The organism is Streptomyces sp. NPDC037301, from assembly GCF_055602785.1.
Genome location: NZ_JBVJWD010000048.1, coordinates 9231 through 53044, shown reverse-complemented (window position 1 = coordinate 53044; position 43814 = coordinate 9231). Strand labels below are relative to the sequence as shown.

Annotated in this window: 31 protein-coding genes and 7 pseudogenes; 22 read left to right on the top strand and 16 right to left on the bottom strand. The window is 68.9% G+C overall.

All coding sequences use genetic code 11. The features are described from left to right. The first annotated feature begins 194 nt into the window (after nucleotides 1-194). Both ACZ7IB_RS40130 and ACZ7IB_RS40125 read left to right on the top strand, forming a co-directional pair. Nucleotides 195-541: pseudogene (locus ACZ7IB_RS40130) on the top strand (hypothetical protein). After that, nucleotides 538-687, top strand: a pseudogene (locus tag ACZ7IB_RS40125) (ATP-binding protein); the annotation flags it as partial. The pseudogenes ACZ7IB_RS40130 and ACZ7IB_RS40125, both read left to right, overlap by 4 nt. Before the next feature lie 108 nt (nucleotides 688-795). Here ACZ7IB_RS40125 and ACZ7IB_RS40120 read toward each other — a convergent pair. Further along, nucleotides 796-1458, bottom strand: a complete 663-nt coding sequence (locus tag ACZ7IB_RS40120; protein WP_470919570.1) for a DUF4232 domain-containing protein — start codon at nucleotides 1456-1458, stop codon at nucleotides 796-798. 184 nt (nucleotides 1459-1642) lie between these two features. Next, nucleotides 1643-2761, bottom strand: a pseudogene (locus ACZ7IB_RS40115) (ISL3 family transposase); the annotation flags it as partial. A gap of 148 nt (nucleotides 2762-2909) precedes the next feature. On the opposite strand from ACZ7IB_RS40115, the gene ACZ7IB_RS40110 reads away from it, so the two are divergent. The 3 genes and pseudogenes from ACZ7IB_RS40110 to ACZ7IB_RS40100 all read left to right on the top strand — a co-directional run. After that, nucleotides 2910-3845 (top strand): condensation domain-containing protein, encoded by a 936-nt coding sequence (locus ACZ7IB_RS40110; RefSeq protein ID WP_470919568.1) that lies wholly within the window; start codon nucleotides 2910-2912, stop codon nucleotides 3843-3845. 451 nt (nucleotides 3846-4296) lie between these two features. Then, nucleotides 4297-5583, top strand: a complete 1287-nt coding sequence (locus ACZ7IB_RS40105) for a phosphatase PAP2 family protein (protein WP_470919566.1) — start codon at nucleotides 4297-4299, stop codon at nucleotides 5581-5583. A gap of 35 nt (nucleotides 5584-5618) precedes the next feature. Further along, nucleotides 5619-6274, top strand: a pseudogene (locus ACZ7IB_RS40100) (IS630 family transposase); the annotation flags it as partial. Here the strand turns inward: ACZ7IB_RS40100 and ACZ7IB_RS40095 are convergent. Continuing rightward, nucleotides 6260-6751 (bottom strand): transposase, encoded by a 492-nt coding sequence (locus ACZ7IB_RS40095; protein ID WP_470919572.1) that lies wholly within the window; start codon nucleotides 6749-6751, stop codon nucleotides 6260-6262. The pseudogene ACZ7IB_RS40100 and the gene ACZ7IB_RS40095 overlap by 15 nt on opposite strands. Nucleotides 6752-6873: 122 nt before the next feature. Continuing rightward, complete coding sequence (locus ACZ7IB_RS40090; protein WP_470919564.1) at nucleotides 6874-7455, bottom strand: AAA family ATPase; 582 nt, start codon at nucleotides 7453-7455, stop codon at nucleotides 6874-6876. Between the two features lie 219 nt (nucleotides 7456-7674). Between ACZ7IB_RS40090 and ACZ7IB_RS40085 the strand changes: the two are divergent. Continuing rightward, nucleotides 7675-8152 (top strand): annotated as a pseudogene (locus ACZ7IB_RS40085) (GNAT family N-acetyltransferase); the annotation flags it as partial. A 704-nt stretch (nucleotides 8153-8856) separates the two neighbouring features. Here the strand turns inward: ACZ7IB_RS40085 and ACZ7IB_RS40080 are convergent. Continuing rightward, on the bottom strand, nucleotides 8857-9819 hold the full coding sequence (locus ACZ7IB_RS40080; protein WP_266366517.1) for a helix-turn-helix domain-containing protein: 963 nt from the start codon (nucleotides 9817-9819) through the stop codon (nucleotides 8857-8859). A 91-nt stretch (nucleotides 9820-9910) separates the two neighbouring features. Here ACZ7IB_RS40080 and ACZ7IB_RS40075 point away from each other — a divergent pair, with 91 nt between their 5' ends. Beyond that, nucleotides 9911-14140 carry a S8 family serine peptidase gene (locus tag ACZ7IB_RS40075; RefSeq protein WP_470919562.1) on the top strand — a complete coding sequence of 1410 codons (4230 nt, stop codon included), beginning with the start codon at nucleotides 9911-9913 and terminating at the stop codon, nucleotides 14138-14140. A 121-nt stretch (nucleotides 14141-14261) separates the two neighbouring features. On the opposite strand, the pseudogene ACZ7IB_RS40070 reads toward ACZ7IB_RS40075, so the two are convergent. Then, a pseudogene (locus tag ACZ7IB_RS40070) lies at nucleotides 14262-14444 on the bottom strand (IS982 family transposase); the annotation flags it as partial. Nucleotides 14445-15103: 659 nt separating this feature from the next. Here ACZ7IB_RS40070 and ACZ7IB_RS40065 point away from each other — a divergent pair. From ACZ7IB_RS40065 to ACZ7IB_RS40050, 4 genes are all read left to right on the top strand, one after another. Further along, nucleotides 15104-15538, top strand: a complete 435-nt coding sequence (locus tag ACZ7IB_RS40065; protein WP_470919561.1) for a zinc finger domain-containing protein — start codon at nucleotides 15104-15106, stop codon at nucleotides 15536-15538. A 34-nt stretch (nucleotides 15539-15572) separates the two neighbouring features. After that, nucleotides 15573-16307, top strand: a complete 735-nt coding sequence (locus ACZ7IB_RS40060; protein ID WP_470919559.1) for a class I SAM-dependent methyltransferase — start codon at nucleotides 15573-15575, stop codon at nucleotides 16305-16307. A 186-nt stretch (nucleotides 16308-16493) separates the two neighbouring features. Continuing rightward, a complete protein-coding gene (locus ACZ7IB_RS40055) occupies nucleotides 16494-17021 on the top strand; it encodes a GNAT family N-acetyltransferase (RefSeq protein ID WP_470919558.1) in 528 nt (175 codons plus the stop codon). Between the two features lie 239 nt (nucleotides 17022-17260). Beyond that, nucleotides 17261-17956: a hypothetical protein gene (locus ACZ7IB_RS40050; RefSeq protein ID WP_470919556.1), complete on the top strand. Its 696-nt coding sequence runs from the start codon at nucleotides 17261-17263 to the stop codon at nucleotides 17954-17956. 271 nt (nucleotides 17957-18227) lie between these two features. Here the strand turns inward: ACZ7IB_RS40050 and ACZ7IB_RS40045 are convergent, their stop codons facing one another. From ACZ7IB_RS40045 to ACZ7IB_RS40035, 3 genes are all read right to left on the bottom strand, one after another. Continuing rightward, nucleotides 18228-24542, bottom strand: coding sequence for an SDR family NAD(P)-dependent oxidoreductase (locus tag ACZ7IB_RS40045; protein WP_470919571.1), 6315 nt, complete (start codon nucleotides 24540-24542; stop codon nucleotides 18228-18230). A 203-nt stretch (nucleotides 24543-24745) separates the two neighbouring features. Continuing rightward, on the bottom strand, nucleotides 24746-26029 hold the full coding sequence (locus tag ACZ7IB_RS40040; RefSeq protein ID WP_470919554.1) for a beta-ketoacyl synthase N-terminal-like domain-containing protein: 1284 nt from the start codon (nucleotides 26027-26029) through the stop codon (nucleotides 24746-24748). Between the two features lie 178 nt (nucleotides 26030-26207). Next, a complete protein-coding gene (locus ACZ7IB_RS40035) occupies nucleotides 26208-26405 on the bottom strand; it encodes a DUF5988 family protein (protein ID WP_470919552.1) in 198 nt (65 codons plus the stop codon). Nucleotides 26406-27744: 1339 nt separating this feature from the next. Here ACZ7IB_RS40035 and ACZ7IB_RS40030 point away from each other — a divergent pair. Continuing rightward, on the top strand, nucleotides 27745-28329 hold the full coding sequence (locus tag ACZ7IB_RS40030) for an IPT/TIG domain-containing protein (RefSeq protein ID WP_470919550.1): 585 nt from the start codon (nucleotides 27745-27747) through the stop codon (nucleotides 28327-28329). Between the two features lie 1171 nt (nucleotides 28330-29500). On the opposite strand, the gene ACZ7IB_RS40025 is transcribed toward ACZ7IB_RS40030, so the two are convergent. Next, on the bottom strand, nucleotides 29501-29995 hold the full coding sequence (locus ACZ7IB_RS40025) for an ATP-binding protein (protein WP_470919548.1): 495 nt from the start codon (nucleotides 29993-29995) through the stop codon (nucleotides 29501-29503). A 1906-nt stretch (nucleotides 29996-31901) separates the two neighbouring features. Here ACZ7IB_RS40025 and ACZ7IB_RS40020 point away from each other — a divergent pair. Continuing rightward, complete coding sequence (locus ACZ7IB_RS40020; RefSeq protein WP_470919546.1) at nucleotides 31902-32654, top strand: bifunctional DNA primase/polymerase; 753 nt, start codon at nucleotides 31902-31904, stop codon at nucleotides 32652-32654. Between the two features lie 15 nt (nucleotides 32655-32669). Next, nucleotides 32670-33251 (top strand): DUF6262 family protein, encoded by a 582-nt coding sequence (locus tag ACZ7IB_RS40015; RefSeq protein ID WP_470919545.1) that lies wholly within the window; start codon nucleotides 32670-32672, stop codon nucleotides 33249-33251. 54 nt (nucleotides 33252-33305) lie between these two features. Here ACZ7IB_RS40015 and ACZ7IB_RS40010 read toward each other — a convergent pair whose 3' ends face one another. Next, nucleotides 33306-34571, bottom strand: a complete 1266-nt coding sequence (locus tag ACZ7IB_RS40010; RefSeq protein ID WP_470919543.1) for an alpha/beta hydrolase — start codon at nucleotides 34569-34571, stop codon at nucleotides 33306-33308. Between the two features lie 57 nt (nucleotides 34572-34628). On the opposite strand from ACZ7IB_RS40010, the gene ACZ7IB_RS40005 reads away from it, so the two are divergent. Beyond that, nucleotides 34629-35180 carry a helix-turn-helix domain-containing protein gene (locus tag ACZ7IB_RS40005; RefSeq protein WP_470919541.1) on the top strand — a complete coding sequence of 184 codons (552 nt, stop codon included), beginning with the start codon at nucleotides 34629-34631 and terminating at the stop codon, nucleotides 35178-35180. 203 nt (nucleotides 35181-35383) lie between these two features. Then, a complete protein-coding gene (locus ACZ7IB_RS40000) occupies nucleotides 35384-35506 on the top strand; it encodes a hypothetical protein (RefSeq protein WP_470919540.1) in 123 nt (40 codons plus the stop codon). Between the two features lie 116 nt (nucleotides 35507-35622). Here the strand turns inward: ACZ7IB_RS40000 and ACZ7IB_RS39995 are convergent, their stop codons facing one another. The 3 genes from ACZ7IB_RS39995 to ACZ7IB_RS39985 all read right to left on the bottom strand — a co-directional run bounded on the left by ACZ7IB_RS39995 (nucleotide 35623) and on the right by ACZ7IB_RS39985 (nucleotide 37711). Next, nucleotides 35623-36471: a type 1 glutamine amidotransferase family protein gene (locus ACZ7IB_RS39995; RefSeq protein ID WP_470919538.1), complete on the bottom strand. Its 849-nt coding sequence runs from the start codon at nucleotides 36469-36471 to the stop codon at nucleotides 35623-35625. A gap of 257 nt (nucleotides 36472-36728) precedes the next feature. Continuing rightward, nucleotides 36729-36983, bottom strand: a complete 255-nt coding sequence (locus ACZ7IB_RS39990; protein ID WP_470919537.1) for a hypothetical protein — start codon at nucleotides 36981-36983, stop codon at nucleotides 36729-36731. 149 nt (nucleotides 36984-37132) lie between these two features. Further along, nucleotides 37133-37711 (bottom strand): restriction endonuclease, encoded by a 579-nt coding sequence (locus ACZ7IB_RS39985; protein WP_470919535.1) that lies wholly within the window; start codon nucleotides 37709-37711, stop codon nucleotides 37133-37135. 511 nt (nucleotides 37712-38222) lie between these two features. Between ACZ7IB_RS39985 and ACZ7IB_RS39980 the strand changes: the two genes are divergently transcribed. The 6 genes from ACZ7IB_RS39980 (at nucleotide 38223) to ACZ7IB_RS39955 (ending at nucleotide 43116) form a co-directional block, all read left to right on the top strand. Beyond that, a complete protein-coding gene (locus tag ACZ7IB_RS39980; RefSeq protein ID WP_470919533.1) occupies nucleotides 38223-38432 on the top strand; it encodes a ferredoxin in 210 nt (69 codons plus the stop codon). Further along, nucleotides 38422-39795 (top strand): NAD(P)/FAD-dependent oxidoreductase, encoded by a 1374-nt coding sequence (locus tag ACZ7IB_RS39975; RefSeq protein ID WP_470919531.1) that lies wholly within the window; start codon nucleotides 38422-38424, stop codon nucleotides 39793-39795. Before ACZ7IB_RS39980 ends, ACZ7IB_RS39975 begins: the two co-directional genes overlap by 11 nt. Before the next feature lie 31 nt (nucleotides 39796-39826). Next, a complete protein-coding gene (locus tag ACZ7IB_RS39970) occupies nucleotides 39827-41026 on the top strand; it encodes a cytochrome P450 (protein ID WP_470919529.1) in 1200 nt (399 codons plus the stop codon). Between the two features lie 396 nt (nucleotides 41027-41422). After that, nucleotides 41423-41566, top strand: coding sequence for a hypothetical protein (locus tag ACZ7IB_RS39965; RefSeq protein WP_470919527.1), 144 nt, complete (start codon nucleotides 41423-41425; stop codon nucleotides 41564-41566). Nucleotides 41567-41592: 26 nt separating this feature from the next. Next, on the top strand, nucleotides 41593-42795 hold the full coding sequence (gene fabV / locus ACZ7IB_RS39960) for an enoyl-[acyl-carrier-protein] reductase FabV (RefSeq protein WP_470919525.1): 1203 nt from the start codon (nucleotides 41593-41595) through the stop codon (nucleotides 42793-42795). A gap of 21 nt (nucleotides 42796-42816) precedes the next feature. Then, nucleotides 42817-43116: a hypothetical protein gene (locus tag ACZ7IB_RS39955; protein WP_470919573.1), complete on the top strand. Its 300-nt coding sequence runs from the start codon at nucleotides 42817-42819 to the stop codon at nucleotides 43114-43116. 113 nt (nucleotides 43117-43229) lie between these two features. On the opposite strand, the pseudogene ACZ7IB_RS39950 reads toward ACZ7IB_RS39955, so the two are convergent. Further along, a pseudogene (locus ACZ7IB_RS39950) lies at nucleotides 43230-43352 on the bottom strand (IS607 family transposase); the annotation flags it as partial. A 40-nt stretch (nucleotides 43353-43392) separates the two neighbouring features. After that, on the bottom strand, nucleotides 43393-43584 hold the full coding sequence (locus tag ACZ7IB_RS39945; protein WP_470919523.1) for a hypothetical protein: 192 nt from the start codon (nucleotides 43582-43584) through the stop codon (nucleotides 43393-43395). Nucleotides 43585-43814 lie beyond the last annotated feature (230 nt).

Sequence of the window (43814 nt, the reverse complement as noted above, 5' to 3'; positions counted from 1 at the left end):
GACGGCCCAGCAAGGACCGCCCCACCCCCACTCCAGCCCGCTACACTCTCCACTCCCAAGCCGTTGACCAGCACGAATGAAGAAGTCCGGCTGGAGTACTAGTTCAGAGAAGGTGCCTTCCACCTGGACTCCGCCTGGCACCACGCCTGGGAGACGGTCGCCGCGCTCATCGCCACCACCAAGGCCACGACCCGGTGACCGGTCGGCCCCGCACGCCCCTGGACCGTGTCCGCGCCTCGGTCGGCATCGCCCAACTCGCCCTCCAGCAGATCGCGGACGACCTGACCGACGACGTCGACCAGGCGGAGCTCGCCGCGATCCTGCGCGAGCTCCAGTAGGACATCGACGTGCCCGGCGGCCTCCTTCCGGCCCTGGCGCAGCTGGTCACCACCGCCGCGCGACGGGCTGAGCAGATCGAGCCCGACCGCGACGGCGACGCCTCCTGCCGCTGCACGAGGCCGCCGCCCTGCTCACCGACAACGCCGGGCCTCGCCTGACCTGGGCTGCCCGCGCCCTGGACCCGCAAGGAGATCCCGAATGACCCTGCCGACCCACCCCCAGTTGCCGGAACGCTGCCTCGTGGTCCTCATCCGCGCATCCGGTGCCGGGAAGAGCACGCTGGCCGGAACCTGGCCCGCCTCGCAGGTCCAGTCCCTGGACGCCCTGCGCGGCGCGGTCAGCGACGACTTCTCTGTCAAGTTCAGCGTGTTGGGGGTTGGAGGGGGCTTTGCATTCCGCACTGGCGGGTGCTCGGGCAGCGGCGCGGTGCGGCCTGAGCACCCTGGGACGTGCGGGTCAGCCGCCCTGCCCGGCGCTCCCGACCGGGCCGACCTTCACCACGGAGCCGGCACCATCCGTGACGGGCAGCGTGTCGGCGCCCGGCCAGTCGAGGGTGACCGACTTCGTCTCGTCCGGCGGGGTCACCACCAGCCCCGTGACGCGGACGCCGGAGCCGCCCGACGTGTTGATCGGGTAGTTGATGCCGAAGTACACCGACTTCCCGTCCTTGAGGGTCATCGGGGTGGCCTTCTCACCCGTGCGCTTCGCGGACAGCGACCCCGAGCTGGTCTTCAGGTCGACGCCCGCGTACCCGGAGAGCACGCAGTCCCGGCCGCCGCCGTTCTTCAGCTCCACCGCGACGGTCCCATCGGGGTCGCCGTCGATGGTGTTGTCCGTCGCCGTGATCTCCAGCTCGTCGGTGCGGCACTTGCCGACCTTGCCGTTCTCGCTGGAGCCGGTCCCGGCGGCCGCGCCCTGTCCGCCGGAGCTCTTCCCGGCGGAGTCCTTCCCGCCGCCCTGATCCGAACCGCCCGAGCCCGAACCGCCGCCCGAGGAAGACACAGCGGACGCGGACGACGGGTCGCTCTGTCCCATGCCGTCATCGTCGTTCTGGCAGGCCGTGAGCGAGAGACCCGCGGCAACGGCCAGGGCGGCGAAGGTGAGCTTGTGAACGCGCATCGTTTCTTCCTCAGTATCGGTTGGGGGTGCCGGCTGCTCGGTACGAGTCGGTACGAGCGAGCGTTTCTGATCACCAAGACCCGCCCGGCCCGGCGAACCATTCCGCCCAAGCACCCCCTAATACATCCCTGTTACACGCACAGCCAGGCACAACGCGCACCACCACCGGGCACACCCGGCCCGCACCGCCCCTCCCGCACCCCTGCTGCCTCGCGATCAGCTTCGTTTTGGCGTTCACACCCTCGGTCGGACCGTTGTTGTACGGAAGCGTGAGCCCCGCCACGGCCGCGTCGTGGTCCTGCTCGAAGCCGGTGAGGAAGGGCGCCGGCTCGGGTGGCTGGGCCTTCCGGACGTCGGCGATCCAGGCGTCGACGTCGCCTCCGCGGCGCTCGCCCATGAGCTGGGCGAAGTCGTGCACGAGTCGGGCCAGGTCGGTCATCTCGGGGCAGGCCGCGATGAGTTCACCCAGATGCTCACGCCGTTTGTCGGACAGGTTCCCGGGCCGGGTCGTGATCCAGGAGGTGAGGCGGCGCGGGGAGGGCGTGATCCGGTCGCTCTCGTGGCAGCCCTGGTTGAGATACTTGTGCAGGAGGTTGAGACTGCCGGTGCAGCCGAGAGCACGGATCTCCTCGAAGAGGTGCTTGACCGGGACCCCGGACTCCTCGAGTACGGCGTCGGCGCAGGTGCTCGCGGTGGGGGTCGACCAGGCAGGTCCGGCACTGGGGCGGGCGACGCAGCCGGTCAGGCTCGGGCGCGCGAGCGTAGCGTTTGACCGTGTTGAGCGCCAGGTTGAGCCGTCGTGCGCAGTCGAGGAGGCCGACACCGTTGTCGATCAGGTCGTGGACGGCATGCCTGCGTTCCAGGGTGGTGCGCTCGCGGGTCAGTGTCTGCCGCTTCGGGCCGGCTTTCGCCCAGCAGCCGCTGTGGGCCGCTATCGCCTTCTCCACCGCCCGTGCCAGGCCGTTCCACACATGCCAGCGGTCGCTGACCTGCGTAGCCTCGGGCAGGGCGCGGCGGATCGCCTCGGCAGACAATGCGGATACGTCGCGGCACACGGTCTCGATGCCGGGGTGGTCGCGCAGCCATACTTCGAGCGCCTTCGACTTCCGGTCGGGCAGGACGCCGATCCTCTCGTGGGTCCCGGCATCGATCACGACAGCGACACAGCGGCACAGCGGTGACGCCGACGCAGGGCGAAGGTGTCGATACCGGTCACTCGGGGCGCCCTCGGACGCGGCAGGGTGCGCAGGGCGGTGTGACGCACCAGGATCCGCTGCCCCTTGTCGACCACCTCTTCGACGACCAGCGGGGACAGCCCCGAAAACACCACGTCCACAACCTCGTTGACATCTCGCACGTAATGTCAACGACACCGACGCCACTCAGTGTCACCACCGAATGTGAGACAGGGCCGTTAACTTTACAGACTCCTCCGGCGGTGCAGCAGGCCGATGGCTGGCGGCTTCGGCAGCGGCCGCGGCTTGGACCAGAGGGCGTGGGGTGACGCGGGGAAGCGTCGCAGGGAAGGGCCGGAGCACCACGAGGTCCTCCGGACGAGCTTTCCAGCGGGGGAAGATGGTGAACCGCACCAGGCGGTGCACGAATCAGCTGCCGTCCGCGTCACCATTCACGACGTGAGCGCCGAGGACGACCCCGCCGCGCGTGCACGGTCCATCGTCGATCGCTACCAGCTCGACCCGTACGAGCTCACGGCCTCGCCGCCGACGCGGTGCGGAATTGTCCGGGTGTCCGACGACGAGACGATCCTCGTCATAGGCACTCACCACCTGGTGTCCGACGCCGCCTCGAGCGCGGTGCTGCTGCGCGACCTCGACCGTGCCTACCGACGCCGGACCGGAGACGACACCAGCGAAAAGCCTCCGCCCCTGGAGGTGCAGTACGCCGATGCCGCACTGTGGCAGCAGAAGCTGATCGCCGCGGGAGACCTGGAGGTCTCGCGCGCCCACTGGGCCGCCCACCTCAAAGGTGTTCGGAGCGGCATCGACCCAGGGCTGCTGCTCCCGTCGACGAACGAGTGGGGCATCGCCGCCGAGACCACCGTCGACCTCGCCGCAGAGCTGACGGACCGGCTGCGCGCGGTTGCGGCCGAGGTGTACGCGACACCGTTCATGGTTCTCTTCGCCGTGTGGGCCGGCGTCCTCGCTCGCCTCGACGCCGCAGCCGGGGCAGACGTCGTCATCGGGGTGCCCGTCGACCGGCGGTCGGACAGGGCGGTCCAGGACCTCGTCGGGCTGTTCGTCACGATGGTCCCGGTCCGCGTGCGTCCCGTCGGGGACCAGACATTCTCGGCTTTCGCTGCCCGTCGGGGCCGGACAGATGGGCGTTCTGGCCGAGGGCGAACATGCCGACGGTCCCAGTCGACGTGACCGTTGTCCCAGGCTTCGCCACCAAGAGAGAACTAATCGCTGTATTCGGGGTGTTGGCGGTGTGCCAACACGCCCGCCCAGGCTGCCAGTTCACGGCCTTCTGCACACGCTTCAGAGCCACCGGGTAACCCGTGCCGCCCTCGATGCCCGCCAGGCATCGAGGGTTTCATGGCCATTCGCGAGACGCTGGACCATCGAGCCAGGGTCGACTGACCTTCGCACCACCCGTAACCTGCGAACCCACCCGCACCACCCCGATAGCATGTTCGAACTCGCGACGAGCACCCTCATCGCCCGTCCTTCGCCGGAAAGCCATGCTATCCGGCACAAAGAGTGACTCATGCAACCAAAATCTAACAAATCGGCCAAACAATTGATATCTATAATATCGCGGGCGTTTTCGCGAAGAAACTACAGAATTACGTTCGCCGCGTGGCGTCAACCGCGGGCGATGCTGTGGGCCACGGCGGGTATCGCGGCCCTCGGATTCCTCATCGCGCTGGAGATCGCCGCACGTCGCTACGGTCTGCCGGGGCCGATCACCACCCAGGTGCAAGAGGTGGTATTCGCCCCCAAATCAGGTTTCCTCCTGTACGCCAGCATGGCGTTGATGATGGTGGTGCTCACCTGGCGGCAACGGTTCATCGCGGCCGGCGCCGCGATCGGCATCGACGTCATCTTCTTGCTGGTGCGGTGGGCGGCCGACGCCAAGGTGACCGACGGCCACCCCTTCGGCAACGGCGCGTTGTGGGTGATTTTGGGCTATGCGGTCATCGCTATCACGCGCCGCACAGGCCGGGAACGTGTCCTGCTGCTGAAGGGCGTCGGGCTGGGCCTGCTGCTGGTGGCCGGCCGCAAGACTGGCGATACCTGGCTACTCATCACGTCGAAGACCCGCCCGGCGGTGCTCGACCAGTACGTGGCAACCGCCGATCACGCGCTGGGCAACCCGTCGTGGCTGGTAGGCCGGATTGTCGCGGCCACCGGCTCGGTCGGCGCCCATTTTCTCGACTACGTCTACACTCAGCTTGCGGTGGCCGCGGTCATCGTCGCGCTGTACCAGCTGCGTAACGTGGCGGTCGAGCGCCGCTTCCCGAGCCATCATCTGATACGCACCTTCCTGGCCATCGGCCTCCTCGGGCCCGGCATCTACATGATCTTCCCGGTGGTCGGACCGATCTTCGCCTACGGCGCCGACGGCGGACACTGGGCGGTGGCCAACCTGTGGCCGGACACGCCGCCGCCGGTCAATGTCCCGCATCAGATGCCATTCGACGAGATCACCCCACGCAACTGCATGCCCAGCCTGCACACAGCGTGGGCTACCGCGATATTCATTCATTCCCGCAAGGGCCCACGGATTCTGCAATTCGCAGGCGCGTTCTGGCTGATTGCTACGCTCGGCGCAACGCTGGGCTTCGGCTACCACTACGGCGCGGATATCGTTGCCGGCGTGGTGTTTACGCTCACGATCGAGGCAGCTCTGCGCTCGCTCGAACGTGGCTGGGACCGGTCAGGAATCCAGCTGGTCACCTACGGTGCAACGGTCTTCGCTGCGCTCTTGGTGTCGTATCGCTATCTGCCGATGGAGATGGCCAAACATCCGTGGGTGTTTGGACCACTTCTCATCCTGGCGATGACCTCAGTGGTTTACTGCTACGTACGGACCATCGAACTGTGGGAAACGGAGGCCGCACCAGCGCGGCAACCGGAACCGCAACCCGAGCTAGTGTCCTGAGTCGGGAATTCCGTGCATATCTGTAGGCTTGCTCCATGGCGCGGATGGGGCGGCCGAAGGCCGAGTTGACGTCGCCGGACGAGGAGCGGGCCGCACTTGAGGAGTGGGTGCGGCATCGTTCCACGCCACAGCGTGGGCGCTGAGATGCCGGATCATCCTGGCTTGCGCCGAGGGTGCCTCGAACAAGGACGTGGCTGCTCAACCCGGCTCCACACCACAGGCGGTGGGCCGTTGACGGGTCCGGTTCGTGCAGTACCGGATCGCCGGTCTGGGTGACATGCCGCGTCCGGGTGGCCCCAGGACGGTGACGGACGAGCAGGTCACGGCGGTGGTCACCAGGACACTGGAATCCACTCCGGCGAACGCAACACACTGGTCGACACGGTCGATGGCCAAGGAGATAGGCCTGTCGCAGTCGTCGGTGTCACGGATCTGGCGGGCGTTCGGCCTGCAGCCGCACCGCTCGGAGACGTTCAAGCTGTCGACCGATCCGTACTTCGTCGACAAGGTCCACGATGTCGTCGGCCTCTACCTGGACCCGCCCGAACGGGCCTTGGTGTTATGCGTGGATGAGAAGTCGCAGATCCAACCCCTTGACCGGTCCCAGCCCGTGCTGCCGATGATGCCCGGGGTTCCCGCGTGGGCCACCCACGACTACGTTCGCGCCGGCACCACCTCACTGTTCGCCGCACGCGGCCCCGGTCCGGACGGGTACGCGGCCTGCCCGGACCGGGACGGGAGACGCGGATCCTCTGCAGGACGGGTTCGAACCGTGGAGAGTCCCCCGCTGCCCGGCAGTGATCACGATCGACATCGGCTTCTGGCCTTGCTCAACGGCCAGAAGCAGCTTGGTCGTCAGGGCACCACGAGAGCGTCCGAGGCCGCGGTCGTCCGGCTCGGTGCCGACGCCGCCGGGCGGCTCCTTCTGAAGATCCCCTTTTTCCGCGCTCCGGCGGCGTGCTGGTGAGCCTCGGCACACGGTGGAGTCGACGTTGATGTCCAAGCTGATGAGTTCCTTGGCATCCGCCCGGGCCTGCAGTTCGATGAAGATCCTCTGCCAGATGCCGTCCCGTTGCCACCGGCGGAACAAGTCGTACACCCGGCCCCAGGGGCCGTACCGCTCCGGGACGTCCCGCCACGGGACGCCAGTGCGGGTCCGAAACCGTATGCCGTCGATCAGCTGCCGCCTCGTCCATATCAGTAGAACGTCCCAGCTTCTTGCCCCCGGGCAACAACGGCGCCAACCGGGCCCACTGGATGCCCGTCAGATCTCCACGCACTGCTTGGCGATCACCGCAGAGGTTGATCGACTTCGGGGACGGACGCCAGACCGGTCACGGACAGGATCGCCTCGACTGTCTCTTCAACCGTCAGCGTAGTGTTGTCGATCCAGGTTCCCTGCTGCCCGAGCTCGGAGCGCATCGCCTCATCCAGGGGCGACCAGTCCATGGTCAAGACCTTCGCCCGCGCCTGGTTGCGCTGCCACGCGACCACCGGGCCGGGAGCCAGGATGACGATATGGAGCGGCACTGCCGCCAGCGTCGTGCGGTAGAAGTCAAGGTGGGCATGGCGGACCACGACATCATCGAGCACGGGGATGAAACTGGCCCGCGCGAAGCTGTCCGCCAGAAGGCACGCGTTGCGAGCCCGCAGGAAGATTTGCCGGTCGGCTTCCGCGTTTTCAGCCGATGAGGGCCATTGCCCACCGCTGACGATCATCTGCTGGAGTGCGTCCACCTCAATATGGGCCGACATCCGGAGCCGGCCGGCCAGCGCAGCAGCCACCGTGGACTTCCCACTCCCGGGGATGCCGGTCAGCAGGACAGCACCGGCGGCCGACTCACGGTCGATGGGTACCGGATTCAAGCTCATACGAATTCTCCAAGCGCAGCGATCAGGTCCCTGAGAGTACGCGTTGCCCCATCATCCGCTGAGCCGGCGACCACTTGATCCACTTTCGACACACGCCCAGCAGCCGAGGGCTGTGTATGCCATTGGGCCTGGCATCGTGACCATCCAGGAGCGCAGATGAGAAATGGCATTGGTTCCCTGGTGACCGGCCTGGATGCCGGCTGGCCTGAGGCGGTGAGGATGTTCGTTCTCGTAATGAAAGTGTCTGCGCGCGATCTGGTGCATGCGGACCTGACGTCGTGCGGGTGGTCACGGTCTGAACAGCACTTGGCCAGCGTCGCGGAGCAGTTGGAGCGCGCCCGGCTCGGAGAGGTCGTCTGGCTTGCGGTTTGCTCTGCAACCGGAATTCCCGTGGCGAAGGGTGGGATCGACTACCGCGTCAAGGAGGGTGTCGGCACTCTGTGGCAGCCTGCAGTCCATCCCGCATTGCAGTCCTGCGGGATCGGCACGTTCCTTGTCGACGCAGCGGAGCAACGCATCAGGAACCGCGGTCTGTGGCAGGCCGAGCTCGGCGTGGAGGAGAACAACCCCCGGGGCTCGGGCGCTCTACGAACGACTGGGCTATGTCACCTTCGACCGTCAGCCGGACTCGTCGAACGAGCAAGCCCCAGATGGGTCGTCATGCTGCTACGAAACGATGTGCACCTTGATGCGCAGGACCTCTCCTAGGTTCGGCCAGCTCCGTCGACGGACGCGGCAGCGGTCGGCTACCGGTCGCTCCAGGTCAAGACGCCGGGAGCGGCGCACCCGGATCGCGGCTACGCGTGAACCAGAGCGTTCTACCGGTCCGTTGGCCTCCTCTCACTGGAGGAGACGAATGACCTCTGGCCGGGAAACCCATGGCTGATCCTGGCGAAGTGGCCGGCGCTCCAGTCCTGACTCTGCGCCGAGCCACAGGATGCTCGCGTCCAGGGTAGGGCGGAGCCGAGCAGAGGTGCTTTGTTGACTGTGCGTAGTGGTCCGCGGGTGGCGGGTCGCCCGTCACTCAGCTCTCCAAAGTGCCCTGGTGGTAGTTTATGCGCCATCCCCTGTCTGTCAGACGTCACAAGGAGCTCCGCCATGCTCGGTGCCATCTGTCGTCGGCGAAGTACGTCAGGCGAACGATGCCCCGAGCGAGTACGACTCCTGACATCTCGCTGACCTTGACCCGGAGGCTCCGGGTGCGCAGTACCCGCGCGATGGAAACGAGCGTGGGGTCTGCGAAGGAGAGCCAAATGTGCGCAGGGTGTGCTCCAGCGGTCAGCGCTCGAGGCGGACGAGGCCCACCTGGTGGCCGCCGTCCTGCGCGAATTGTGCAGGCATGGAACGCACGCCGAGACCACATCCACTCATTGCCGCCCCACCTGCTGCCGGCGTGCTGTCTCACAACCAGCCGCGGCGGGCCGCGATCACTCCGGCCTGGAAGCGGTTGGCGGCGCCGAGGAGGTCGTGCAGGCGGCTGATGCGGCGGCGCATGGTACGGACGGACCAGCCGAGCTGGCGGGCTATCGCCTCGTCCTTGAGGCCGCTGACCAGGAGGGTGAGGACGAGTCGGTCCTCCTCGCCGAGGGGATCCTCGGCGGGGGCGTTGAGGGGCAGGGCCTGCTTCCAGCACATTTCCCAGTAGCCGGTGAGGGCATCGAGCAGAGTGGACGGGCGGATCACCGCGGCGCGGACGTCGTTGAGGTCGAGGGAGAGCGGCATCAGGGCGAGCTTGCGGTCGGCGATGGCGAGTTTGATGCCCAGGCCGGGCAGGACGCGGGCCTGTTCGCCGTGCCGGACCAGCTCGCGAATGTCGTCGAGGACGCCCGGCCATTCCAGGGCCTCGGGGGCGTAGACCGCGCGGTACCGTACGCCGCGGCCGAGCGCCGTCGCCTCCACCGGGTTGGAGGTGGTCAGGGCGTACGGCGGCCGATCCAGGGTCATCACGTCTTCGTGGGCCTCCTGCTGAAGGCGGACGAACCAGCGGCCGAGCGCCTCGCTGCCGGTGGTGATCTCCACCTCGTCCTCATAGGTCGCGCCGGTGCGCGCGGCGGCGAACAGCCGGGACAACTCGTCGGCCGCCGAACGGACCCGCTCCAGCTCATTGCTTCTGGCCCGCACCAGCGCCTCGACGGCGGCGCCCGGCTCGATCGCGGCGTACCGGCGGCGGGAGCCGGCGAGCCGGCCGACCAGCCCGTGGTCGCGGAGCCGGTCCAGCGCCCTGGCGACGCGCTCGGCCGAACAGTCGAGATCCGCGGTGAGTTCGGCAGGCGCCGCCGTCCGCCGGGTCAGGACGGCGCGGTAGACGCTCTCGTCGAACGGATCGATGCCTGCCGCCGTGAGTTGCGGTGTCTCGGGAGTCATGGACGGATGGTGGCCCAATTGTGCCAGCGGCAGCAATGGGCCACGAAGATCAGTTGTGCGGCAAGTGCCCTCACCACTAGGACTTTTACGCATGGCAATGAAGTCACGAAGATCGCGTCATGCCGCCCTCGCCGCCGTTGTTCTCGCCGGCACGTTGGCGGCGACACCGGGTGCCGCCAACGCGTCCACGCCCGACCCGTCGCAACGAGTGCTCGTCGAACTGTCCGGGAACCCAGCGGTCACCGCCGCGCCCGGTGGGTCGCTGCTGTCCGCCGAGGCCGCCCGCGGCGTAGGCGCCGCCCGCCGCGCGCTCGACGCGCGGCAGGAGACGTTCCTCGGCTCGGCGAAGAGCGCCGGGCTGCACCCTTCGGCGACCCGCAAACTGGGTCTGCTCATCGATGCCGTGGCAATGACGGTGCCCGCGTCCGAGGTGGGGCGGCTGTCCTCGCTGCCGGGCGTCACCGCCGTCCGCCCCGACACCCGGGTGCTGACGAAGACGGACGTGAGCGTGCCGCTGATCGGCGCACCCGGCGTCTGGCAGCGCAAGGACCCGGCCGGAAGCCGCGTCACCGGCAAGGGGACCACCGTCGCGATCCTGGACAGCGGCGTGGACTACACCCACCCCGACCTGGGCGGCGGACTCGGCAAGGGGCACAAGGTCGTAGGCGGGCACGACTTCGTCAACGGTGACGAGGACCCGATGGACGACAACGGCCACGGCACCCACGTCGCCGGCATCATCGCGGGCAAGGCGGCTGAGAAGGGCGGCGTCACCGGCGTGGCTCCCGGCGCGAATCTGCTGGCCTACAAGGTGATGGACGCCGACGGCTCCGGCTACACGTCGGACATCATCGCCGGAATCGAGGCGGCCTCCGATCCGGCCAACCCGCACCGCGCCGATGTCATCAACATGAGCCTCGGCGGCCCCGACGACGGCACCGACCCGCTGGGCCGCGCCGCGACCGCGGCTGTACAAGCCGGTGTGGTCGTGGTCGCCGCGGCCGGCAACGACGGACCGGGCACGGGTACGGTCAGCAGTCCCGCAACGGCCGACGGCGTGGTCGCGGTCGGCGCGTCGACAAGCAATCTGCGGCTGCCCAGCGCCTATCTGGCCGGCAGGAAACCCGAGTTGATCCAGACCTACCGCGGCATCCTGTCCGCGAACCCGCCGGAGCACCCCGTCACGGCGCCGCTCGTCGATGTCGGCGAGGGCACCGCCGAGGACTGGAAGCGGGTCGGCGACGTACGCGGAAAGATCGTACGGGCGCAGATGCTCATCGCCTCCGACGCCCGGTACCTGACGGCGAGCGCCGTGGAGTGGGCGCAGGAGGCGGAGAAGCGCGGCGCGATCGCCGTGCTGGCCGGCCTGCCCTCCAACGACGGCCCGGTGTTCGTCGCCGGGGCACCGGGAGAGGTCCGGCCGCCGGAGGTGAACCCTGAGCCGGGAGTGGCCCAGGTGCCGTCATCGCCCGCGCGGATCGATGCCTCCGGCGACTCGCTGCGCATGGACCACCTGGTGGTCATGGGCATCGACTCGACCCAGTACACGGAGTTGAGCTCCCGGCTCTCCGCCGGGAAGGTCTCGGTGACGCTGCGGGGCACCGACACGACCGACCGGATCGCCTCGTTCTCCTCACGCGGTCCCACACAGGGCTTCGGTCTGAAGCCCGATCTGGTCGCGCCGGGCGTGGAGATCCGCTCCACTGTGCCCAAGTCGCTGTACGGGCCCGGCCAGTACCGCATGTCGGGCACGTCGATGGCAGCCCCGCACGTCGCCGGCGCCGCGGCCCTGCTGCGCCAGCTGTATCCCGGCCGGGCGCCTGCCGAGATCAAGGCCGCGTTGGTCGGCACCGCGAAGCCGCTGAGCGGCAGCGGGCCCACGACGCAGGGCTCGGGCCGGCTCGATGTGGCCGCGGCCGCCTCGGCCACGGTCAGCGCCTCGCCGGCGTCGGTGTCGTTCGGACTCGCCGATCTGTCCCGGCGTCACGTCGGCGGCAGCGCGAAGGTGACACTGCGGAACTCCGGCAAGCGGCCGGTCGCGACCTCGCTGCGGACCGACGGTCCGGCCACGGTCTCGGCGAAGCGGGTCACCGTACCGGCCGGGGGGACCGCGACCGTAACGGTCTCGCTGCGCGTCGCCCGACCAGGGGCCGACACCGAGATCAGCGGCCGTCTCACGGCGACTCCCGACCGGGGACCGGCGATCGGGGTGCCCTACCTGCTCGCAGTCCGGTATCTGGCCGTCCAGGCCGCACCCGACCCGAGCGACGGTCACTCGACCGTGCACATCGCCCCGCCGACCCGGCTGGCCGCACCGCCGGTCGTCACCGTCACCCCGCCTCGCGGCAAGGCCGTCGACGTCACTTCCACGCTCGATCCCGCCAGCGGCTACTACCGGGCCGAGGTGACCGGCAGCGTGGCCGGCGCCTACCGGGTCTCGGTACACGGCACCGCCGGCACCGGGCAGCGGCTCACCGGAGCCGGCGCCTTCGAGGTCACCCCGGTCGACAGCCGCGGGGACCGCTGGGAGCCGGTCGGCCCCAACAGCGAGGCCGGTTCGGTCGCCCTCTCGCCGAGCCGGCCGAAGCAGGCCGTCCTCACCCAGTACCAGAAGGCGGCTCCCTGGCTGACCACCGACAACGGTGCCTCCTGGCGCCAGTTGGGCCGACTGCCCGTCGCGGACGGCACGGGTCCGCTCGTGGTGGACGCGAAGAATCCCGACCGCTGGTGGTACGCCGTGAACAGCGTTCACGACGGCAGTCGCCGGGGCGCCATCCTGCGCACCGATGACAACGGGCGGACCTGGCGCACGCTCGACGTCCCGGACACCCGCATCGCGGCGCTCGCCGCCGATGAACGGACCCGCACCCTCGCCGCGGTCACCTCGGACGCACTGCTGGTCAGCACGGACGCGGGTGACCACTGGACGACGTATCCGACCGGTGTGACCGGCGCCATCACCGCCGCCGCCGTCACCGGTGACACCCTCTACATGACGACGTATCACGGTGTCTGGGCCCGCTCCGGCATCGGCTCGGGCAACCCCGGCGAGGCACGCCTGCTCTTCGCCCCGTCCGGCGGGGGCGTCGGCGGGCTGGCCGCCGACTCCTCGGTCGTGGCGGTGTATGTCCCGGGCCGGGGAGTTGTCGGTTCCCGTGACGGCGGGAAGACCTGGACCACCCTGCTGTCCATGACGGACGGCGGCCTCCGCCTGACCATCTCGGGTGACGACCTGTACCTGAGCACGCTGTCCGGCAGCGGCCGTCTCAGCCGCGACCACGGTCGGACGTGGACCACGGTCGCCGCGCCGTCGCGCGCAGCGCTACCGATGGACTACGACCGTTGGGCCGACGGTTCCGTCACCGTCTCCAGCGAGCAGGACGGTCTCTACCGAGGTGCCGCGGACGGCACCGGATATCGGCGGATCGGCGTCCAGGGACTGACCGTGAACGATCTCGCGGTCAGTGACGGCCATCTGCTCGCCGCCACCGACAGCGCGGTCTACCGCACCGCCCTTCCCGTCGCGAGCCCGGAGTGGGGCCAGTCGGGCGGCGAGGGCAGAAGGGGCGTCACCGTCCCGCAACTTGCCGTGTCGGCCAAGGATCCGAAGGTGATCTGGAAGGTGCGGCGCACCGCGTTCGGCTCATTCACCGTCGAGCGCAGCGGCGACGGCGGTGCCACCTGGGAGAAGAGGGGCAGTTCGGCGGAGGTGCCGACGGCGCTCCTGGTCCACCCCGCCGACCCGAACCGGGTCATGGTCAGCTTCCGAAGCCTTCTGGGCCAGGGGCTGTTCGCCACCAGCGACGGCGGTGCGACGTGGAAGAACCTCTACCACGAGCGCTCCTTCGACACCATCGCGGGCGACCCCGCAAATCCGCTGCGCCTGTGGCTCGGCAACACCGCCGGTCTCTACCGGTCTGACGACGGCGGAGTGACCGTCACCAAAGTCGCCGACGGCCCGGTGAGCGCGATCGACCTCGACGGACGGCGACTCGTCGTCGGCGGCGAGAGCGTCCGCGTCAGCACCGACGGCGGCCGGACCTTCCGCACCGCGGACACCGGCGCTCTCGCGATCCATGTCTCCGACCTGCTCCGGGTCAAGGACACGCTCTACGCGGCCACCACCAGGTCCGGGGCCAGCGGCCTCCTGCAAGGCGGCCGCGGCGTACTGCGCAGCACCGACCACGGTCTGAGCTGGCAGAACATCTCAACCGGCCTGCAGAACACCGACACCACCAAACTGGCCGCGAGCCCCGACGGCCGCACGCTCTACGTCGGCACCGTCGACGGCGGCGTGCACCGTCTCGACCTGCGCCACTGATCACTACGGACCGGGCGCCCGGACGGAACCTCTGTCCGGGCGCCCGGTCCACGCGTTGACGCGGCCGGTGGATCAGCGCAACGACCACGACGGCCGGGCCGCCCAGCGCGGGCGTGTCGGGCCATTTGGCCTCGGAGGTGAAGCCGAGCATGGCCTGCATCATCGCCAATGTGACCAGCTCCTCGGCGAGCTGCGGGGCGATCCCTACGGCAGGCGTCCGCGGTGCTTGATGTGATGAGTCCTTCAGCAGGTCGTCGGTCCTCACATACAGTGCGGTGGCGAGGGAGTCCAAGTCCGGTGTCACAAAGGGACCGGCTGTACGCGCCGTACCGAGGCTGGTACTCCCGCGGGTACACCATGGGCGACCCGCACCTGCCGGAGGTCGAGGACGTCCTGACCCCGCTGCGGGCGCACGCGGAGGTCCTGCTGCCCGCGGTGCGGCAACTGCTCCGGGACGACGGCGTGTGCTTCTCGCTGACCTGCCCCTTCCTTCGCGTCCTGAAAGCGTGGGGCCGGCCGCAGCTCCCGCGCTGCCGAAGGTGGTGGCCCTGCTGGACGACGCCCGGTACTCGCTGTACGCAGTCGATGCGCTGGTGGCGATGGGACCGGCTGCGGCGTCTGCCGAGCCTGCCGTACGCAGGTGCACGGTTCTCGACTTCCCCGGTAACCATCACACAGTGGCGTGGGCCGCCCGGCGCCTCGGCGGCGACGGGGATGCGGCCCTGCGGCTTATCGGCGAGGCGGTGCTGACGGAGGAGGGACCTCTGATCCGCATGTCCGGGATGGGGACCAACGGGGCAGCAGTTGGCAATAGCGCCGATTCCGCTTCTGCCCTCTCGCAAACGACCATCTGTGAGAGTTCTGCGAGAGATCCGGGAGCCGACCCGTTTCCGCAGGTGGCCGCTCGCAGAAGTCCCCTCAAAACCCGCATGTTGTTCGACGGGGCTCCGAGAGGCTTCCGGCATGGATTTCACGCCCGATCAGGCCGCATTGGCGGTAGAACATTACGACTGCCCGAACTGTGACGCACCTGCCGGCAGCGCCTGCCGCACCCCGGGCGGGAAGACCGCCACGAAGTACCACACCCCCGCTTCGTCCTCGTCCCCTCGCTCCGCGCGGAACTGGACCGCCACGACGTCGGTACTTCCCCGACCGCACACCCGTGCGCCAATTCGTGCTGTCGCAGGAGCGCTATTCCCAACTTGCCACCTACTACGAGCAGGCATGACGGCCGTTCAGGCATGGCACGACCTCATCATCGACAGGGCGAGGCATCGTCCGGCTCGACGACACGTCTCGCTGAAGGTGAAGCAGGGAAGTTCACAGCCGAGGTGCCGCGAGTTGACTGAGACGCCAGGTCTTCATCCAACGCCCCCGAGCGCTCGAGAAACTGGGTAGTTGTCCGGGGCCAGCTCCGCATACGTTCGGCAGCATGACTGACGAGTGCTTCGGGCATCCACGACTCGCCGCGATCTACGACCCGCTCGACCCTGATCGCAGCGATCTCGATGCATACGTCCGGATGACGGAGGAGTTCAGGGCGCATCGAGTGCTGGACATCGGCTGCGGGACAGGAGTGTTCGGCCTCCTACTGGCTGATCGCGGGATCGACGTCGTCGGCATCGATCCCGCCCGGGCGTCCATCGATGTCGCTCGGGCCAAACCGGGCAGTGAGCGAGCGCGCTGGATCTGCGGTGATGCGACGGCACTCCCGCCTCTGCAGGTTGACCTCGCGACGATGACAGCGAACGTTGCCCAGGCCATCGTTGATCCGCAGACATGGCAGAAGACGCTGCAGGGGGCCTACGAAGCGCTGTGGCCCGACGGGCACCTGGTGTTCGAGACCCGGGACCCGGCGAGGCGCGCTTGGGAGGAGTGGAACCGCGAGAGCTCCTACAGCGTGACGGAGATTCCAAACGTCGGCGCCGTCGAGAGCTGGGTCCAGCTGATCGACGTGAGTTGGCCGCTGGTGGCGTTCCGGTGGACTTACGTATTCGCTGCGGACGGCCAGGTGCTGACGTCGGACTCGACGTTGCGCTTCCGTGAGCGGCAGGAGGTCGAGAGGGACTTGGTCGCGCACGGCTATGCGGTGGAGGACGTTCGCGACGCGCCTGACCGACCAGGCCGGGAGTTCGTCTTCGTCGCGCGACGTCCATCACTTCAGTGATCCACGCCACTCAGTCTTCGATGGCACGCGCTCAGCATTCGATGGCACAGGAAAGCCATTCCGGTTCCTGGTTGGCCACACCTGGCAAACCATCACCGGACTGTGGCTGGAGGGAGGAGCGTGGGCGGTCGGCGTCCCCGTTCAGTCGGTAGGCACAGCGTCGAGCGCCCGTGCGAGGATCGCGACGTGAACGATCTGCACTTCCGCCTCGCCGACGACGCCGACCTCGCCACTCTCGTTCGTCTGCGCGACGAAGCTGCCCGCTGGATGCTCGCCCAGGGCATTACCGGCCAGTGGCAGCCCGGCGAGCTGGGCGAGGACCACTTCCGCCGGATCATGGCGAGTGGCGAGGTCTGGCTCGCCGAGGCCGCCGGCCGCGCGGCCGGCGCCTGGGAGCTGTGGTGGGCGGACGAGGACGCCTGGGGACCGCAGCCGCCAGTGGCCGGCTATGTGCACCGGCTGATGGTGGACCGCAGCAGCGCCCGGCCGGGGACGGGGCGGCTGCTGCTGCGAGCTGCGGAGCACCGCGTGGCCGCGGCGGGGCGGGCGTTCATACGTCTGGACTGCCTGGCCGGCAATGCGCGCCTGAACGCCTACTACTTGGACGACGGCTACCGGCTCGTCGGCCACAAGGCGGGCAAGCCGCAGCCGGGCGGTGCACCCAAGTCGTTCACGCTCCTTGAGAAGGCCCTGCGGGTCGGCCGCCAGGACTGAGCAACCTCGGCCGGGGCGGCGAGCCCGCTGAGGACGACCACGGCGCGCTGGAGGCCGCCCCCACAGACCGCGCCGCTCGCGGCGTCAGTGGTCGGCGAAGGTCGAACGTTGTGGAATACGCGCTGCACCAGGTCAGCGTCGCCGGTCAGCCGCGGGCCGGCCAGACCTGAGGCTATTGCTCCCATGACGCGACGCGCTGCATGGTGAGACCACGCGGGTACGAAGGCTTGGGAGAGCATGTGGAAGAGTCACGGTGGATTCAGCGGCAGGTCTCGACCAGCAGCAAGACACTGCGATTTCCGAGGGCGTTGCTCTCTTTCGCCCTCGTCGATCTGACCTGGGAGATCGTCAAGGCCAATCTGAGTAGCCATGTCCGCGGAGACTGGCCGTGGCGGCTCACGGTGCTCGACACGTCCACATGCGCAGCCGTGGTCGCTCTGCTGACCGGCATCATTGTGACCCGGTCCCAACTGTCTCAGACCATGCAGCCCGTATTGAGTTGGTCCGGGTTCGCGGGACGCAGTCGCGAACTGACGGACTCACTGCGAACGGTCTCCCTCGTCAATGCCGGCGGGGGACGATCCGTGGTGCGCTCCGTCACCTACCGGATCCGGGCATCCGGGCCATACGCGGACGGCGCTGCCTTCTCCTCCGGCTGGATGTCCTGGCGCGACGCCATCGACTCGCTTGCGGCACTCGGGCTCGACCGGGACCAGGACTTCTTCCTCCTGCACCTCGGTTCCGGTGCAGCCATACCGATGACGAACGTCGGCCGAGATGGTGTGGAACTGCTGGCTCTGGGCTCGAAGGCTCTTGAGCGCCTGGCCGTGCTCGACATCAGAATCCAGGTCACCGACGTCCTGGGCGATGTCTATGAACGAGATCTGCAGTGCATTCGTCCACTGTCAAGGCCGCGCCACGGCGCCGGCGCATGACACCGCCTCAGGCCGGTCATTGAACCGACCGGGCACGCAAGTGCACCACGAGGCTTCGGTGGCTCGGCCCGGGCCGGCCGCTCTGCTCGCGGCGGCGCGTGCGGACGAGACGGACGCCGGCACTGCCGGCCGAGAGCTGTGTATCCGCTGATCGGCGCCCGACGGCTGCGGGTTGCCCGGGCGGACGGCCTCACCGCCAAACGCCGGTGCAGGGCGCCGGCGAGGACGTGCGGACTCCGGAGCCGTCCGGCTCTCGAGTCCCCCTGCGCCATCACCTGCTCGACGTCGGCTGATCGGTGCTCTGCAGTTCCAGGCCCATGCGCTGGGCGAGGCCGGCGGCGAGTGCCGACAGCGTCGGGTGCTGCCAGACGAAGTTGCCGGCAAGCTCGACCCCGAGGTCGGATTCCAGACGGACCCGCAATTCCATGGACAGCAGTGAATCGAAGCCCAGCGCCTTCAGGGGTGTCTGCGGGTCAAGGGTGGTGCTGCCCAGCCGGAGAACTCCGCGAATGTGATCGGCCAGGTAGGTCTCGAGTGCCTCGCGCCGGGCGGTGCCTGGTGCGAGGCCCGTGAGACGGGTTTGGATGTCAGGGGAGTTCTCCAGTACGCCGGCCGCGTGTTCGTTGCCCGGGGCGAGGAGGCTGAAGAACGAGGACTGCCGTCCGGCGAGGGGGATCCAGGTGCTCGGCTCCCCGGGAATCACTCCGGTCTGGACGCGTCCGTGTGCCAGGAGCGCGTGGAGCGCCAGCAGCCCCTTGCCGGTCGGGATCGTCTCGTAGCCCCGGCTGCTGAAGTCGGTTGCGACACCGGTCTCGCCCCACGGCCCCCAGTTGACGGCGAGCGTGGGCATGCCTTCGCGGGTCCGCCAGGCGGCGAAGGCGTCGAGCCAGGAGTTGGCGGCGGCGTACACGCCCTGCCCGGGGTTGCCCAGCAACGAGGCCATGGAGGAGAAGACGACGAACCAGTCCAGTGTGTGCGCCGTAGTGGCGTTGTGCAGTTTCCATGCGCCGGTGACTTTGGGGTCCCATACGCGCTTCAGCTGGGGGTCGCGGATGTTGGTGATCGCGGCGTCCTCGAGGACCATGGCGCAGTGCATGACACCGCGCAGAGGTGCCCCGTCTTCGGTGGCGGTGGCCACCAGGCGTTCGGCGGTATCGGGTTTGGCGATGTCGCTCAGTACGACAGTGATCCGGGTACCGTCGGCGGACAGCTTCCTGATCGCGCGTGCGGCGGCGAGGGAGGGAGGTGTGCGACCGTTGAGGACGATGTGGCTCGCACCCTGCTCGGCCAGCCAGTGCGCGGTTGCCAGGCCGAGGCCGCGCAGGCCGCCCGTGATGATGTAGGCGCCGTCGGCGTGAACGACGCGCGGCCCCTGGGGAAGGACCGCAGTGGTCTCCCCCCGGTCCGGGATGGTCAGGACCAGCTTGCCGATGTGGCCCGCGCGGGCCATCAGGCGGAAGGCGTCGGTGGCTTCGCCGAGCGGGTGCGTGGTGCAGAGCAGTGGCTTCAGGCGGCCTTCGGTGAACTCGGCGATGACCTCACGCAGCACGGTCGCGAACATATCGGGACGGGTCCGCTGGAGTTCGATGAGGTCAACGGTACTCAGGGTGATGTTGTGCCGGAACGGGGCCAGCCCGACAGGGGCGTCGGACAGGATGTCGCGCACTCCCAGTTCGACGAAGCGGCCGAAGGGCCGCAGGGTCTCCAGCCCTGCGCGGATTGCCGCACCGGAGAGCGAGTTGAGGACGACATCCACGCCCAGGCCGTGGGTGGCGTTGCGGGTCTGCTCGGCGAAGTCCAGGGACCGGGAGTCCATCACATGGCTGATGCCGCTGCCCCGTAAGTATTGTCGCTTCTCTTCGTTGCCGGCTGTTGCCAGCACCTCGGCGCCGAGCAGCCGGGCGACGGCGACCGCCGCCATGCCGGTGCCCCCGCTGGCCGAATGGATCAGGACGCGTTCCCCCGCGCGTAGCCGGGCAACGTGGCGCAAGGCGTACCAGGCGGTGAGGAAGGCCGTGGGCATTCCGGCCGCGGCGACAGGATCGAGCGTGGCCGGGATCGGGGCGACCGCGGTCGCGGGCACAGTGATGAAGGAGGCGAAGGCGCCGCCTTCGAGGTGAACGGCGAGTACCGGGTCGCCGGTGCGCAGGTGCTCGACGCCGGGCCCTGTTTCGGTCACCACGCCTGCGCACTCGAAGCCGATCCGGTACTGGATGTCCTGCTCGCCGGGCAGGAGGCCCATGGCCGTGAGTACGTCACGGAAGTTGAGGCCCGCCGCCTGGACGCGCAGCTCCACCTCGCCCGGTCCTGGAGTCCGCCGCCCGGTCGCGGCGAGTTCCAGACTGCCGAGGTCCCCGAGCCGTCCCGCGCGGAGGCGGAATCCGTCCACTGCGTAGCGCACGGTGCGGGTGGCGGCCGTGACCTGTTCGGAGGCGGCCAGGGGGGCGTGATCGAGCCGGGCGATGTACCGGGTGGCGCCTCGTAGGGCGATCTCGTCCTCGTGGCCGTCGGCGAGCAGTTCCTCGGCCAGGCTCCGCAGGCCTGGGTCGCCGTGGTCCGTGTCCACCAGGGTGGCGCGCATGTGCGGGTGCTCGAACGCCAGGACGCGGATCACTCCGCGCAGGGCGCTTTGCTCGAGGTCCACGGTCTCGCCGGCCGCTACCGCACGGGCGGCGCGGGTGACCGCGTACAGGCGAGGAGGGGTGGAACTGCGGGCGGCTGCCTGGGCGATGCCGAGAATTCGTCGGGCACGCCGCTGGGCGCCCACGGTGGGATCGTCCGTGGTGGTGGGCGAGGTGCCGCACAGCATCACCACGGCGCGCGAGGCGGAGCCGATGGCCTCCAGGCGTGTGCTGACAAAGTCGCCGAACGGTCCGAGCCGCTCGTCTCCCAGCGGGGTGTCCCACACCTCGGCCCGGGCCCCGGCCTCGCGCAGGATGCCGGCCAGTGCCTCGGCGTCGGTGTGGCCCTCCCCGATGACGAGCCAGTTTCCGGGCGGGATCTTCGAGGTGGCCTGCGGCCGCGGGACCGGATGCCAGCCGGCCTCGAGGAACCACTTGTCGGCCGTGCCGGCGTTCTGCGGGCTTCGGCGTGCGAACTTCACTCCGTCGAGGGCCATCACCAAATTGCCCGCCTCGTTCAGCAGGCGGGCATGTCCTACGGCGCTGTCGGCCGTGGTCTCGACGATCCGTGCGTGGCAGTACGCAGCGGTCGCGGGATCACCCAGAATCCGTACGGCCTGCATCTGGACGGGGAGGATCAGTCCCTGGCCGGCGTCCTCGACCGGCCCTGCGACCAGGAGTTGCAGGCAGAGGTCGACGAGGACGGGGTGGACTCGCAAGGAGTGCTCCGGGGTCCGTGCGGGCTCCGGGACCTCCACACGGGCCCAGAAACTCTCGCGGCTGCGGGAGGCGCGCAGCTGCGTGATTCCGGCGAACGCCGGACCGTGTTCCAGTCCCCGGGAATGAAGTCGTGAGTAGAGGGCTGCGGAGTCGACGGTGACCGGGTGCCTTTGGGCCAAGGTGCTGACGGAGACGGTGCGGGTGCGCGGGGGCAGGGAGAGCCGGCGCAGCACGGCGGAGGCATACGTTGTCCACTGGCCGTCGTCGCCGCGTCCGAAGATCTCGCATGTGGCGTGATCCGGGGCGGTCATGGTGACGGTCGTGCTGAGGCCGGTGCGCCCGGTCAGGCGCAGCATCTCCCGGAATGAGACGTCGGTGATCTCTACGTCGGTGGGGGCAGCGTCGAACACCTCGCAGGCGGTGGTCAGTGCGATGGCGTAGTGGGCGGCGCCGGGCAGTACCGGGGTGCCGTGCACTCGGTGATCGGTCAGCCAGGGCAGTCCCGTGGTTCCTGCGTCTCCCTGCCAGCAGTGGCGCATCCGTTCGCCGGGTACCTCGGTGTGGCTGCCCGGCAGGGCGACGGCCGACTGTGCGGCGTTCTGTTCGCCGGGGGTGGCCGGCCGGGCGGCATCCGTCCAGTGGTGCTTGCGGTCGAAGGTGATGGTGGGGACGTCCGCGAGGCCAGCCTGCGCGTACAGCGGCGACCAGTCGACTTTCACACCGGCGCAGTGCAGGGCCGCAAGGTGGGTGCGGAACGTGGTGGGCTCGTCCTCTGCGCGGCGTAGCGTGGGCAGCACGACGGGTTCGCCGGCCAGGTCTTCGAGGCTTTCCGCGATGGCGTGCGTGACCACTGGGTGCGGGGAGATTTCTACATACACCAGGTTCCGGTCTGCGGCGGCCGTGGCCACCGCCGGGGAGAAGCGGACCGGGTTGCGCAGGTTGGCGCACCAGTAGGCGGCGTCGAAGGCCGGCACCTCGTGGGGGTCTGGCAGCACGGTGGAGTAGAAGGGGATCTTGGGGCGCTGAGGAGTCAGGTCGCAGAGGGCGGTGCGGAGTTCGGCGAGCAGCGGGTCAACTTGCGGGCTGTGGGAGGCGACGTCCACCGCGACGGTCAGTGTGGGAATTGCGCGGTCCTTCCAGGCGGCGACGAGCCTTGCCACCTGGGTGGTGTCGCCGGCCACGACGGTGGAGTTCGGCGCGGCGAGGACCGCTACGGAGACGGACTGGGTGTTGTTCGCGGTGAGTTCGGCCTCCACCGCGGCCCGGTCCAGTCCTACGGTCGCCATGGCGCCGGCTCCCGCGATCCGGGTGAGCAGCGCGGAGCGCCGGCAGATCACCCGGGCGCCGTCCTTCAGTGACAGTGCCCCGGCCACGACAGCGGCCGCGACTTCTCCCATGGAGTGGCCGATGACACCGGCCGGCTCGACTCCGTGGGCGCGCCAGGTGGCGGCCAGCGCGATCTGCAGGGCGAACAGCACCGGCTGCACCTTGGAACATTCCGTCACCGGTTCACCGGTGCGTACCACGTCCAGTACCGAGAACCCGGCCTCGGCGCAGATGTGGGAGTCGGCTTCGGCCAGGGCCACCGCGAAGGCCGGTTCCTGCTGCAGCAGCCCGCGCCCCATGCCCGGCCACTGCGAGCCCTGCCCGGAGAACACCCATACCGGCTGCCGGGAGACGGTGACACTTGTCGGTCCCGACACCACGGCCGGGTGTGCCCGGCCCGCCGCGAACGACCTCAGTGCGCCGACCGCGTCGGGTGTTGAGCGAGCCACGACTCCGAGGCGTCCTCGCCCTGCGCTGCGTCGCAGGGCCAGGGTGTGCGCGACGTCGCGCAGCGGTACGTTCGCGCCGTCGCCCTCCAGCCAGTCGGCCAGACGCAGTGCCGCGGCCGGGAGCACGGCCGGGGATCCGGCCGGAACCAGGACCACTTCGGGTGCGGCGGGAGGAGTCTGCCGCCGACGTGGCAGGGCCGTTCGGCTGTCCTGTGGGGGTTGTTCCAGGATTACGTGGGCGTTGGTGCCGGAGAATCCGAAGGAGGAGACCGCGGCCAGTCTGGTCGGCGCCTGTACGGGCCACGGGGTCAGCTCGGTGGGCACGAAGAAGCGGGTCTTGTCTGCGGCGATGGCCGGATTCCAGCGGGTGAAGTTCACGTTGGGCGGGATGAGTCCGTGCTGGAGGCACAGGACGGTCTTGATCAGTCCGGTGATCCCGGCGGCGGGTTCCAGGTGGCCGAGGTTGGTCTTGACCGATCCCAGGGCGCACCGGCCGTGACCGGTGCCGTACACCTGTGCCAGGCTGGCGAACTCGATCGGGTCACCGATCGGGGTTCCCGTTCCGTGAGCCTCGATCATTCCCATGTCCTGCGGGTCGATGCCGGCGTTGGTGAGTGCCTTGTGGAACAGGGCCCGCTGGGCGGTGGGCGAGGGAGCGGCCAGGCCGTCGGACCGGCCGTCCTGGTTCACGGCGGTGCCGCGGACGACGGCGAGGATGCGGTCGCCGTCCCGTTCGGCGTCGGCCAGGCGTTTGAGTACGACGGCGCCGCAGCCTTCACCGCGGACGAAGCCGTCCGCGGCGGCGTCGAAGGTGTGGCAGCGTCCTGTCGGTGACAGCATTCCCATCCGGGCGAAGGACAGGGTTGTTCTGGGTCGGAGCATGAGCGTGACACCGGCGGCGAGGGCGAGATCGCATTCGTTGTGGAGCAGTGCCCGGCAGGCCAGGTGGAACGCGACGAGTGAGGACGAGCAGGCCGTGTCGAGTGCCACGCAGGGGCCGTGCAGGCCCAGGAGGTAGGAGATACGGCCTGCGGCTACGCAGTGCCCGTTCGTCAGGATGGAGCCCTCGAGTTCCTGGGGCTGTCCGGCGAGCTGATCCATGTAGTCGTTGTAGCTGAGACCGGCGAAGACCCCCGTGGGGGAGCCGGTCAGCCGGTCCGGCGGCAGCCCGGCGTTTTCCAGCGCTTCCCAGGCCACCTCCAGCAGCAGCCGGTGCTGCGGGTCGAGTACGTCCGCCTCGCGGCCGGAGACTCCGAAGAAGTCCGCGTCGAACCCTGACACGTCGCTCAGGTACCCGCCTGGCTGAGGAGGCGGGGGTGAGCCGAGGGTTGGTTCAGCGCCCCCTTGTGCCCAGAGTGTCTCGCGTCCCGGCGGCGGATTCCCGACTGCCTCTTGCCCTTTGGCGAGCAGCCGCCACAGGGCCGCGGGAGAGTCGATGTCGCCGGGGAGCCTGCACCCCATGCCGATCACGGCGAGAGAATCCGTCGCGTTGTTGAAGGAATGCCTGTGTCGGCCCACGGGAGTTCTCCTTGTCGATTGGCTGCGCAGGCGGCGGGAAACCCCCCGGCTCTGTTGACGGTTCGCCGCCCGGGGGCGGCGGCGTGCATGCGTGCCGGAATCGGCCGGGTCGGGCGGGGGGGGCCGTGGAGGGCTGGGGGTTACCGGGACGGGCCTCAGACGTCGGGGCTGCCCAGGAGGATCGCGCTCTTCACCCCGCCGACCTGGTAGTTGAAACTCAGCGCGTAGTCGAAGTCGAGAGGGCGGGTGCGTGTGCCGGGAACGGGGTCGAAGGTGAGGTTGTCCGCCGGCTGTTCGCAGTTCGCGGTGGGACATACCTCGCCGCGCTCCATCATGAGCAGTGTCAGAGCGACGCCGAGACAGCCCGCGGGCGCGCCGTTGTGGCCGAAGCAGCCTTCCTGGGACGTCATCAGCAGGTCCTGTGCGGCAGATCCGTACAGTTCCTTGATCGCGTTCGCCTCGAAGGCAGTGACCACCACGTTGCCGTCGCTGCCGCCGTGAACGTAGGGCACCTGGCCGGTCTCCCAGCGGTCTTTGAGACATCGGCGGACGGCGCTCACCAGTTCGCGGCCCGTCTCGTCGGATGCCAGAGGATTGGTCAGCCCGTCGCGGGTCGTGGCCTGGGCGAGCACCTGACCGTACAGGTGGGCCCCGCGCCGGGTGGCGTGCTCGCGGCTCTCCATGATGACGGTCACCGATCCCTCACCGTGGTTGATGCAGTCGGCGCGCCGGTCGTAGGGGCGCATGAGGGAGCCGAAGGACGGCAGAAGGGCGGGCATGTCGTTGGACCGGATGATTTCGTATGTCTTCTGCGCGCCCTGCAGCAGGCGCTGGATGTTGCGGATCAGTTTGACGCTGAAGACGTCGACGCCGGTCACGACGGCGACGTCGATCTCGCCGTCGGCGATCAGGCGTCGGGCGTTGCCGATCTGTACCGCGGATGACGCGCAGCCGCACGACACCGTGAAGTTGGGGCCTTTCGAGCGGGACAGTGCGCCTTGGACCAGGGCGACGTCGGAGGGAGTGACGGCTTGTTCCGCCGCGACGAACAGTTCCATCGCCTCCGTCACGCGAATGGTCTCGGGGTCGGCTCGCAGGACGGCGAGGTAACTGTCGATGTTCGCGTCGACGCCACCGCGTCCGGCCAGGATCGCCGCGTCTGCCAGGTCGCCCGTGAGGGGATCCAGCTCGGCGTCCAAGCATGCCTGCGCCATGGACACCAGGCCGAACCGATGCGCTGCGGTGTAGTGGCGTGAGAAGAACGGGGCGATATCGGGGAGGCGTTCGTCGAACATTGCGTCCGAGAGGTCTACGGAGCCGTAGTAGGCATTGCTCTGCCTGAGGCAGGAGGCCCCCCGGGAGGCGATGTTCCACAGGTCGTCCGCGGTGAAGACGGGCCGCCCGTCACCGGGAAGGCAGAACCCGATACCGGTGACCATGGCATCCCGCGTGTGCCGGCCGCCTCCCGAGAGGGGGGCCGCCCCGCTCACGACACACCTACGGGCAACAGAGTAGTCGTCATTTCGATCCCCTCCGGATCAGTTGGTAGCACCCGCACGTAAACGGCTGTGTGCTGTTGAGGAAGAGATTCCGCAGTGGCCGGATTCGAGCACGGCTCTATTCGGCAATATATGTGCGGTAGATCCAGCGGTAAATGGGCAGCAGTTCGGCGTAGTGATCCGCGAACTCGAAATGCTCATAGCCGTTCCAGCGAGGAACCGTCACTCTTGTTTCGCTGTCCAGTGATTTCACTTCCCAGGTCGACGGCGAGCCCTCCGGCCCCCCGCTGAGCATTACGCGAATCGCTTGAGGCATAGCGCTCTCCAGTCGGGAGGATCAGCGCTGATCTATCAGCGGAGGCGTCGGCTCGATTGTTTTCACGCCGTCTTGAGTACAGCCGAAAGATGCTTCCACCACAGAACGGTGAGTGTCACGAACCGCGCAACTGGTCCAGGAATCCCATGCGCGGCGCGTCACTCTCCGGCGTGCGGGAGAGCCGGCCCAAGGGCGGCGCGGACGGTATCGGCGGCCGGCCTCGCGTACGGAACGGCGTGAACGCCACGGTGCCGCAGCCGTCGTGGCCGCGCCGGCCGACGCGGCCTCAGGGCGCAGCGCGGGGGTCCGGGCGCGGGCGGCCGTCGGGACGATGGCCGGTCGTGATGTCAGGAGACAGACCCCGATGACGGATTGGACAGCACAGGGAACTCGCATGGTGCCCCTTGACGAGGTGATGCGAGCCGCCTCTTCCTTGCCGAGGGGCGCTCATTGCGACGAACGATCTCGATGCTGCTCACAACTGGCTGGCCAGTCCTGCGGCGGATCGTCGCTTGCCGCGCTCCCCGGAGAGGAGGGCAGCCCACCGGTTGGATTCAAAACGGTTATCCCACGGAGCTGAATAATCTCGCAATGAGACCGCCGATAGTTCACCCGTATGGCGTAATGCACTGAACGGTTGGCCCTTCCTCTCGACAGGCTCCATGAATTCGGCCCCACCGGGCCGTGAAGTCGGATTCGCGACAGTTTGCCGTCAGGGTGTCGCGGCCGGAAAGAAATGGCGCGCACCTGGCAATTATCCAGTAACGGCTGATTGCGGTGAAATGATCTCGACGTGACTGCTGCGATCACGGCGGCAGCGGCCGCCGGCCGTACCCTGCTCTCGGAGCGCATTTCGGACTGGGCCGATCGGGTGATTGATTGGCACAGGGGTTGATGGCAGTTCATTCATTGGAGTTACTGAAGTCGTTGAACCGGTGGGCCGCCCATCCCTCTCCGGGAAGCTCGGCAATCGGCCCGCCCGTTTCGGCCCTTCCTTCCGGCAGGGCTCCGGCGAGCAGAGCCACTGCATGGCTGCCCCGGAGAGCCACCGGCCGGTGGGTGCTCCCGACACCGGCCGGTGAAGCGGCCCGCCGCGCTTGAGACCGGGCAGTGGTGCGCACGTCGCGGCCGATGCCCGTCGACCCCCGGTCGCCGTCGGGTCCGCCCCGTCCCTGGCGGACTCTCGCCGCAAGCCACTGCCCGGTCGGCTTCCCCCCAGCCAGGATCCGTTCTTCCTCTCATCCCTGACCCCGCGTCGGGCATGAGGGAAGCCTGCCGTCGATCCCGGCCAGTCCCCGTGCGGACCGTCAACGGTCCGCCTGTCACAGGAGGACCCGTCATGTCCACAGACACAACCTCGTCCGGCCAGTCGCGGTCGGTCACCCAACTGCCTTTCCCCTTCGGTCCGCTGCTCCTGGCGGTCCTGCCCAACTCCGGACCGGTCGCCGGCGGCAATACCGTCCAGCTCCTCGGAGTGGGCCTCAGCGGTGCCACCAGCGTTCTGTTCGGTACCACGCCGGCCACCATCGTCTCCCAGGACGTGCTGGGGCTCACTGTCACGATCACGGTCCCGGCGAACGCCGCAGGCACGGTGCCGGTCACCGTGACCACCGGCGGTGGCACGAGCAACCCGGTGTCCTACACCTACGTGGACCCGTCCACGCCCGCTCCTCCCACCGCCACCAGCATCACCCCGGCCTCGGGCCCGGTCGTCGGCGCCACCCCGTTCGTGATCGCCGGCACCAACCTGAGCGGTGTCACTGTCACCGTCAACGGAGTTCCGGCCACCGTGCTGGGCGGCGACCCCACCGGGATCGTGCTGTTCGGGATCATCCCGGCCGGCGCCGCCGCGGGCAACGTCCCGGTCGTGGTCACGACCGCGGCCGGCACCGCCACTGTCCCCGGCGGGTACACCTACATCTGACCAGCCGTCCCCCTCACGGCCCCTTGCCTGCCACGTCGCCACACCGGCTGGCCAGGGCAGTGAACAGCGCCGGCCTGCGAGTTCCTCGCGCAGGCCGGCGCTGTTCACAATCAGGGACGGTTCCGCCGCGACCAGCCCACCCGGGGGTGGTAAAACCAAGGACGCGACGGCAGAGGATACGTTGCGAAGCGTGTGCGCCGGCTGTGCCCGATCGGTCCGCGCCGCCGGAGCGTTCGCAGTCCGGATGTGATCTGCCGCCGGGACGACGCCCCCGCGCCGGCCCCCGGTCAGCAGACGCGAGCGGCCTGCGAACCCTCACCTGCGATGCGGCGCTTTGGGGCCGCTTCGGCCCGGCCCCTCCCCCGCGCCTCCCGGCAGCCCACCAGGACGCGGCCGGCCGGAACCGTACAGGCCGCGTTCTCTCGTCCGCCTCGTGCGACGGGCGCCGGACCCCGGCGACAGCGAGAGCCGCCTCTTCGATTACTTTCGATGCGGGAGCCGTCAACCGCCCGGGCGGAATGTCACGCAGGCGTTCTGTGCGGCATCTCTTCCGATCAGCGTTACGGGGTGTCCGATCCCGCGGTCAGGGCTTCGCCCTTCTTCGAACGGCCTGCCAACAGGCCGGGACCTCCTGGAACGTTCTCGCGTCGTCCGGCCGGTCCCGCGGTTCGGGAGAAAGACGGGGAGACCCGGGCCAATCGCGCCGTCAGCCGTGCAAGACCTGCGTGATGGGCAGGCAGGGGCTGCCACCGTCGACGCCGGTGCCCGCACTGCCGTCGGTGTGGATCAGGTCCCGGCAGGGCTTCGGCACACGCTCGCCGGTCCATTCGAAGTACCAGCCGCCCTGCCGCCAGATCCTGCCACGCCCGCGTCTTCAAACCGAAGTGGCCGTACTCCCACCCGCGGACGGTCTCCTACCGGTCCGGTGTTCACGACCCAGCCGCGCCGCACCCCGTGGCGCAGGCCACCGAACTTGTTCTCGCACCCTTCGCACCCCTCGCACGGCGACGTGCCGGACGATCGCCCCGGCCCGGTTTCACAGCAGACGGCCTCTGCGGCCCCGCTCCGACCTCGTCCCGCGGACAAGCCGCGGCGGACCCGGGCGCCGTGTTGTGTTCACGCGGGGCCCGGCGGACGGGATCGCGGTCGCGGACCGCGGCCTGGAGGGATTTCACCCGGTCAGTGAGATCCGTGCCCAGAATGTGCGGCCGCCGTCGGTCTCCCGCCGTGTTCCCAGCGCCTGGGCGGACTGCGCGACCACCACCAGGCCCCGACCGTACTCGTTGGCTTCGCCGGCACGGTGCGGGACGGACGATATTCCCCCCTCGTCCTGGACTTCCACGAGGAGCCAGTCACCGTCCTTTTGCAGGCGGCCGGTGATCGAGAGGCTGTCGGTGTGGACGATAGCGTTGGTCATCAGCTCAGAGATCACGAGTAAGGCCGCACATCGGGCACCTCCGTCCGTTATGCCTTCAAAGTCCATCCACAGCCGGGCCAGTTGGCGGCAGACCGGCACCGCTCGCTCCAGTGTCGGCACGCGGAACGAGGCCGGTCGTCCCGTAGGCCAGTCGTCGGCCAGGGCCCGGGCTGACGCCGTATTCGGCCATTGCTCAATCTCCTGGGGGGACAATGCGATCTGCGCCCCCGCCCAAGCAGTCGGCAGCATAGTTCTTCCTTTCTCGTCCTGAGCCTTGCTCAGGTGGCGGGGTGGCAGGTCTGCGATTGCGGACACAACACGGCACAAGCCGCCGGCTGCGGATTGCCTGCCGTACCCAAGGTGCCCGCCGGGCGGGGACAACCGCGCCGGGAGCCCAGCGGGCGGTTCAGTGACGGGAAGCGGGGCGCACCCGCCCGCCGCCGGCACGGCGGGCCGTACACGGGGTGAGCCGGGCCGCCCGCAGCCCCGCATCCGCGGTGGTTCCGATCCCGGCCCGGATCGGCTGCGGCCCCCGGTGGCTATGCCCGGACCGGTGCCGTCGAGGTCGCCTGCGCTGCCCCCGGTGGCAGCACAGACGCGAGATGAACGGCGATCTCGCCGAGAAGGACGACACCGGGCACCCGGATCCCCAGGAGCGGTCACGGTCGCGCAGACAGTGCCGGTACCCGGTGGTGATACGGCCGTCCAGCCAGGACCGGCACCCCGAACGCCAGTCACCGAACGGGGTCCGGACGATGCCCGCCGCCGGCATGGAAGGTGATTCGATGCCGTGGAAGGCAGCAGACCCCATGCTCAAGCAACGTCCCCGCACCGTGCGCGACACTGGGCAAATAGACCGAAAACAGGGTGGGAGCGACAAGGTATCCCACGCCGACCGGTGTATCACTGCGCCGACCGGAGCGGTCTCACCGCAGAACTCAGCAGTCCGGTGCCGGGCGTCGGACGTCGGAACAGTCGCCAGGGAAGCGCGCATGGTGCCCCCAAAGAGGTCACATGGGCCGCCGCGCCAGTCGGCACCGGCTACTGGCACCGACTGGCGGATCCAAACCCCTCCCACGGGGGTGCCCATTGCGGCAGTCCCACCCTGCAGATCCCCAGGCTTTCACCTCACCTGGACAGCTACGAGAGAAATGAGCAGCCGCTCCCCCGGAAAGGGTGGGCGGCCCACCGGTTTGGATAATGACAGTTATCCTCTCGGCCGCATATGACAGCAACAAAGCCGACAGGATGTCACCCGGATGGCGTAGTTGTGTCAATATCCTCGCCCCCGCACCGGACCGATCAAAGGCTCCCCGGGCAGGGCCGTCTTTCAAGCATCCCGGATGGAGTGGTTCATGCACGCGGGCAGCCCGCGATGCCATGGAACCGATGCCACATGGTGTAACGATCCTTCTTGGAGAATCGCTTCTCCTGACTCCCTTTCACAACCGTCTGCCACAGCTGGTCCTGGCGTGATCTTTTCGGCCTGATCACGTCGGTGAATTCGATGGCCGGTAACGCCCCATGACAGAGCCATAAGGCGTCACGACATCACGACCCTCTCGTTCTGCGTGGCTGTGCGCTTCGACACCTTGTCCGGCACCCATGACTCGGCCGAAAACCGCACCGCCACAGGCCAGATTGCCCCCGGCACCACGGACCCCCCGACCAACGGACGGCGTGAGACGGACCCGCCGACTGCCGTGACCAGGCATATCGACACGTGCCGCACAGTCGGCCACCGACCCCGACCACCGCATCACAGTGATCGTTCGACGCCGAGTCACGAAACAGAACAGCCTGGGCGCTGCAACAGATGAAGTCGCGCACCGGCAGAAGACTCGGCCATGGAACCGACACCCGAGCGACAGGCTTCCCGCAGCATCTTCACGTCGGGTGAGCGAGATCAGGCGATGCTCACCAGCCACATCTGTATAACAACCAGCCATTTCCACGCTGCACCACCCGGCGCACCACCCGGCGCACCACCCTGCCCCCCACAGAGCGCATTCATGCGGAAAATAAAATTCCTTCCCCATATAAGGTGACCGAGCTTGGACCTTGCAGATGAAAAAAGAGATGACTCCTTGTCATCACCGCATCGATTCAGCCAGATAGTTCCCCAGTTGAACACTGCCCGTGCAGCCGGACGAACATGAGGACAACAGGCACCGAGCGGACCTCGTGCAGGCCCAGGTGTTCCCTCCATCTGCACTCCACCAATTTGGAAATTGAGTCGCTTCAGTCGCTGAAAGGAGTACACATGATTCCTGAACCGCACCTGTGTGACAGCGACTCAGGCCGGGCCGTAGCGTCCCAACCGGCAACTTCGCCTGACGCCCTGTCGATCGCACTGTGGTGCACCCGCCGGCGCCGGGCGGTGCAGCCGCTGGCTGTCCGTCGCAAGACACCCCCCTGCCACGATTACCAAAAACCGGGCCACAGCCGCCGGTGCCCGGGCACCCGGGCCGGCCGCCGGTGTCACTGCTCCCACACCGCAGCGACCGATCCCGGGTGCATCCGGACAGGGCGGGCGCAACAGCCCGGGCCCGGAGCCGGTATCGCGCACAAAGGTGCTGGTCTCGTCGTCATCGATACCGATGCCCACGGGACACTGCTGCCCGGCATCGCGACTCCCCCGCCAATGTCACTGCACGGGCACCGGTCCGCAATTCACCGTCCCGCGCTCCCCGCGGCGCTGTGGGCCGCAATAGACCCGGCCCAGGATGTATCGACACGGCTGCGACCAATCTCGGCCTCCGGCCTGGTGAGGACGATCAGGCTCGAAGCCAGATGCGGCACACCCTGGAGGCACTGCCCGAACGTGAACGAACGGCCGTCGAGGAAGCGATGCGAGAACTGCGCAAGGCACGCTCGGCCGCTGGCTTCATCCCCGTGGATGGGCTGAACATCCGGAGCGCACATGAGCGGAGCTGAATCGTCCCGCGACGCCCGTGTGGCACGCCTGCGTCGGGCCCGGCAGGCGGACAGCGCCTCCAAGCCCGCCCGCACGCACGGCGCCATCCGTCGCCTGCTCACTGCCGGACAGCGCGTTTCCTTCGTCCGTGTGGCACGCGAAGCGGACGTGTCGACCTGGTTCGTCTACAACAACCCCGCGGTCAAGGCCACGATCCGGGAGGCGATGAGCGACCAGGACCATCACGGCGTGGAAGCAGCCGCGGTTCCCCGGCCTGAGCGAACCACGCCCGCCGGCCTGCACACCGACCTCGCGCTCGCCCGTGAGGAGATCCAGGACCTGAAACGAGAGCGTGACACCTTGAAGCGCCGTGTCCAGCTTGCCCTGGGCGCGGATATCGACAACGCGGCACAAACCGATCTCGTACATCGCATACAGGACCCGGAACGCCAGAATCAAGCCCTGGCCAGAGACCTCACCGAGGCCCGCACTCGCGCCTATGGACTCGCGAAACAACATGAGGAATCGGAAGAAACCATCGCGTCGCTCCGGCTCGCCCTACGAAAGGCCATGCGGACAGTCCCTTGAGATCCTGATCCAACCCAGAAGTGGTGGCTCGCTGGGCAGGACCACCACGCCTCGTCACCGGGCGAGTTCGACCGACAGCCACTGCGCGATGTCGGTGACGACGGCAAGGTCGACGTGTTGGGGTGCTTCATAGTCAGTCGGCGTGGATGGGCCTTCGCCGGGGAAGAACAGGTGGTCGTCGGCATCGTAGATGCGGATCGTCACATCCAAGCGGTGGGCGAGACCACGCCTCCACCGCGCGAGGTCGTCGTCGACGGTCACTTGGTAGTCGCGCCCTCCCTGAAGTAGAAGCATCGGTTTGTCCACCCCGGCAGCAGTGGAGACCGGGTCGTAGTCGCGCATGTCCAGCCAGTACGGTGCCGGGAAGCCGAACGGCAGGTCCTCGGCCGGCGTCGATGCAGCCAACTCCGGGCTGTCGACACGTGCGGCCTGTGCGGCGGCAATGGCGACGGCGGCTTCGAGTTCAGGGCCGGGGTACACGGTGGACAGGTAGCGGGTGACCCGGACGGCGGCGTGATGCATCGGCTGGGTGTCCCCAGCCAGGATCACCAGGCCGGCAAGAGACGGTTCGGCGGCTGCTACGCGCGGCGCTACCTTGCCGCCCATGCTGTGACCCAGCAGGAAGACTCGTTCGGCGTCCACGGCCGGGTGGCCGCGGAGCAGGTGGACGGCGGCGACCGCATGCGGCACGTACTCGTCCGACATGGTGAAACCGGGCGTGGAGGCGACATCTGGGTGGATGTGTGTCACCTTGTCGAACCGCAGCACCGCCACACCGCGGCTGGCCAGTCCCCAGGCCAGGTCCTTCAGCGGCTTGTTCGGTCCGCTGGTCTCGTCGCGGTCGAAGGGGCCGCCGCCGCTGAGGAGTACGACGCCGGGCCGTGGGCCGCGCCTGCGGGGCAGCGTCAGCGTGCCGGGCACGGCGAGTGGGCCGGTGCCGACTGTGACCTCCTGCTCGGTGAACCTGCTCCGGGCCGCGTAGGGCGGCGACGTCCAGGACATGGTGGACAGGGGCGCGAATCGTAGGCCGTGCAGCATGCCGGTGTCGTCGACCGACATGACCACGGTCAGGCCCCCGTGTTCGCAGGTCACCGGGACGCTCACGCGGACCAGCTTCGGCTCGTGCTGTTCGCTCGTCGGTTGTCCGACTTCCGAGATCGGTCCTTTCGCGCCCGTCTCGATCGCCCAGGCCGTCCGCAGCATTTCCGCGGACACGACTGCTCGCAGTCGCGGGGCGAAAAGCTCTTCGATCTCGGTGAAGCGCCCGCTGCGCGCCAGGTCAACGACCAGCATCGCACTCTGCATCGGACTCGGTCTCATCCCCCACTACCTTTCTCATTTTTTGCGAACGGTAGCAGATTGCGAGAAGGTTCACTCATGGACACGTTGGAACTCCTGGCGCACCCGGTGCGTCTCCGGATCGTGCACGCCATGCGTGGCGGGCGAATGCTGACCACGGCCCAGTTGTGCGCGCTGTTGCCCGACGTATCGAAAGCGATGCTCTACCGGCATGTCGACCTGCTTTCCGGGAACGGCATCCTCGAAGTGGCCGAGGAGCGGCGGGTGCGGGGCGCGGTGGAACGGACCTTCCGCCTGCGCCAGGACCGCGCGGTCATCGACACGGACATGGTCAAGTCACTCTCGCTCGACGATCACCGCAGCGCGTTCGCAACCGCACTCGCCGTGCTGGCTGCCGAGTTCAATGCCTACCTCGAACAAGAACACGCCGACCCGGCCGCGGATCTCGTCGGCTACCGTCAGCACGCGGTCTGGCTCAGCCGCGACGAACTCCACGACCTGATCAGTGAGCTGCGAAGCGCGATCGCACCACGACTGGCCAACCAGCCCACAAGCGACCGCGCGCGATACCTGCTGAGCCCGATCCTCTTCCCGACCGAGGAACCGCCCGGAGACTCGGCCACTGCTTGAGCACTGGCAACCCGAAGAATGTGCAAGATCGCTGAGAACCAGCAGGCGACGAAGCAGCCCACATCGGCAGTGCCTCCCCGACCTCGGCATCCGACAGCGCGGCAATCGAGGCGGCCTCGCGCTACCTGCGCGCCGGAGGCGACGGCGGTGTTGAGGGTGCCGGATGGGGCGGCCGCAGGCGATCACCGTCGCTTGAGGGCACCGTGGCCCGCACCGTCCCGCCGTCACTGCCCAAGGTCTGCCGCAACGACTGTGTCGACGTCCTGCTCGTCGTCACGGTCCTGGCCGACCGCCTCGACGCACACGGCTTACCGATGCCTGCCTGAAGAACGCCTCCGGGAACTGGCCTCACTTGCCAGGTATTCCAGGACCTCGGCACCCGTCCGGCCTGGCAGACCGTAGGGCGGTTACGCCTCCCGCCGACGTCGCACCGCTCGCCGTATCACGGTCGGGACGAACCCCGCAGCAACGCTGACCACGACCGCGGCCCCGGCCAGCAGGGTCGAACGCCAGGGCCAGGCCGCGCCGGCCAGCGCCAGGAGGGAGGAGGGGTACTCGGAGAACTTCGCCGTGACCAGGGCCGTACGGCGGTCGCTGTGCTCGGCGAGGTCACGCAGGACCGGGTCGAACCCGAACTCCTCGGTGTGCGGCCCCCACCGGGCAGCTCCACGGCCGGCTTGTTGTGGTGCGCCCAGGTACGCAGCGGCGCATCGACGGCCGACGGCTGCGCGACGCCGGGCACGACGAAGCGGTCGACCCCGGGGGATCCACGGTCTGCTGTCCGGGTGACGAGTACGAGACCGTGACGGGTGGTGACGGTGCCACGGGCGCCGAGCACCACCGTTCGCGCGGTGAACGACACCCCGCCGTAGGCTTCGAAGGCCGCGGCCGCGTCGATCTCGCCGACGCCGTCGACCAGGCCGATGCCCACCGTCGGACGCAGCCAGGGGAACGCTGCGTTCAGCGCGTACGGCAGGTCACCGACAGCAAGGTGGTTGGCCGGGATCTCCGTCGGCCCGTCCAAAGTCCAGCCCGGATACGACAGTTCCTTCCCGATCCGGGCGGCCTCGTCCTTGCCTGCCAGTTCCTCCACCACCCGCAGCGCACCGACGGTGCCGGAGGTGATGCCGGCGGTGGTGGTCACGCGGCCGTCTTCGGCGTACCGCTGACCACACTCCCAGTGCACCTGGGGGTACCGGTGCTTCAGAGCGCCGATGCCGGACCAGAACGACGTCGCGTCACGGCCGTCCAGCAGGCCGGAGGCCGCCAGCAGCTCCGAGCCCGCGCACACCCCAGAACACGCGCGCCCCTACGGTGCCGCTCCACGATCCACTGCCGCAGCCGCGCCTCGTTGGCACTGGCGGGGTCGGCCACGGCTGGCGCATGGCCGTGGTGAGCGACCAGTGCGTCGTGCACGCCCGGCCGTCCAGCAGTCCCGCCTCCCCAACAACGGCGGCGCCGCTGCACACCGAAGCCACCCCGGCCCCGCGTAGTATGCGTCCCGCACCCACCGCACGGCCGCGTCCGAGACCAGCCGGTCGGATCCGGTCAGCCGTGGCCCCGGCACCACGGGGTGAAGCCGCACCGCAGACGCTTGTGCAGCGGTCCGCTGCCGCCGGAGTTGCGGAACATCTCGGCGGCTTGCGGGCCGTGGAATTCGTCGCCGACTGTGGTGCGCTCGGCGCGACCGGGCAGCACCCAGGCGACGGTTCCGCCGACGGGAGGCAGCCGGTCGGCAAAGCGTTGGATGTTCGGCACGATGCCGCGGGCATAGGGGTTGGCGTCGATGAAGAACGGCACCATGTCGATGACGACCAGCGCGGTGCGGGTGGGATCGAGGCTGGTGTACGCGAAGCGGCGGCCGCGACGTTCTTCCTGGCGCTGGTACTCACGGTCATCGATACGCCAGCTGTGGAGAGGTGCCTCGGTGTCCTGCGCAGCGGTTCCCTCCGTCAGTCGTGGTCCGGGTGGAGCTTGCGGTTGGTTCCGGAGCGGCCGATATCCAGATCCAGTAAAGAGGTCAGGGCGGTGCCGCTGTTCCAGAAGCCGAGCAGGTTGACGTCGATCAGGCACAGCTGGTGCCGGGCGGCAAACTTGCGAGCTGGGTCGGTGAAGACGCAGGAGGCGACGAAGACGGGAACGTCGGCGCCGTGTTCGGCGCGGGCGGTGCCGTTGAACATCTGGATGTCACGGCTGCCGACCGTGCGGTGCTTGGCATAGCGCTTGCACTGGATGACGATGCGTCGGCCGTCGGGCAGGAGGCCGGTCACGTCGGCCCCGAGGTCGCCGGCCCCGCCGACGCGTTTGACGTCGGTGCAGCCGTCTCGGCGGCACAGATCGGCGACGTACTCCTCGAACTCGCGGTCGTCCATCGCCCAGACCGACTCAAGCGACCGGCGGACCTGCCGTCGTGCTTCTTCGGCAAGCCGGGCCTTCTCGGCCTGTGCTTCGCGTCGCCCTGCACGTACCAGGCCCGTGACGACGACTGTGGCGACCGCGGCGGCCGACGCCACCAGCAGCACAGTCCCCATGCTTGCCCCTCCTCTGCCTTCGGCGGTATGCCCGCCTTCTGCCTCCCCAGATCGGAGCCGGTCTATCCGGGAGGTTGGTCAGGTAGGAGTGCCGGTGTTCCGCGAGGTGAGCTCGACGCTGAACCCGGTGTAGTGGTGGGGGTGGACGAGCTTCCGGCGGCGTGCACGATGTCGCCGGTGCGGTCATGCAAGGCACTCGTCGAGCAGTTCGACGCGGATGCGGCGAGAGGGGTGAAGGTGTAGAGGTCGCGGATGCCGGGCGGATCCGCGAGGCCTTGGCCGCCCGCCTCGATCCAGGCGGCGATGTCGTTGGCGGCGGCAGGATCATTGACCAGGCCGAGCCGGAGAGGCCGTCCACCGGCCCCCGCCGCTCCCCCGCCCGGTCCCCCGGCCGGCGGCAACCGGTGCCGGCTCGTACCAGCGCGTCGGGGAGTCGAACAGTGGCCGTGCGGGCGTCCGGGTCTACCCCCATGCTGGAAATGAGGGGGGAAGCGACGGAGGAGTGGTGAGGATGCAGACCGTTGTGGATCTCACGCGCTGCCAGGGCTATGCGCAGTGCGTGTTCCTCGCGCCGGAGGTGTTCCAGCTGCACGGGGAGGAGGGATTGCTGTACGCCCCGGCCGTCCCCGACGACCAGGTCGAGCGCGTGCGCCAGGCCGCAGCGGCATGCCCGGTCCAGGCCATCCTCCTCGGTGAGAAGGTGAGCGCCGGTGCCCGGTGACCTCAAAGACGGCCGCATCGTCATCGTCGGCGCGTCGCTGGCCGGGTTGAGGGCCGCAGAGACGCTGCGTGAAGAGGGCTTCACCGGCTCACTGACCGTGGTCGGGGACGAGCCCCATCCGCCCTACGACCGGCCACCACTGTCCAAGCAAGTGCTGCTCGGCAAGGCGCCGGCGGACACCACGGAGCTGCCGATGCGCCGGGACCCGGACGCCGACTGGCGGCTGGGAGTAGCCGCCACCGGCCTGGACCCTCTCGGGAAACGGATCATGCTGGCCGACGGCGAGTCACTGCCGTTCGACCGGCTGCTGATCACCACCGGGACCCGGGCGCGCCCCTGGCCCAACCCTGAGGAGGCCGCCCTGGACGGGGTTTTCACCCTGCGCACCCGCGACGAGGGCGGCAAGCTGGCCGAGCGACTGGCCTCCGGGCCTCGGCGGGTGCTGGTGATCGGTGGCGGCTTCACCGGCTCGGAGATCGCCTCGGCCTGCCGGGAACGGGGGCTGGAGGTCACGGTCGCCGAACGCGGTCCCGCACCTCTGGTGGGCGCGCTCGGCGGCACCCTGTCGAAACTTGCGGCCGTCATGCAGCGCAACCATGGCGTGGACCTGCGCTGCGGGGTGACGGTCACCGCCCTGCGCGGGGACGGCAGCGGCCGGTTCATCGGTGCGGACCTGTCCGACGGCAGCCGCGTCGAGGCGGACGTGTGCGTCGTGGCGTTGGGGGCGGTCCGCAACGTGGAGTGGCTGGCGGAGTCCGGCCTGGCCGCGGGCCCGCGCGGGATCGCCTGCGACGCCGGCTGCCGGGCCTTCAACATGTACGGGATCGTCACCGACGACGTCTTCGTGGCCGGTGACGTCTCCCGGTTCCCGCACCCGCTGTTCGGGTACCAGTTGCTCTCCCTGGAGCACTGGGGCAACGCGGTCGCGCAGGCCGAGGTGGCGGCCCACAACATGGTCAATCCGGGACCCCTGCGGCGCCCGCACCTCGCCCTCCCGACATTCTGGTCGACCCAGTTCGGGCTCAACATCAAGTCGGTGGGCGTGCCCACCTTCTCCGACCACGTGGTCATCGCGCAAGGCTCTCTGGAGGCGCGCCGTCTGGCGATGGTCTACGGCTACCAGGGGCGGGTCACCGCCGCGGTCACCGTCGACATGGCCAAGTCGCTCGACTACTACAGGCACCTGATCGAGACGGCTGCTCCGTTCCCGCCCCCGCCCGGCGCGGCGGACCGGGCGATCGCGGCCGACATCCCGATTCCGTCCGACGTGCCGGATCCGAAGGGGCTTTCCCACGGCCCCATCGTGGCGCTCACCGGTCACCTGCCCGATCGCCGGCTGACGGTGGTGCAGCCCACCGGCTGACCCACGTCCCGCCCAACCACGAGGAGGCACCATGGACTCCGACACCTTGCTGGCACGGATCACCGACTACGCGAACCGTCCCAACCCCTACCCGCTGTACGCGGAGCTCCGCGAGGCCGGTCCCGTGGTGCGCCAGGCAGACGGCAGCTATCTGGTCGGCACGTACCACGAGATCGCCGCTCTGCTCCACGACCCTCGGATGAGTGCCGTTCCGCGCTCCCGCACCACCACGTCTCCGTCCGAGGAGACGGCGAAGCCGCCGTTCCTGCGGCTCGACGACCCCGAGCACCACAGGCTGCGCACCCTGGCCATGCGCCCGTTCGGCCCGCCGCACAGCCCGGGCCGGGTCGATGCCATGCGCGGCGGGATCACCCAGCTCACCAAGGAACTGACGGGGGCCTTCCGGGCGGGCCGGCAGATCGACATCGTCGACGATTTCGCCTACCCACTGCCCGTCACCGTGATCTGCCGCCTGCTCGGCGTACCGCGCGAGGACGAGCCGCTGTTTCGAGCTTGGTCCGACGCTCTGGTCGCATCCGCCGACATGAGGCCGGATGAGGATTCCACCGAGCAGGACCAGACGGGCAACCAGGCGCAGATCGAGATGGGCCGGTACCTGGTGGACCTCGCCGAACAGCGCCGTGGCCACCCGAGCGACGACATGCTGTCCGCCTTCGTCAACGAGCCGGATCCGGCCCTGCGGCTCACCCGCGAGGACCTCGCACAAACCGCCGTGCTGCTGTTGATCGCGGGACACGAGACCACGGTCAACCTGATCGCCAACGGGGTCCTCACCCTGCTGCGCCGCCCCGAGCATCTGGATCAGCTGCGTCGCGAACCCGACCTGCTACCGCAAGCGGTGGAGGAACTGCTGCGCTACGAACCCCCGGTCCACATGCGCGAGAGGATCCCCCGAGCCGACATCGACGTCGCCGGCACCACGATCCCCAAAGGCACGTCCGTCGTACTGGTGCTGGCCTCAGGCAGCCGCGACCCCAAGCGGTTTCGCGAGCCCGACCGGTTCGACCCCACCCGCCCGGACAACCAGCACTTCGGCTTCGGCAGCGGTATCCACCTATGCTACGGCGCACCACTCGCCCGCATCGAGGCTCAGGCCGCGCTCGGCGCGCTGATCCCCCACCTCGGCACGGCCCGCCTGGTCCAGGACCCGCCCCCCTACCGGCAGAACGCCATGCTCCGCGGACCTCGCCATCTGCCCATTCAGCTATGAGGCCACGTGGCGGCACACAGGGCAGCGGGCACATCCTCCGGGGCTCCTCGATCGGCGGCGTCTTCTCGCTGCCGGGCCTTGGCCTGTACCACGCATCCACCACGCTTCCAAGTTCGTACTGGAAGGCTTGAGCCTCACAACGGAGGTGACCGGCTTCGGTATCAAGGTCATCCTGCTCGAACCCGCCGGCTACGCGACCGACTGGGATCGCTCTTCGGCGGTCCACTGTGACCGGCTTGGCGCATACGACGAGTTCCGCGCGAGCAACTCGCTGCGCGTGGCGTCCGGGCGCGCCGACCCACACGCAAGCTCCCTCCGCGCCGACCTCTTCGCCCATGCCGAACAGCCCGTAGCCTGCGGCAGAACCGCATCGTCGTACTGGAGCGGGACCTGGGCATGGACAGCCTCGCTCTGCTCGAACTGGTGGAGACCCTCCAAGGCCGCCTGTCGATCGTTGTGCCGGATGAGGTCACCGCCCGTATCCGTAAGGTCGCAGACTTGCAGGATGCGGTGGCCCACCTGGTGGCTGCCGCGCTTTGATCCGCGCCGACCCCAAGGACCTGATCGTGAGCGAACGCGTCATCTCCCCCCTGAACCGCGGCTTCCTCTTCCTCGACTCCCACCCGGCTGGCTGCCGCAAGATGGTGGCCGACATGTGGCAGGCCGTCCCCGCCAGGCAGCCCCGCGGGGTCGGTCCGGTGGCACTCGTCATCGGTTCGTCCGCCGGGTACGGGCTCGCCGCCACGATCGCCGGGCTCGCCCGCGCCGGGATCCGCGGCATCGGGGTCTGTTTCGAGAAGGCACCCGGCCGACGCACCGGCACGGCCGGCTGGTACCGCACCGCAGCCACCGCCGAGCTGGCCCGTAAGCACGGCCGGGACATGATCTTCCTCAACGGCGACGCGTTCTCCGATGCGATGAAGCATCAGGTCGCCGACCTCGTCAAGCAGCGGTACGGGCGGCTGGACTACCTGATCTATTCGGTGGCCGCCCCGCGGCGTACCGACCCGGACACCGGCGTCACCTACTCCTCCGTCCTCAAGCCGATCGGCGAGCCCTACCGGACCAAAACCCTGAACTTGGACGCCTCCGGCGCCCCGGAGGTCACGGAGGTGGAAACCGCACCGGCAGCGGGCGACGACATCGAGCAGACCACCGCGGTGATGGGCGGCGCGGACTGGGAGCGGTGGATCGACCACCTGGCCGGACGGAACCTGCTCGCCGACGGGTTCACCACCGCCGCGCTCTCCTACATCGGCTCGCCTCTGACCGCGGGCATCTACCGGCAGGGCACCATCGGCGCGGCCAAGGCCCATCTCGAGGCCACCGCCCGCACCCTGAACGAACGCCTGGACAAGCTCGTCGGCGGACGCGCGCTCACCTCCGTCAACGGAGCCGCCGTCACCCAGTCCTCCACCGCCATCCCCGGCATCGCCCTCTACGTCGGCCTGCTGCGCGGCGTCCTCGACCAGGGCATGGTCCCGCCGATCGACCAACTCACCGAGCTGTGGGACCAGCTCACCGACGCCCGCCCTTTCACTCTCGACGACGACGGCCGAGTACGCCTCGATGCCTGGGAACTCGCACCCTCGGTGCAGGAGGCCGTCACCGACCGCTGGAACAGCGCCACCACGAGCAGCATCGGTGATCTCGCAGACCTCGAGTGGTTCCAGGCCGAAGTCCAGCGCCTGTACGGCTTCGCCGTACCCGGCATCGATTACACCGCTCCCGTCGACACCGACATCCCCTGGCCGGACCCGACCGCCTGACCCCACCTTTGGAGGAACGCCATGCGCCTGCCCACCGACGACACCCTCATCAGCCGGCAGCAGGACCTGGAGACCACGCTCACCGCATTCGCCGACCACGAACTGCGCCAGGCCACCGCCCGGATCAGCGAAGCTGCCGTGCACGACGCGGCCGCCGCCTGCCTGATCCGCCCGAGCACCGAGCAAGCGCCTGCTGGGCATGGCGTTCCTCCACGCCGCACACACCTTCAACGCCGACACCCACCTCCAGAGGGCCGACCTGACCGCGGTCGCGGCCACGCTGGAGATCCGCCACGGAGCGTGCCCCACTTGGAGGTGTAGGCGGGATCGACGGCGATGACCGCGATGCCGGTGGTGTTGGCCACTGACCGTTGGAGGAGACACGGGCATACAGGCCACACCGGCACAACCTCGCGCGTTGCGTTGGTCTCCACGTTCACCAGGATCGTGCGCAACCCGACCCGCTGAGCCGGCACCGGCAAGGTGCCCTCACGGAACCAGCGATACGCGGTCTGCGGATGCACACCCTGCGTCTTCGCCCACTCCGTGAGGTTCACGCCTACGACCGCAACGAAAACCGCCAAAACGAACCATCGCTCACAAGAGAGGTCTGACCAGACAACAGGTGCTCACGGCGTCCAGGGCCATCGCCTTCGTGGCATCGACGCCGAGCGGCCCCGCGCACAACTGCAGGCGTTCGGGGTGCCAGTCCGTGTACGTCCACCCGCGTTCCTTCGCCAGGCGACGCCGCGCTGCGCTGCGGTCCCGCTGATCCTTCTTCCTCGACATGCCCCACCCCTCTATCCGCCCGGGGCGCTCACCCGGCCCCAACTCCCCTCGTGGCAAGGGCGTCAGGCCTTGGCCAGCGGGCATCCCAGGACTTGTCGCCGCGTCGGGTTCGCTGAACGGATGCGGATGTGGGGGCGGTGGGGGGGGGGGGGGGGGGGGGGGGGGGGGGGGGGGGGGGGGGGGGGGGGGGGGGGGGGGGGGGAGGCCCTCGGTTGGAGGTGCGAGTGAAG

Coding starts and splice junctions, on each gene's coding strand:
- ACZ7IB_RS40120 (WP_470919570.1), bottom strand. CDS start 1,458: ATGCGCGTTCACAAGCTCACCTTCGCCGCCCTGGCCGTTGCCGCGGGT.
- ACZ7IB_RS40110 (WP_470919568.1), top strand. CDS start 2,910: ATGGCTGGCGGCTTCGGCAGCGGCCGCGGCTTGGACCAGAGGGCGTGG.
- ACZ7IB_RS40105 (WP_470919566.1), top strand. CDS start 4,297: ATGCTGTGGGCCACGGCGGGTATCGCGGCCCTCGGATTCCTCATCGCG.
- ACZ7IB_RS40090 (WP_470919564.1), bottom strand. CDS start 7,455: ATGAGCTTGAATCCGGTACCCATCGACCGTGAGTCGGCCGCCGGTGCT.
- ACZ7IB_RS40080 (WP_266366517.1), bottom strand. CDS start 9,819: ATGACTCCCGAGACACCGCAACTCACGGCGGCAGGCATCGATCCGTTC.
- ACZ7IB_RS40075 (WP_470919562.1), top strand. CDS start 9,911: ATGGCAATGAAGTCACGAAGATCGCGTCATGCCGCCCTCGCCGCCGTT.
- ACZ7IB_RS40065 (WP_470919561.1), top strand. CDS start 15,104: ATGGATTTCACGCCCGATCAGGCCGCATTGGCGGTAGAACATTACGAC.
- ACZ7IB_RS40060 (WP_470919559.1), top strand. CDS start 15,573: ATGACTGACGAGTGCTTCGGGCATCCACGACTCGCCGCGATCTACGAC.
- ACZ7IB_RS40040 (WP_470919554.1), bottom strand. CDS start 26,029: ATGGTCACCGGTATCGGGTTCTGCCTTCCCGGTGACGGGCGGCCCGTC.
- ACZ7IB_RS40035 (WP_470919552.1), bottom strand. CDS start 26,405: ATGCCTCAAGCGATTCGCGTAATGCTCAGCGGGGGGCCGGAGGGCTCG.
- ACZ7IB_RS40030 (WP_470919550.1), top strand. CDS start 27,745: ATGTCCACAGACACAACCTCGTCCGGCCAGTCGCGGTCGGTCACCCAA.
- ACZ7IB_RS40025 (WP_470919548.1), bottom strand. CDS start 29,995: ATGCTGCCGACTGCTTGGGCGGGGGCGCAGATCGCATTGTCCCCCCAG.
- ACZ7IB_RS40020 (WP_470919546.1), top strand. CDS start 31,902: ATGAGGACAACAGGCACCGAGCGGACCTCGTGCAGGCCCAGGTGTTCC.
- ACZ7IB_RS40015 (WP_470919545.1), top strand. CDS start 32,670: ATGAGCGGAGCTGAATCGTCCCGCGACGCCCGTGTGGCACGCCTGCGT.
- ACZ7IB_RS40010 (WP_470919543.1), bottom strand. CDS start 34,571: ATGAGACCGAGTCCGATGCAGAGTGCGATGCTGGTCGTTGACCTGGCG.
- ACZ7IB_RS40005 (WP_470919541.1), top strand. CDS start 34,629: ATGGACACGTTGGAACTCCTGGCGCACCCGGTGCGTCTCCGGATCGTG.
- ACZ7IB_RS39990 (WP_470919537.1), bottom strand. CDS start 36,983: ATGGTGCCGTTCTTCATCGACGCCAACCCCTATGCCCGCGGCATCGTG.
- ACZ7IB_RS39985 (WP_470919535.1), bottom strand. CDS start 37,711: ATGGGGACTGTGCTGCTGGTGGCGTCGGCCGCCGCGGTCGCCACAGTC.
- ACZ7IB_RS39980 (WP_470919533.1), top strand. CDS start 38,223: ATGCAGACCGTTGTGGATCTCACGCGCTGCCAGGGCTATGCGCAGTGC.
- ACZ7IB_RS39970 (WP_470919529.1), top strand. CDS start 39,827: ATGGACTCCGACACCTTGCTGGCACGGATCACCGACTACGCGAACCGT.
- ACZ7IB_RS39965 (WP_470919527.1), top strand. CDS start 41,423: ATGGACAGCCTCGCTCTGCTCGAACTGGTGGAGACCCTCCAAGGCCGC.
- ACZ7IB_RS39955 (WP_470919573.1), top strand. CDS start 42,817: ATGCGCCTGCCCACCGACGACACCCTCATCAGCCGGCAGCAGGACCTG.
- ACZ7IB_RS39945 (WP_470919523.1), bottom strand. CDS start 43,584: ATGTCGAGGAAGAAGGATCAGCGGGACCGCAGCGCAGCGCGGCGTCGC.